Raw genomic sequence first — 57,671 nt, forward strand, 5'->3', positions numbered from 1 at the left:
TGCTTCTGGATGATTTCGCTTTTTTACTATTTGCTTATTCCGGAGAGTGACAGAAAAGGGGTATGTCACTCTTTGGAAAGTCAATCTCTGAAAGCTTTATCAGTCGGTCAATACAGGCTTTCCTATTAGAAAAAAATAGGTCTTGTATTTGTTATTAGGAAATAATCGAGCGTAGGCGTAGCCCGTCGTAGACATCGCTGGCTATACATAAGCTCTCTTATTTCAGAAATGGCAAAAGTTTTCGGAGACTGACAGAAGAGGGTTAAAATACCCGGAAAGTGACAGAAGAGGGGTATTTATATATTTTTTTGAATAGAAAATTATGCAATTGAAGAAGAATTCAGAAGTCAGAATTCAGGAGCAAAGCCGGAGACGTTTCCGTTAGCTCCGGTCAGAATCAAGACGCGACGCTCGAATACTCGCTACCGCTTCGTTATCGCAGACTCGCTTTCCGCTTCGCTTACAGTCAAGGATTCAGACCCGCCACTGTCTTGTTGACCACTAAATCTTCTCTTTCAGAGACGCTGCGCGAACGATTTAGTAGGGATATTAAACCCCTTGATTCATCCGCTAAATCGATTCAAAATTCATGTCTGTTTTCTGGCGACTGACTCCTGAATTCTGTTTTGATAATCATTGAAAAACAATTAAGTTCCTTATCTGTACGACGCGAATTTATATATAAATTGCCCATAACTACAGCGTCTAGTTTTGGTTAAGTCTTAATTTTTTCAAAAAATACATCGCTACGTGGATTTTCTATTTTCCAGAGCAAATAATTTTTGTCACCGTATACTACAAACGTTTTATAATTATAATTTATTTCTATTTGCTTGCGCCAGGTATCTGAAGGATTTATTAAAAAAATATCAGTGAACCCATCAGGAATATTGGGGATAGAACGGTCTTTTACTAATTGGTACTGCACTTTTGGCTGTAAAAGATAGCTGAGAGAAAAGACATTACCGTAATTAATACCAGAATCATTACTAATCAAAAGTGGATGGTTAGTCTGATTAATAATTTTTGCAACTTGTGGATTACCAAAGCTAATAACCTTACTCCACCAAGTATCAGCCTGAGAACTCACTCCATAAGAAACTAGTCCACCAATAATCACTAATCCCATGATTATTTGCCAGATTCGCCGACGTGCTAAACTCTTATTATGTAGCTGCGTAGCGAGTAGGTAAGTAACAGACAATTGAATTCCTAAATAAGAAATTAATAAATAACGTTCGGCAAGTGAGCGGATACCTCCAAAAAGCAAGTCTGGTAGCATTAAAGGTAATGCAGGAACCATAATTAGCGTGACAATAAACAACCAAGTTTTATAGTTAGTTTTTCGACAAAGAAAATAAATAGAATATCCAACAAGAATTAAAAAAAATGGCGTAATTACATAGGTAAACGGATTTTCAAAACCTAAGTCTAAATCAAGAAAAATTCGATTTAACTGTAAAAGCCAAGACTTAATTAAATCATCTAAGGGTAAATGTCTTTTTGTCCAGGCTGTTGAACTTTTTAATTGCAACAAGTTAACTATCACAACCTGTATCCAAGGTGTAAAAGCTAAAAACCCTGCTAAAGATGCTAATAGATAAGCTTTTACTGTTCTAGTAAACCTAAATTTTGCAATGGCAATTACATAAATTCCATGAGCGACTACAACAAATCCACTGAACATAAATGTATAGAGACTAAGCACCAAAGTGACTGCATACATTCCCCAATTTAGTATGCGTAGTACTCCATTTTGTGATTCCAATCGTAATGCTCGTAGTAATGAAGCGCTGCATAGTAATACAATCACTATCCAGAGAATATATTCTCGTGCTTCTTGGGCGTATACTAAGTGAATAGGGGAGATTGCCATGAGTGCGATCGCAACCTCTGATACCCATACTGATGATTTAAATAATTCTCGACATAGCCAATAAATACTCGGAAAAATCAACAAACTTATGCATGCTGATAAACTTCTAATTACCGTTACCGAATTGCCAAAGATTCCCACCCAAAGCCGAGCGAGTATATAATACAGTGGTGGATGCTGTGGATCGTCTACTTCCAAAGATATAATTGTGTCACGTAAGCCTTTCTCCATATTGGGACTTTGGAATTTGACAAAACTTTCTTTATTAATTATGCGACCATTAAATATTTGCTGCTTGGCTTCATTTGACGTATAACCAGAAATTCGCAATGAAGTAAAAGTCTCATCGTGCCAGTAAACTTTGCGATCGAGGTTAAAAAAACGAAAAAATATACCCACCATTAACAAAACTACAATGAGAAACCGCAACCTATTGGGAGCAAGTTGGAGCCGCATAACTAAATTTCACAATAACTTGTACAACAATTATCTACTTTAACGAAACAATTTTATGACTCTCAAAACTAGTTATTAAAAATATCTAACCAAATAGTGGTGGGTTGCAATTATAGATAGTGAGTTAGTCAAGTAGCGGAGGTAGTAATTATCAGTAGTTTATTGTGCAAACTAAAAATTGTATATTTAGCTACAAAATTATTGGTTTAGTGAAGTGGGAGAAGTGGGTTTATGTACTCCAAGCAGGCTTATTTGTGCAACAAAGAACTTTTCAAGAGTTGGCAGCTATGGAAGAATCGTTTGCTTAGTTGATAGCTCGGCAGGTAATTGATTATTAGGTGAGATATTACGTCGGCGCAAATTACGAGTCTTAGTAAATTTCCAAATTGAATAATAGTTATCGCTATAAATAATATCTGTTTTGAATTTATACTTTTTTTCTATGATTTTACCCCAAGCCTCTGAAGGATTAAGTAAAAACACATCAGTAAACCTATCAGAAATTTTCGGAATTTTTTGATTGTTCACTAACATAAATCGCACTTTTGGTTCTAAAAGATAGCTTAAAGAAAAGACATTACCATAATTATTACCCAAAGCATCACTAATCAAAAGTGGACGATTACTCTGATTAATGATTTGGGCAACTTGAGGATTGCCATAATTCATACCCTTATTCCACCAAGTTTCTGCCTGGGAACTCACCTTAGAAGAAATCAAACCACAAATAATCACTAATGCCATGATTATGTGCCAAAAGCTCCGACGCGATCGGCTGCCATTATATAGTTGCGTAGCTAGTAGGTAAGCAACAGCTATTTGGATTCCTAAATAAGATGGGATTAAATATGCTTCAGTAGACGATCGCATACTTCCAACAATTAAATTTGGCAATATTATGGGTAATGTTGGTACTACAATTAATGTGATGATAAAAGACCAGACTTTATAGTTAGTTCCTCGGCAAATAAAATAAATAGAATATCCTACTAAAATTAAAAAGCTTAGTGCAATTAAATTGCCTAAAGGATTGTCTGAACTAAGGTTTATATCAAAAAAAATCCGGCTTAACTGCATTAAAAAAAATGTAAATATAGGTATTAAATCGGACTGTGTTGTTGTTTTATCTGCTGAAATTAAAAATTGAAAAAAGTCACCGATTACAATTGTTATCCAAGGCATGAAAGCTAAAAAACCAACTAGTGATGCTAGCAGATAAGCTCTTACAGTTTCAGTAAACTTAAATTTAGCAGTTATCATCACATAAATTCCGTGAGAAACTGCTACAAATGCACTCCAAATAAATGTATAAAGACTAATGGCTAAGGTAACTGCATAAAGGCTCCAAATAGCAAATAAATCTGGTTTTTGTCGTTCTTCTGCTAGCTCATCTTCTAGCCGCATGGCTTGCAGCAGAGACGCACTGGATAGTAAAATGGTGACTAACCAAAGAATATATTCTTGTGCTTCTTGGGCGTATACTAAGTGAATTGGAGAGATAGCCATGAGTGCGATCGCAACACCAGGAACCGATAATGACACATTAAATAATTCTCGACATAGCCAATAAGCACAAGGGAACACCAGCAAACTAATGCAGGCTGATAAACTTCTAATTGCCGTCACCGAATTACCAAAAATTTCCACCCACAATCTGGCTATTATATAATACAACGGTGGATGTTCAGGATCTTGTTTTGCTAAAGACATAATTGTGTCATTTAAGCTTTTTTCTGGATTTGCACCTTGAAACTGAGCAAAACTTTCTTTACCAATCACACGATTATTAAAAAGTTGCTGTTTAGCTTCATTAATTGTGTAACCAGAAATTCGTAATGAGGCATAAATTTCATCGTGCCAAAAAACTTTACTATCAAGATTAGAAAAGCGAAATAATATACCCATCGTCAATAAGAAGATAGTTAAAAATCGCAACCAACTCGGAGCAAATTTGAGATGGCGCATAAGTGGGTTTCCTAAAAAGTTTTCTCAAATCATCTAAATTAAGTGGACTGGATGAGGTGTCGCAGCTACGCCCGTCGTAGACATAGCGAAGACTTTAAGCAAAGCCTATTTGTTAAACATCGCCAACCGGACTTTATTTTGATTGGGGAGATTGGCAATCAACACCTCTCCTTTATTAACTACAAAAAGAAATGGGCAAGGTTGTATCAAATCCTGCAAAACTGGATTTGGTTTTGAAACTGAGATGTCAATAAAGTATAAAATACACTAAGTCTAGCTATATCTGTGGTAAAGGTTTTTTGAGAGGGTTTGGATAACGCCATCTGCCAAAGTCTGCAATATTAGATATAGTTAAAAAATCAATAGTTTTAAAGTGCCGATCAATAGCAGGAAGGCTGCATATTTTAGCTCCAATATTCAGGTATGCCTGCAAAATTTTAGGAATCTCAATATTAGATGAATCTGGACAATTTTGAGTCAGTTCTAGACAAAATTGTGAATTTGGGTAAACCAAAATACTTGGATGCATCAAGTTATTCTGCCGAAAATAATCATAAGCGCAAGTAGCTTGCCCAGGACACTGTGTTAGTAATGATGCACAGCCAAATAGATATTGGTTTTTACTCCAGATGAGATAATTTGCCAGCCCTTCCCAGAGTAGTAAAAGTGCCTGACTATTGCGATATTCTTTAGCTATACATACACGCCCAATTTCCACTGATACCTGAAGCACAGAATTGGGAATTCCATTAAGATTAAATATATCAGTAGCATCAAAGCCTAGTCTTCGAGAAGCCATTATATAGCTCTGCATCCGATAAGTTCCAATAGTTTTACCCGTATGTTTGGAGATTAAGATTAAATGATGGCAAACCGCATCAAACTTATCTATATCCATCTGGGTAAAGTTAGAAGCAGAAAATCCCAAGCCTAGTTCAAGATTAAAAACTTCAAAGCGCAACCGAAAAATTGATTCTAATTCTTCTTCAGTTGAAGCCAGCCGTAGGGTATATTTTTCAGTTTGAAGGACGGGAAAATCTTCAAGAGGGGGAGGAGGATTCAGTGGGTAATTGATGCGTCCAGAAACTTCCATCTATCTTCCTACTTAGATTTGCGAAAATATTCTATAGGATTTAGGCACTATACAAATAACTCACATTATGAATTAATGTATCGAAGCGTAATTGATATAGTTTGCGATCAAACATCCTTGAGAGAAATAAGCTTGGGTTAAGGATTTTTGGTACTGATTCTTGACCTGTAAAGACGCGTTAGCGCAGCAAGACGCTAGCATAGCGGGGCGATCGCGCAGCATCTCCAAGAGTTGCTCAGTCCAATTTCACGTCTCTAGCAAGGATTTTAGGTTGAACTGAACAATATTGTGGTCTAAGAGCTTTTTTACTTTCTTAGATTAGGGTTAGAGTGCTTTTATTATGGGCATTAATTCCCAAAAAATCTGGCAATAAGATACAAAATTTTCTTTTGATATACGTTATAGATGTAAGTCATAGCATTTTATACAAATCCTGATATACAGCAGAATGCAGAATTCAGAATTCAAAATTCAGGAGTAAAAGACGCTTTATATTTGGGCAACAGACTTAGCTTGTGTACCTCACCAACTTGAATAGACTTCTTGCAGAAGTCGGGAAAAGGGGAAGGGGAAAGGTTTGGTATTTTCCCTTTCCCCAATAAAGATGAGTCCTTTTTCTCACCTCTTGCAAAAAGCACTTTTGCAAGAGGTCTAATCTGCTGTATATTGTGACGACTATTAACCTAAGTGAGAAAGTTATGTCAATTGGTCGACAGAGAGAACTTGCTATGGTATTCAAAAGTTTAAGTATCGCAACAAGCTTTATCAAAAAGATTTTTAGAATTTCCAGCTTCAAAACTAGTTCTGAATTTGCTAACTGCACATCAGATAGCTATTCCCGCTTGCTAGAGTGTAAGTAGTTCACGTAAAATATAGTGCCATTGTTGCGGCAGTTCTCATGACCTCATCTGCGTCGTTTGACACATTAGAGTCTTTACAGGCGGATATCGCTGAGTTGATCGTTCGTTTACCGACATTAAAAAATCGGCAATTTATTCAGCAAGCACTTACTACTATTGTTCGTCTAGCTGATACCGAAATTGAGCGTCTCGATTGGAAAATATTATCCGCTGCATTAGCAGATATGGAGCGCGGTTTCCAGCTTTTTTATGATTACCGCCACGTTCGCAAAGTCACCATCTTCGGTTCTGCTCGTCTAGCGCCAGATAGACCAGAATACCAAATGGCCCTTGAATTTGCTCGTGCTATTTCTCAATTAGGATTTATGGTGATGACTGGCGGTGGTGGTGGAATCATGCAGGCGGGTCATGAAGGTGCAGGACGAGAAAATTCCTTTGGATTAAACATTCAGTTACCCTTTGAACAGCAAGCAAACCCTTTTATCGAGGGCGATCCCAAGCTAATTAACTTCAAATATTTCTTTACCCGCAAGCTGTTTCTCCTCAAAGAAAGTGATGCTGTGGCCTTGTTTCCGGGAGGCTTTGGCACTCAAGATGAAGCCTTTGAATGTATGACATTAAGCCAAACTGGTAAATTTGGACCAGTACCTTTAGTTTTAATCGATCGCCCTGGTGGTGATTACTGGCGCTCTTGGAGCGAATATATTGATAAGCAATTAGTGCAAAACGGTCTTGTCAATCCTGAAGACCCCAGCCTTTACACGGTGACAGACAACCTGGATGTGGCTTGTGACGCTATCACCCGTTTTTACCAGGTTTATCATTCCAGCCGCTATGTAGGCAATAGCTTAGTCATCCGCCTGAAGACAGATATATCAGACGCTCTTTTAGAACAACTTAATGCTGATTTTAGCGACATTATTATTCAAGGAAGAATTGAAAAAAGTCAGGCATTACCTCAAGAAGCACAAGATGAAACTGTTGGATTACCTCGCCTCATTTTATACTTCAATCAACGCGATTTGGGACGTTTGTATCAGATGATTGCCACAATTAACCGGATGGGTACTCCTTCACCAGAGGATGCAGCGCATCCAGAAAGAAAGTAGGTAAGCTAAAACACATCTAATTTGCATATTAAAATTTTCTCACTATTTTGTGGGACGGATAAGATGTCCGCCCTGATTATGCAACTTGAATGCTGATTAGTGTATTAGCGTGAGTTCGACAATCCCTTCCTTTTTTGACCTCTCCCCCAACCCCTCTTGGACACCCAGAGGGGAGCCAAAACCCTAATTGATCGTTGCTCCTCCCTTTCCCCGTGGACTACGGTGTATACACAAGTCTGAACTGGCTCAAGAATCTGGGTTTTACCCCACCCTAACCACTGCTTGAATTCAATAAACGATCGCCCGAATTCAATAAACGATCGCCCGAATTCAATAAACGACCGCCCGAATTCAATAAATGACTGGATTTAAGAAGAAATTCGATTTGTGTGTACACGGTAGCCCCGTGGGAGAGGGCTAGGGTGAGGGTTCATCGAACTCACGTTGTATTAAGGGAAAAAAGGGAGAGAATTTTGAATACTTTCCCTTTCCTTGTTTCAAGGTTATGGAATTACCAAGAGCGATCGCACAGCATAAAGCCTTTTATTATCAGGCTGCGATACCCTGCGCGTAGGTTAATGTAAGAGACGCGATGAATCGCTGTCTATGGGGATTTTGTTTGGCACAGTCAAAGCAAGCCACGAAAACAATATAATTCACCCTACTTACAGATGAGAAAAACACCAGTTATTATGGCTCAATACTGATTTTTGTAAAAAAGCTTGTATATTAGCACAGTAAACAACGCTTGAGATCCTAACAGAGGAATAAAAAATGCTGGAATTATTGGGTTCAGGTTTGGTGTCGCTTTGGCTGGAAATGGCTGGAGTACAAATCAAACCTCTAGATGCCTTAGATGCGCTAACTTGGCAAAGTAGCCCTGGCTTTGTTCTTGCCCCCGATCCAAATCCAACGGGGGCGACTACGGTGCAGGAATATTTGAAAAAGCTCATTACATCAAAAGTGGTGGCGCAAAATCTGGCTGAGAGTCAGGGGATTTGGATGCAGTCGGGGCCAATGCTGATGGCAAATCACCAAGGTACGACACCTCTGCCAGCTGCTTCTTTAACTAAAATTGCCACTTCACTAGTTGCTTTGAAAACTTGGGGGCCAGATTACCAATTTGATACTTTGGTGAGTGTTACTGGCCCAGTGGTAAATGGAGTTGTGCAGGGCGATTTGGTGGTTACAGGCCGTGGCGATCCTTTGTTTGTTTGGGAAGAAGCGATCGCTCTTGGTAATACTCTCAATCAAATGGGCATCAAGCAAGTAAAGGGGAATTTGATTATTACTGGCAGTTTTGCCATGAATTTTCAACGTCAGCCAATGCTAGCCGGTCTGATGCTCAAGCAAACGCTAAATCGTGCCACTTGGGGACGCCCTGCGATTTACACCCACTCAATCATGCCCAAGGGAACACCCAAGCCTCAAGTTGTGATTGCAGGCGCGGTGAAAGTTGAAGCGCAACCTAACCCTCAACAAACTTTGTTACTGCGTCACCGCTCATTGCCCTTGAAGCAATTACTCAAGGAAATGAACGTTTATAGTAACAACGATATGGCAGAGATGCTGGCAGATTCAGTAGGGGGAGCGCCTGTAGTCCAATCAACTGCTGCTAATCTAGCGAGGGTGCCACAAGCGGAAATCCAGTTAATCAATGGTTCTGGACTAGGGCCGGAAAATCGCATTTCCCCCAGGGCTGTGTGTGCCATGTTTATGGCTATTCAAGCTGAGGCATCTGCTCATCAACTGAATCTAGCTGACTTGTTCCCGATGTCTGGATTCGACCACCGGGGGACACTACACACCAGACACATTCCCTTGGCGACTGTGATCAAAACTGGTACTCTCCGGGATGTGAGCGCTTTAGCGGGAGTGATGCCCACACGCGATCGCGGTTTGGTTTGGTTTGCTATTATCAACCGTGGCACAAATGTCTGGGGTTTGCGGACTGGACAAGACCAACTCTTGCAAAGTGTTGTCAAACAATTACAATTACCTCTAACTGTTCCTGTTAACCTCACTCCCCACTCAGCCATTAACTCTTTACCCCAGCTAGGTGCAGTTAATCGGAATGAAATTTTATACAAAAGTTAGGGACTTCCATAATCTACAGTTAGAACAGAGAGCGGACTAATCTTATTCGCAATCCAAAAGTTTTATTGATGGGTAAAAACCGAACTTGAAAGGGTAATGTCCATAATAGCTTTTGGGTTAAATTTTCTATTAAGTTGATTATAGGTATTTCGCAAAATGCCCTAACGCCAGTAGTGGAAAGAGCAGGCGAAACCTGAAATAAAAATAACTGTAAATAGATTTGTCACGACTAAGCAACAATTAAGCTTATAAATTAGGTTGTGATTATGCGATTTCCCAAGATATCTCGGTCTTTACGGCAACTAAGTACTCATGTTTTAGCGATCGCGCTGGGAGTTGTGCTAGCGGTTAGCACATTGCAAGTGTTACCCTCTCAAGCCGAACCAGCACCCACAATAACTGTTGATACTTCAAATCTAATTGCTCAACGGCAATCACCAGCTAGTGCTGTGATCGGAAGCAGTAGCTTTGTGACAGCAGCAGTGAATCGTGTTGGTTCAGCAGTTGTCCGCATTGATACTGAGCGAACAATTACTCGCCGCGTCGATCCATTTATGGAAGACCCCTTTTTCCGTCGGTTTTTTGGTGACGGTTTCTCCCAACAAATGCCGCCGTCTGAGCAGTTACGTGGTTTAGGCTCAGGTTTCATTATTGACAAGAGCGGGTTAGTTATGACTAATGCTCATGTGGTCGATAAGGCCGATAAAGTAACAGTCAGACTCAAAGATGGCCGCACTTTTGAAGGGAAAGTTCAAGGTATTGATGAAGTTACAGATTTGGCAGTAGTCAAGATTAACGCTGGTAACGATTTACCAGTCGCGCCTTTGGGTTCTTCCACAAATGTCCAAGTAGGAGACTGGGCGATCGCAGTCGGTAATCCTTTGGGATTCGATAATACCGTTACCTTGGGAATTGTCAGTACCCTCAAACGTTCCAGCGCCCAAGTTGGCATTAGTGACAAACGTTTGGACTTTATTCAGACAGACGCCGCTATTAACCCTGGTAACTCTGGCGGGCCACTATTGAATGGTCAAGGTGAAGTAATTGGTATTAACACAGCCATTCGCCCTGATGCGATGGGAATTGGGTTTGCAATTCCTATTGATAAAGCTAAAGCGATCGCCGCACAACTACAACGCGATGGCAAAGTTGCTCACCCTTATCTAGGCGTGCAAATGCTAACTTTGACACCTGCTCTCGCCAAGCAAAATAACACCGATCCCAACTCTCCGATTCAGATACCAGAAATCAATGGTGTTTTTGTGATGCGAGTTGTTCCTAATTCTCCAGCGGCATCTGCGGGTATCCGACGTGGAGATGTAATTCTGCAAATTGATGGTAAAGCTATTACTAGTGCCGAACAATTGCAGAATGTTGTGGAAGACAGTCGCCTTGGTCAAGTATTACAGGTAAAAGTGCAACGAGGTAATAAGACAGAGCAGCTTTCAGTCCGCACAGCCGAGTTGCAAAATGCGTCGTAGGGGCAATATAGGCGATTTTAATTGTGTGTAATAGTAGGCGCACAGAAAAAGCTGGGTGTCAACTTAAGCCAAAACCCTTTTAAAACCTTGTTAAGAGCAAGAGACTCTGGCTGGAAATGCTTGTCATTGTGGCTCTTTTTTGAGTAAGGAGGTAGAGCCTCAATGAGGGGCATGAAGAGTCAGAGACTTTTTTCGAGGTAATGATCTCAAAGCATTCTCGCTTAGTAACTTTCACGTGAAGTTGACACCAGTGGCGAGATGCCTATCCCACAAGAAATAGTTGGATATCGACTTGATCTAGTATTTCTTAAGGAAAGTTATTTCTTTTCACTACTCTTAACAGAATAAAATCAGGCAAAAAGATTGAAGCGATGCCTTCTCTACGAGAGGTTTCTCTTTCAGAGACGCTCACGCGAACGCCAACGGCGAGCAACGCTTATGCCAAAGCGATGACACAGCTTAAAATACCCATCACTACAATCACTATGCAAACCAACCTTGATTCAACAACTGCTGTTTGTGTGGGGATGGGTATTGCGATCGCTTTTTGGGCAAATTGTAGTTCTGCCCAAATTACCCCTGATAGCACTCTACTTAATAATTCTCGTGTCACATTGCAGGACAACATTAGAATCATTGAAGGTGGCACCCAAGCAGGAAGTAACTTATTCCATAGTTTTGAAGAGTTTTCTGTGCCCACCAAGAGTGTGGCTTACTTCAATAACGCTTCAAATATTGAGAATATTATTAGTCGAGTAACAGGTAAATCAGTATCGAATATTGATGGATTAATCAGCGCCAATGGTACAGCCAACTTGTTTCTGATGAATCCCAATGGGATAATTTTTGGGCCAAATGCCAGCCTAAATATCGGAGGTTCATTTGTAGCAACTACTGCAAATGCTATTGGGTTTGGTAATCAAGGTTTTTTTAGCGCTTCAAATCCGAATATTCCTCCATTGTTGACGGTCAAGCCTTCAGCTTTGCTATTTAATCAAATTGTTGCTGCACCGATTCAAAACTATTCAATCGCACCAGCAGCAAACCCATCAGTTTTTGGCCTGAGTGTTCCCAATGGTCGAAGTTTATTACTCGTCGGTGGCAACATTAAAATCAATAGTGCAGGTTTGTATACCTTTGGTGGGCGAGTAGAGTTAGGAGGATTAGCAGGAGCAGGAACAATTGGGCTTCAGGTAGATGGCAATAATCTGAGTCTAAGCTTTCCAGAGCAAGCAACACGGGCAGATGTCTCACTGACTGGTGGTGGAGTTGCTGTTCCTGCTGATAAAGAGGGCAGCATTATAGTTAATGCGCGGAATATAGAAATTTTAGAGGGAAGTGCTCTCACATCTGGAATAAACGCAGGACTGGGAGAAGTTGATAACAAAGCAGGAGATATAACCCTCAATGCTACAGGAACAGTAACTGTTGCTGGTGGCAGTCTCATTCAGAATTTAGTCCAGACTGGAGCCACTGGCAACAGTGGCAACATTCGTATTACTGCTGAGTCACTTGCGATCGCTGATGATGCTGCTTTGATTGTTGCATTAAACAATCGTGGGCGTGGAAATCTGGGTAATGTCGTAATTAATGTGCGCGATCGAGTTTCCCTCAATGGAGGTGCTGTATTCAGTTCTGTAAGTAAAGGAGGTGTAGGTAAAGCTGGAAATATCACAGTTACTACTGGCTTGCTTTCCTTGACCAACGGCGGTGTTCTAAATGTGAGTAACTATGGACAGGGAGACGCAGGCAGTGTATCGATTCAAGCTCGCGGTTCTGTCTTTGCGGATGGAGTGGGCAGAAGCGGTTCTTTGCTTAGTGGTTCTCCCAGTGGGGTGGGCAGCTTGATAGGACCTGGAGTTATTGGACAGGGAGGAGATATTACTATTGTAGCTGAGTCACTTTCCCTTACAAATGGTGCCGAATTAGCCGCTAGCATTTCCGGTCAGGGGAGAGCAGGCAACGTTATGATTCAAACCCGTGATCCTGTGTTGATAGAGGGGGTAGGTAGCAATAACTTTTCCAGTGGTGTCTTCAGTACAGTCAATCCTGGAGGAGTAGGTCAGGGCGGAAACGTCACGGTCATCGCTGAGTCACTTTCCCTTACAAATGGTGGTGAACTGGCAACTAGTATCTTTGGACAAGGGAGAGGAGGCAACGTTACGATTCAAACCCGTGGTTCTGTGTTTATAAAGGGGGTAGGTAGTAATGAATTACCCAGTGGTGCCTTCAGCACCTTAGTAAAAGGCTCAGGACAAGGAGGAAACGTCACGGTCATCGCTGAGTCACTTTTCCTTACAAATGGTGGTGGAGTCTCAGCTAACACTCAGGGGCAGGGAAATGCAGGAAACGTGACAATTCAGGTTTCGGGGCTAATCTCATCCGATAGGTTTGGTAGTGCAATAACTAATGGAGTAGGACCAAGTGCAGTCGGTGATGGAGGTACTATAAACATCAGCACAGGATTGCTTTCGCTGACTCGTGGCGCTCAAATAAACACTTCTACTTCTGGACGTGGAAATGCTGGCAACTTAACAATTCAAGCCAGTAAAGCAATCTTCTTAGATGGAGTAGATAGTATTAATAACTCTGCCAGCTTCATTGCTAGCTCAGTAGATGCAACAGGTATAGGTAAAGGGGGTAAGCTCGACATTACTACTGCTAGACTGTCTGTAACAAATGGTGCTGTAATAACCGCGGAAACCGAAGGAAACGGAGACGCAGGTAGTCTCACGGTGACAGCAGACAAACTTGAAGTAGTAAACAGGGGTCAATTACGTACATCTACTTCCAGTGACAGCCAAGCCGGGGACATTTCTTTAAGGGTACAAGATCATCTGATTTTAATAGGAAAGGACAGTGGGTTGTTTGCTAACACTGAACCTAGCTCTACAGGTAATGGCGGAAATATTTTCATTCAACCCAGAAATATCACTGCCTCCAAAACTGTCACTATTCAAGACGATGCAAGAATCGCTGTAAATAGCCAAGGTAGCGGAAAAGGTGGCAATATTCAAATTCAAGCAGAAAGTTTGACTTTAGATAAGCAAGGGCTAATATCGGCACAAACAGCTAGCAATAAAGGTGGCAATATTAACCTCAGCCTGCAAGACTTGCTTTTACTCCGCCGTAATAGTCAAATATCTAGCACTGCTGGCACTGCTCAAGCAGGAGGGGATGGTGGTAACGTAACTATCAAGACCCCCTTCATTATTGCTGTTCCAAGCGAAGATAGCAACATCAGCGCCAATGCTTTCACTGGTAAGGGTGGTAATGTTGACATTACAGTCAAAAGTCTCTTTGGCATTGAATCTCGCTCACGTCCAACTTCCCTGAGTGATATCACTGCTAGTTCTGAACGTGGGGTGGCTGGGACTGTAGAACTAAGCACACCTGATGTAGACCCTAGTCGTGGCTTAATTCAACTACCCTCTAACCTTGTCGATGCATCCCAACAGATGGCTCAAGGTTGCACTCCCAGAAGAGGACAAACCGCTAGTCGCTTTATCGCCACAGGACGCGGTGGATTACCCCTTAGTCCTAACGAGCCTCTGCGGGGACGAGCAGTGATTACAAATTGGGTAGATTTGCCCCCACAAGCAACAGAGAGAGTAACGGACAAATTCTCTGTGGAAATTACAGATAAAAAATCTACTACATCTGTTACCAAATCTACTAATCAGATTGTGGAAGCCCAAAGCTGGTTAGTTGATCCTAATGGAGACATCCAGCTAGTGGCTCAAGCACCTAACGTCAGCCTATATAGCCCTTGGCAAACAAATATCTCCTGCACTACATCTAAGTATTAAAAAATCACTTACCAACAGATAATACTAGACCTTCATGGGCTAGTATGGCTTGAGGAAAAGCAGATTTAATATCGACTTGCACCCGATCGAGAAAATCATCATGGTCATCTGGGTGATGATGAGAAATAGCTAGCTGTTTGACACCAGCATTTAAAGCTGCATTCACCGCAGCTTGCCAAAGTAAATCAGCAGAATCATGGTTGTGAGATGTCGGGGGAGTATAAGTGGCATTGGCAATCAGCAAGTCCACGCCTTGAATAAACTCTAAAATCCGCTCTCGCTCCACTTGATCGGCATTCTGGTGCAAATCTGTGATGTAGGCAACACTATACTCTTGCCAAGTAACTCGGTAGCCAACTGACCGCTGAGTTTGATTAATTAATGCAGTTGTAATGGTGACATCATCTAACTTCACATCACTTTCTGGAGTCAGATTGTAAAACTGCAATTCAGACTGCATTACCTGTAAAGGGTAAGGAAAGTGCGGCTGGAGCATCTGATCGTACAGACATTGTTTGATTGAGGCTCCATTTGAGGCAGCTGTGCCGTAAATATGGAAGCAATTTTCCCCAATAAATGCAGGAGCAAAAAAGGGAAATCCTTGAATTCGATTTGATTGGCAGTTGGTAAAAAATAAATGGGCTTCTAGTGGCTGTTGCAGTTCTTGCCAAGTTTTACCCAATATGCGTAAGCCAGTACCGCCATCAAAAATCAAACGTTTCCCAGCTACATGTATTTCTACACAAGCAGTATTACCACCATAACGATTGGTGTTGCTACTGGGAGTAGGAATTAAACCTCTTACACCCCAGAATTGCACGATAAACTCACCCGCTGGGCTACTTGGCAGGGTAGATGACTTTTCTCTTATGTAGCTCTGGGAATCCGACAACTCAAAATTTGACATTTTCCTTGAAATTAGACCTTAGCGAGCAGGTCATCGTAGCGCCGCACTTCCAACAGCCTGTTTTTTTCGTCCACAATGACTACCGTAGGAGAGTAACTTTTTAACTCTTCTGGAGTGAACTGCCCGTAAGTCATTATAATCAAGCGATCGCCAATAATGCCTAGACGTGCCGCACCCCCATTTAGTTCAATGATTCCTGAATGAGCTAGAGCGGGGATCGCATAAGTAATAAAGCGCTGACCGTTGGCACTATTAACTACTTGCACCTGCTCATAAGGTAAGATACCAGCTTTTTCCAAAAGGATTTCATCAATACTGATACTACCCACGTAGTTGATATTTGCCCCTGTAAGGGTGCAGTTATGAATTTTTGCCAAAAGGAGAGTACGCTGCATTCTGGTTTGGGTTTGGTGGCAGTTTTTTGCGAACCGTAACAAGCGGAAGTTATGAGTAGAGATGCGATTAATCGCGTCTCTACGGGAGTTAGAAATAAAAAGTGAGGAGTTAGGAGTTAGAAGTTAGGAATAAAAATTCATAACTCTTAACTCATGTACAGACGCGATTAATCGCGTCTCTACTCCTAACTTTTCTATTATCCTCTATAAGCTTTGACGGATTTTTCAACTAAAGCTGCAACCTTGTCTACATCTTGCCAACCGAGAATTTCAGTCACCTTTTTTTCCAAATTTTTATAACTACGGAAAAATTCAGCAATTTCATCTAAGCGGTGTGGTGATACGTCTTTCAGAGATTTTACCTGAGTGTAGCGCGGATCTTTGTCAGGAACACAAAGGATTTTTTCATCGCGATCGCCACCGTCAATCATCTCCAAAAAGCCAATTGGTCGCGCAGCAATAATACAGCCGGGAAAGGTTGGCTCGTCAATTATGACCATACCATCTAGGGGATCGCCATCATCAGCCAAAGTATTGGGTACAAAGCCGTAGTCATAAGGATACTGTACTGAGGAATAAAGTACTCGGTCTAGAGCAAAAGCTTGTAGTTCCTTGTCGTATTCGTATTTATTTTTACTTTTGCCAGTAATTTCAATCAGAACGTTGATTAGACCAGGTTTCGGTTGGGCAGGAATACGAGATAAGTCCACAAAAAACTCCTCTGATAACTGTGAATCATGGGGGCACTCTGTCAGCTTCGCTCCCCGTGTAGAATTTTAGGGCAATATGGATCTCTTCCCAAGGTATTTGTTCTATGGCATAGGGCACTGGGGAAGAAACTTTCAGATGTAACCTATTCCCTTGAATTAGGCAAAAAATAGAAAAAGCGTTACGAGCAAACTTCGCAACGCTTTTTCCAAGAGGTATTATGGATATCCTCCGCCCTTAATTACTGTTAGGGGGATGTCTGTCCTAACAATGTTTAACACACCTGAAATCTGGAGTCACACAATCCAGATTTAGCTTATTCTTGACGAACTACACTCACATCTACAGAGATTGTCTACAAAATCAGTGTTCTGCTTTTTTGTAGATATCCTCATAAGAAAATGCGACTGAGAAGCTCGATCAATCTTGATTTGTTTGTATATTTTGGATCAGAGGTTGCTGGTTATTTTGAACATTAGTTGAAGAATAGTGGGCGATGACAAATACGGGTAGGGTAAGAGTCAACAGAGCGATCGCAGTTCCCACAATGTCTGCCAAACGTTGGGAATATGTATCGGCATTGGCAGACTGGCTATTTGAATTCATACAAAATTGAAGTTCTTCGCAACACTGTGTAGGTTTACTCTCTGAGTGAGAGTATTAATGCTATTTTAGCTATTTTTAAACTGTAAAATGTGTAGCATTCTACAATTTAAACCAGTTATACAACTGTCATAGTAGCCTTTTTATACATGGAATTCTTAATACAAAGTTACAAGTCAACAAATCATGTTTTATTTTGTAATTAATATTTTCAGGTGTTTCCTTGTATGGTGTAACGGGTTGCATACGCAAAGCAAACTTTGACAGCATCATAAGTTACATTTTTTCGCTGATTAAAGATTAATTAGCAAAACATATTTATCCGATACTTCATGATTATAACATTCTATAAAGCTTTTGATAAGGTCATTTTACTGGAATTGCTAATTTGTGATACAGGACACAAAACCGCAATTGCACTGATAGATATTCAGTGCTTTTGATTGTTATATAGTAGTTATACACAAAATATTTGACACCAGAGAAGAAATAGTAGTAATGATTTTTGTAACCAATGATAACTACCGAATAAACACAGATACATTAACTGTATAAGGCTGAATGGATTCAGTGATATCACTAAACAAATATTTAAGAATTTAAATTTTGCAATCTGTGTAATATTACAGCCGTTTTGTCAATCTACATAAAGATAGAGTAAACAAGTTTTAGAAGGTAGCCTAGAGGTGTAGGAAGTTATTACCAAATCCCCATATCTGAACAAAATCCCTAATCCCAATTTCCAGATTCTAAATCCGTATAACTTTTTAAATAAATCAAAATCTCAGACGAGAAATTGTATAACAAATTAATCAGCTAAAAAAACCGCCACTAAATATAATAGGGCGGTTTGGTTAAGCAATCGGAGGGTAATTACAGATTACTCTGCTAATAAATGAAATTGCTGTAACGACGTTTGCACTAAATTGGGCATTGGAAAGAGGACAAGGGGCAGGGAGCGGGGAGCAGAGGAGAAAGAGGTAATTTTTATTCTCCCCCTGCCCCCTGCCCCCTGCCCCCTGCTCCCCTGCTTCTTCATCTCCCTACTGCCTTCCATAAACACTGATTGGTTCCTTGATAAATCGGGTGTAAAGATGCTTAAAAGTAGACTTAATGACGCGGGGCATACCAAAATCAATGGGTATTAAATTGTCTGGTAGTCGCCAATCTTCTATTTTTAATAAGTCAGGATTTAAATGTGGAAACTCTATGTCAGCTAGTTCTGGACAAATTCCTAGCCTTTGAGAAGCTGCAACTGTGGGCACTTGTTCAGCAGAAACATTGAGGATTTCTACCATTGCCCGATCTAAGGCAAATATATCTGATGCGGCTGCTAAAATGCCCAGTTGGCGAGGTTCCCCGTTGCTGGGACCATTACCTTCGTGACCGATGATGCCATCTAATATGGTTAAGTCAGGGTTAATCGCCCTGGCAGTTTCTACTAACATTTCACCAAATCTATTTGCGTCTTTTCCCGCTTCCATGTGCCACCAAGCTTTCATTTTGCCAGGGACACAACCAAACAGGTTTTTTACGCCCAGTGTTAATGTCAACTGGGCATGTGATTTTACTTTCGGTAGGTTAATCACTACGTCTGCTTCCATTGCTTCTTTAGACAGACGCAAATGGTTAAAATTATCACTAACGGTTTGGTAACGCTGACCGTGAAAATCGATGATGGGAAGATTGAGTTCTTCTAAAATAGGCAGATAGCCATTTGCTATTGCTACGCCCTTAGCACTACCAAAAGCAGGACTATCGCCCAAAAATGGCTTACCGCCAACTTCAATTACCATTTGGGCAACTTCATAAACTAGTTCGGCACGGGTGATACACTCTTTACCAGGACGCGATCCTGTAAGTAGATTCGGTTTGAGTAAAACGCGATCGCCTTTTTTTACAAACGCTGCTATTCCTCCAAAAGGTTCCAGGAGAATCGTTAAAGATTCCCGTAAAGCCTCTTTTTCATAGGATGTAGCCCGAATGAGACTGACAGATGATTTTTGAGTCTGCATGGTATAGATAGAGGACTAGGGACTAGGGACTGGGGACTGGGGACTAAGAAATAAATATTTAGGAATACTTTCTCAGTACCCAATACCCAATACCCAATCCCCAATACCTTATTATTCTGTTTTGAGCGGTAAGATACCACTCATTTGTTCTAGATTTAACACTGTGGCTAAATCTGTTTCACTCATTAATCCTCGTTCTAAAACAATTTGCCGCAGAGATTTACCAGTTTCTAAGGATTCTTTGGCGACAGCTGCGGCATCTAAATAACCGATATGGGTATTTAGTGCGGTTACTAAAGCTAAACTGCCTTCGGCATAAGCTAAACAACGTTCTCGATTGGCAGTAATTCCTTCAATGCAGCGTTCGGTGAGTGCAGCGATGGTATTACCGAGAATTTCGATACTGTGAATTAGGTTGTAGGCAATTAGCGGCATCATCACATTTAATTCTAATTGTCCGGCTTGTGCGGCTAAAGCGATCGCACTATCGTAACCCATCACCTGAAAACACACCATTGATGTCATCTCTGCCATGACTGGGTTATATTTTCCTGGCATAATCGAGGAACCGGGTTGCACTGGGGGAAGTTGAATTTCTTTCAAGCCTGTTTTTGGCCCCGAATCCATCAACCGTAAATCATGAGATATTTTGGCTAAATCCTGAGCTAAATTCCGCAAAGCACCGGAAACATTCACAAATGGCGCCATACTTTGCATAGCTGCCATGAGATGGGGCGCAGGTTCTAAAGGAGTATCAATCAATTCTGAAAGAACTTCTACCACGCGGGCGCGATACAGAGGATGAGTATTTAATCCTGTTCCGGCTGCACTACCTCCCAAACCTAGCACCATCAAATCACCAGAGGCGGTATAAATCCGGTTTTGGTGTTCTGTAAGAATGTGCGCCCAAGCTCGAAAATTTTCACCCAAACGCACAGGTACAGCGTCTTGTAAGTGGGTTCTGCCAGATTTGACGATATCTTGAAATTCTACAGCTTTCTTTTCTAAAGATGCGATCGCTCCATTTATTGCTGGGTGTAATGTTTTAGATAATGCCAATAATCCACCAATGCGAATTGCAGTCGGAATCACATCATTGGTAGACTGCCCATAATTAACGTGGTCGTTGGGACTAACACGTTTGTAATTGCCCTTTTCTTCACCAAGTATTTCTAAGGCGCGATTTGCCAGAACTTCGTTAACATTCATATGGTGGGATGTTCCAGCACCCGCCTGATAAACATCCACAACAAATTGCTCTCGGAACTTCCCAGCTAAGATTTCATCAGTTGCTTGCACAATCGCCTGACTAATATCTTGGGGAATACAATTTAGTTCTCCATTCACAATTGCTGTAGCTTTTTTAATTATCAATCCAGCATCTACGTAAGTAGCTAAAGGTTTGATGCCGCTAATGGGGAAGTTTTCAATCGCACGTAGTGTTTGAATGCCGTAATAAACGCTACTAGCAATTTGGCGATCGCCCATCGAATCACGTTCGATGCGGAATTGAGAGTCTGTGTGTTCAGTCATAGTATTGTTTTAAGAGAGCTTCAGAAAACAGATTTTCCCACGCAGGCACACTCAGATACACTAATCTGCATATATTTTGCATATTTGCTTGCCAGGTTGTTGCTTTACACTTGTTAATTTTGAATTTTGAATTTTCAATGACGCTACCCAACTGGATTACCTTCTCTCGCCTTCTAGGTGTACCATTTCTGCTTTATGGCTTGTACAACCCCACACCACAAGCTAGGTGGATATGTTTGGCGATTTTTATCGTTGCGGCGTTAACTGATTGGTTAGATGGCTATTTGGCGCGGAAACTCAACCAAATTAGTGAGTTGGGTAAATTTCTCGACCCCTTAGTGGATAAATTTCTGGTACTAGCGCCATTGATGGTTTTTATTGAACTAGGAAAAGTGCCGGCTTGGGGAGTGTTTTTGATTTTAGCGCGGGAATTAGCGATCGCTGGTTGGCGAGTAAATCAAACAACAATTACCGGAGCGAATATTTGGGGTAAACTCAAAACTGTCAGTCAAATAGTTGCGATCGCACTTCTAATTGCACCCTTACCTGAAGTGTGGCAAACTCCCTCTCTGATTGCCTTTTGGATTTCTGTTGCCTTAACTTTAATTTCTGGTGGTATTTATCTCTTGCCGCAAAATCCAATTAAGGAAAATACCCTATTAGATGTAAAGTGAACCACGAATAAGCTACACAGGAATATTGGCAACAACCTCAAAACTCGGAATTTCGAGATCAAAACTCGGAACTTTGAGATCGGAACTCGGAATTTCGAGATCAAAACTCGAAACTTGAGATTCAAAACTCGGAACTTCGAGATCAGAACTCGAAACTTGAGATTCAAAACTCGGAACTTCAGGATCAGAACTGGAAACTTCGAGATCAAAATTCGGAACTCGGAATTTTTAGAATTCGCAAACAAGTAAAGAGTTGAATTGAACTAATGCAAGAGGCAATTTAGCGCTTCACTTTTACACAGCTACTACTTTATTTCTCAAAATTATAGCTAGGTAATCCAGTAACATCAGTTTGTAGAGCAAACAAATCACCAGAGTAGAAACTTTTGTCAATCTCCGCTTGGCTGAGTCCAACTGAAGCGGTAGTAATGTAGAGTGTTTGTAAATCTTCGCCACCAAAGGTACAACTCGTTACGAGTGGAACGGGTAGATTAATCCGCAATATTTCTTCACCCTTGGGATTGAAACGAATCACACACCACCCATCCCACATCGCTGACCAAATATTTCCTTGACTATCTATTGTTAACCCATCTGGATGGAAAGATTCATGAGTTAAATCAACAAAAGTTCGGCGGTTGATAATATTGCCTGTTATTGAATCAAAGTCATAAGCATATATTTTTTGGTGAGGAGAATCAGCTAAGTAAAATGTCTTCTGATCTGGACTCCAACCCAACCCATTAGAGATAGTCAATCCTGTTTCCATCACATGTAATGAGCCATCAGCATCATAACGATAGAGGCTAGCCTGGGGTTTTTCTGAAGAAGACATTGAACCGATCCAAAAGCGACCTTGAGGGTCACATTTACCATCATTGAGACGGTTATCGGGCAGATTTCCTTCAATTTCCAAAATTGAGGTAACTTCACCTGTTTGGGTGTTGAGGAATGCTAGGTGATGACGCAGTGCCATAATTAATCTATCTTTACCTGCTGTTGCGATCGCACCTACCACATCTCCCACATCAAAAAAGCAATTTTCCCCCGTAGCAGGATTGAACTGATGCACTCGATGGTTGTAGATATCAACCCAATACAGTAGGTTTTGGGTAGAGTTCCAGATGGGGCCTTCACCCAAACGAGCACGGGCTTCTAGAACATTGTGGAGTGGATATTGTCCCATAAGTAGTTAATTTAAAGATGAAATTAAAGTATATTTTTACTTCACAAAAACGTGTGAATTAGGTATCAATCCAGATGAAATATAAGGTTCAGATTACCGACTTATTTAAATAAGTCGGTAATCTAGTTATGAAACAGCTTGTAAAATTTCCTCATCTACAGAGAAATCAACATCAGCTTTGTCTTTTGCATTAGCCAAATAATCATTTTCCAAAGAATCTTGTAAACCAGAAATCAAATCATATTCAGGATGCCAGTTTAATTCTGTTTGCGCTTTATTCACCGAAGCAAAGAAATGCTGCACCCGCATCGGAAAAGCTTTGCGTTTGCCGAAATCAAACTTTTTCGGGTCGTAGTGGACAATTTTGATAGCATCGGGTGATTTACCAGCCGCAACAGCGCTAGCACGGGCTAAACCATCAAAAGTGACAAAGCGATCGCCTGAGATATTATAAATCTGCCCTATGGCTTGTTTATTGCCCAAAACCTGAGTCATTGCCAGCGCTAAGTCTTTTACATGACCTAGCTGGGTGATATGCAAACCATTTCCGGGGATGGGAATGGGGCGATCGCGTACAATTCTGTCAAAAAACCAGCCTTCTAACTCATTATAATTACGAGGCCCGTAAATATAAGTAGGACGAATAGAAGTAAAAGGCAATCCCAATTGAGTCAGGTAAGCTTCTGTTTCATGTTTACCCTTATGGCGACTTTTGGGATCTACTGCATCGCCTTCTACATGGGGCAATTGATCGGATTTGAGATACACACCCGCAGAACTCATATACACAAAATGTTGCACTCGGTCTTGAAAAATTTCTGCTAATGGTTGAGTATCAGTAAGTTCTCGCCCGTTATTGTCAAAAATGACATCAAAGTTTTCTTGTGATAATTTTGCTTTTAATTGAGTAGCATCAGTGCGATCGCCTATAATTTGTCCTACTCCCTGTAAAGAAGGTGCTGGCCGATTTCCACGATTGAACAGCACTACCTCGTGTCCTTTTTCCACTAGTAGTTGAGTCAAATAAACACCAATGAACCGAGTACCACCCATAATCAGAATTCGCATAAATTCACCCTTTCTATATCAGTTGTCATTAAGGGAGTAGGTATTGGGGACTAGGGACTAATAAGACAAGGAGAATAACCCATCCCCAATACCCAATGTCCCATTCACAATCTGAGGTTATCAGGTTGTAGTATCCATCTGGAACCTCTGAGGGAAAGATTCCGTCCCATTTGCTAATCTGAAGCACTTCTCGTTAATTAATCACAAGAGGAAACTTTTCAGTCGGAGTCTAAAAAAACTATCTTCAATTTTGAATGCGTGAATTTTGAATTGTTTAGCTGTGCCCTTGAAATATGCTCTAGTTCATGAGTGGCTGACACCCAAAGCCACAGGTGGTTCAGAACTCGTTGTCCGAGAAATTTTGAATCACATTGATGCTGATTTGTATGCTCTCATAGATTTTGAATCCAGCAATAGAGAAAGTTATTTATATAAGCGTCAAATTGGCAAGACGTTTCTCCAGAACTTTCCATCTGCCCGCAACGGTATACAAAAATACTTGCCTTTGTGGCCCTTGGCAATTGAACAGCTGGATTTGCGGCATTATGATGTCATTCTGTCTTCATCCCATGCTGTTGCCAAAGGAATCCTTACCACTCCCGAACAGATGCATATTTGCTACTGTCACAGCCCGATGCGCTATGCCTGGGACTTGACCTTTGATTATCTGCGCCACAGCAAACTGGGTAGTGGCTTACCTGGATGGGTGACGCGATATTTATTACATCGTTTGCGCCAGTGGGATGTATTGAGTGCCAATCGCGTTGATTATTTCATTGCCAACTCGCAACATACAGCTCGGCGGATTTGGCGTTGCTATCGGCGAGAAGCAACAGTCATTTATCCACCAGTGAATATTGCTCAATTTCCGTTTGTATCTGAGAAAGAGGACTTTTACCTGACAGTTTCCCGGTTAGTGAGTTACAAGCAAATATCGTTGATTGTCAAGGCTTTTAATCAACTAAAACGACCATTAGTAGTCATTGGTACAGGAGATGAAATGAACACAATTCGCGAGATGGCAAACTCAAATATCCAAATACTCGGTTGGCAACCCGATAATGTGGTAAAAAAATATATGTCTAGGGCTAAAGCATTTGTGTATGCAGCTTGTGAAGATTTTGGTATTGCCCTAGTGGAAGCACAAGCCTGCGGCACGCCAGTAATTGCTTATGGTGCAGGGGGTGCTTTAGAAACAGTGCGAGATATTCGCTCTGGTGCGGATACAGGGACAGGTATATTTTTCAAAACGCAAACAGAGGCGGCTTTGGTGGAGGCAGTAGAAAAATTTGAAATGTATGAGGGTTCATTCAATTCTGAGTATATGCGATCGCACGCTGCGCAGTTTTCACCGCAAATCTTTGCAGATCGTTATCTAGATTTTGTAAACAAGTGCAACGAAAAAAGACCATTTTTGCAATGATGGTCTTGATTAACGTCTTATTTTTTTAGGCTTTTGGCAATTTCCCCCAGAAGCATCTCATTTTGGCTTTAATATTGGGACTATGTGTGGTGTGGATTATTAAGGAGTATGATGACTGCCCAGAGCTCACTCCTCTCCGGCAAGCGAGGCGTAAGGCAAGACACTAGAGCGTCTGTGCGTTTCTTAAAACGCGGTCAAAAAACGAAGACGCCAAAAGTTAAGCCCAAAGGTTTATCTTTTCAGGGTTTAAACGGAGAGTTTGCCAAGCGACTGTTCGATATAGTGTTTTCGCTGTCGGTATTGATTTTGTTCTTCCCCGTCTACTTAATTTTGGCCTTGCTGATTGCCTTCAGCTCAGAAGGGCCAATATTTTATGTCCAGGAACGGGTAGGGAAAAATTACAAAGCGTTTAATTGTATTAAATTCCGAACAATGGTAAGCAATGCGGATGAAATCCTCATGCAAATGATGGAAACATCGCCGGAATTGCGAGAAGAATTTGAGAGCAGTTTTAAGCTAAAACAAGACCCCCGGATTACCAAAATTGGTCGATTTTTGCGAATTACTAGCTTAGACGAATTTCCCCAGTTCTGGAACGTTTTAAAAGGGGATATGAGTGTAGTCGGGCCCCGACCCTTGGTAAGAGAAGAACTTCCAAAATACGGTTATCACATTGATGAGATTTTAACAATCCGTCCAGGAATTACTGGTTTGTGGCAGGTATCTGGGCGTAATGACATTCCCTATCCTCGGAGAGTCCAAATAGACCTGCATTATGTCAAATTTAGGAATTTCTGGCTTGATTTATGGATCATCTTGAAAACTGTTGATGTAGTAATTCTACCTAAAAATAACGGCGCGTACTAAGTAAATACTTAGGGTGGATTCTGTGGGGCAGTTAATGCCCCTAAATACCAATTCTCCCCTCACAGGATTGCTCATCTTTATTTCTATGATTTGTGCTTTTCTACTTAATTCAGGCTTCTGTGAGTGTGGATATTTGGCACTTTTGCCAGAAGTCTAATTTCAAATGGCTATTTTATTAAGTCTTCATATAACTAGAGATATATGAAGTTTTGACAAAAAATATATAAAAAAATAATCTCGATTATTTGGTAAAAGAAAATATACATAATTAAATAATTTTGAGTTATCTAAATGTTGGACTTACGTGCTAGATTGCTTTTTCTTCAGTATATTTATTTACGGAAAAAATCTCATAAAAACAAGAACTCGTAGGTTTCCCATTAGGCAATTCAGCAATTAGTTGCTAGGTTGGATCAGATTGGCTGTAACTTTTTAATCAAAGACAATAAGGGATAATTGAGCATGACGCAACAGAAGCGAGCGTTGATTACTGGTATTACTGGACAAGATGGTTCATATCTAAGTGAGTTTTTATTGGAACAAGGTTATGAGGTTCATGGGGTAATTCGCCGGACTTCTACCTTCAACACAGACCGCATCGATCACATTTACGAAGACCCCCACAAAGAGGGAGTGCGCCTGTTTCTTCACTACGGTGATTTGACAGACGGTACAACATTACGGCGTATTTTAGAAGAAGTAAAGCCAGTAGAAATTTACAACCTCGGCGCTCAATCCCACGTCAGAGTTAGCTTTGATTCACCAGAATACACAGTAGATGCAGTAGGAATGGGGACATTGCGTCTGTTGGAAGCAATTCGAGACTACCAGCATCGTACCGGAATTCAGGTGCGATTTTACCAAGCGGGTTCTTCAGAAATGTACGGTTTAGTACAAGCAATACCTCAAACTGAGACAACGCCCTTTTATCCCCGCAGTCCCTATGCCTGTGCGAAAGTTTACGCTCACTGGCAAACTGTAAATTATCGTGAATCTTATAATTTGTTTGCTTGTAATGGCATACTTTTTAACCACGAGTCACCACGGCGGGGTGAAACCTTTGTAACCCGCAAAATTACTAGAGCGGTGGCTGGTATCGTTGCTGGTAAACAGAAAAAGATTTACATGGGTAATCTAGATGCCAAGCGAGATTGGGGCTATGCAAAGGATTACGTCAAAGCAATGTGGTTGATGTTGCAGAAAGACCAGCCAGACGATTACGTAATTGCTACTGGTGAAACCCACTCGGTACGAGAGTTTTTGGAACTGGCATTTAGTTATGTGAATCTTAATTGGCAAGATTATGTAGAGTTTGATGAGCGTTACCTGCGTCCATCTGAAGTAGAGTTGTTGATTGGCGATTCTACCAAAGCACGGCAGAACTTGGGCTGGACACCATCAGTAACCTTTGAAGAACTAGTTTCCCTAATGGTAGAAGCAGACTTACAAGCATTGGGTCATACTTCACCCAATGGAAAAGGTTCGCAATTTCCAGATGACATTGCGACTATTCGTCAAACACTGGGCGCTTTGCACTTCTGATTTGGCATCACAGAGGATAAAATATGACCGCCTTAGAACTAAAAAATAAACGGATTCTAGTCACTGGTGGATCGGGGTTTCTAGGCCGTCAGGTGATAGATCAATTGTGTAAAGCAGGAGCCGATCGCGAGAAAATTACAATACCGCGATCGCGCGATCAGGATTTGCGTGTCTGGGAAAATAGCCAACGTGCAGTTGACCAGCAAGACATAATCATCCATCTAGCAGCTCATGTCGGTGGTATCGGTTTAAACCGTGAAAAACCCGCAGAGTTGTTCTACGATAACTTGATCATGGGAACCCAGCTCATTCATGCTGCTTACCAAGCGGGAGTAGAAAAATTTGTTTGTGTTGGCACAATCTGCGCCTATCCTAAATTCACTCCAGTGCCATTCAAAGAAGACGATCTGTGGAATGGCTACCCAGAGGAAACCAACGCCCCTTACGGAATTGCAAAAAAAGCACTTTTAGTTCAATTGCAATCTTACCGTCAGCAGTACAGTTTTAATGGGATTTACCTACTGCCAGTCAATTTATATGGTCCAGAAGATAACTTTGACCCCGGAAGTTCCCACGTCATTCCAGCGTTAGTTCGCAAAGTTCACGAAGCCCAAATTAATGCAGAAAAACAACTTGCAGTTTGGGGTGATGGCAGTCCTACCCGTGAGTTTCTCTATTCAGAAGATGCAGCGCGGGGAATTGTGATGGGGACTCAATTCTATAACGAATCGGAACCAGTTAACTTGGGAACTGGTTATGAAATCTCCATTCGTGATTTAGTAACTCTAATCTGCGAATTGATGGAGTTTAAGGGGGAAATTGTGTGGCAAACTGATAAGCCTAATGGTCAACCCCGCCGCTGTTTAGATACTGAACGGGCAAATCTTGCCTTTAATTTCACGGCTCAGGTGAGCTTTGAAGAAGGGCTAAAAAATACCATTGAGTGGTATCGTCAACACGCTGCATAACAATATACTGCTGAATGTAGAGTGATACAAGCTGGGCGATGCCCAGCTTATTTTTTTGAATATTTTTATTTATATGGACAAAGTCAATCATCAGCTAAATAAAGTAGAACTACGCCGCACTCTACTTAAAAGACGTAAATCAATGTCCGTTGGAGAATGGAGAGAAAAAAGCGATCGCATTAGCTCTCATTTACAAAACTCTACTTTATTCACCCAAGCAAAAACAATACTCGCTTATTTCAGCTTTCGCCAAGAACCTGACCTTAGTCCCCTATTTGCCAACACCAAATATCGTTGGGGATTTTCTCGCTGCGTTAATAAATCCCTGTCTTGGCATATTTGGACACCGAATGATTTTGTCCAAAGTGGCGCTTATGGCATTATTGAACCACACCCTGACGCTCCCCTATTAGATGCTGCGGAAGTAGATTTGATTCTTGTACCCAGTGTAGCTTGCGACTATCAAGGATATCGTTTAGGTTATGGCGGCGGATATTACGATCGCTTGCTCAGTTTACCGCAGTGGCAGACAAAGCCGACTATCGGAATTGTCTTTGATTTTGCTTATTTGTCTGATATACCTATTGAGCCTTGGGATAAACCACTACAAGTTATTTGTACGGAAACCGGATTGACTCAAAAAGGTTCCAGGATTCAGGATAATGAGGACACATTATCAAATGTTTTATGACTAATCCAACGTCATCTACCATTGAGCAGGAAGCAATAATTGACGAAATTATAGCAAGTAGTCTCCAAGCTCAACAAAAAACAGGCCCAGACCTCCGCCAAATTCATAGCAAAAGTCATGGACTCGTTTGGGGAGAGTTTATTATTGAACCCAATCTTCCTGAAGACCTAAAAGTAGGTTTGTTCAAAACGCCTCAAACCTATCCTGCGTGGATTCGTTTCTCTAGTGGTGGTTCGCCTGAAAAACGTGGTAAATTTCACTCCGATAGCCAGCCTGATGTTCGCGGTATCGCCATCAAGGTGATGAATGTGGACGGGCAAAAAGTGCTGGATGATGAAGAAAAAACTCAAGATTTTATACTTAACAATTATCCTATTTTCTTGACTAAAGATGTTCGTGATTACGCCGATATTTCCCAAGCAGGTAGTGGAAAACTTTCCCCAGAACGGCTGGAAGAACTTGGTTACGCCTTTGCTATCTTGCAAAAAATTGGTAGCAAAAAGTTAGGAAATCCACTTTTGATTCAATATTGGAGTATGGCTCCGTTTAAATTTGGTGAGCGGATTGTAAAATTATCTGTAAAATCTCAACAGCTTGAGCAACCACCAGAAACACTTCCAGAATCAGAAAATTACCTGCGAGAAACGCTGGTCAAATATTTGACTGAAGAAGGTCGAGAAGCGTCTTTTGACTTCCTAATTCAGTTTTATGTAGATGACGACAAAACACCGATTGAAGACCACGTTCAAGAATGGCAAGAAGCAGATTCACCGTTTATTAAAGTTGCAACTGTCCGTATTCCCAGTCAAAAATTTGACTTTGAAGAACGCAAACGCTTGGATGAGGGTATATTGTTTTCCCCTTGGCATACGCTGCTAGAGCATGAGCCTGTTGGAAGTGTAAATCTCTCTCGTAAGAGGCTTTACAGCGAACTTGCAAAGTATCGGCGAGAACAAATTGCCCAACGTTCGCGGGAACCACAACCTTATGTAGTGATTGAAGATTAACTACTGTGAATTTGCTTCAAACTGTAAGATAAACTTTTGAAAGCTATGTGTACAACATCAGACTTTCTACCAATTAAATCTAATTAGTAAAAATTGAAATACCAAGATTACCGAATTTTCAAATAAGTCGGCGATCTTGGTTTAATAAATAAATAAATAATTGTATGACTGCTGTAGATGGTTTTTATGAGACTAATAACTTAAGAATATGATAAATATTTAATTTGTGCAACATAATGCCTTTTATAAATTGGGGAAAAACTATGAATAAAGATAATGAACTAACTGAAAAGTTGAATAAAATGTTGACTGAATCCACCGAGAAAGAATCTGTTATTAAGTTTTTAAGATTGAGTAATTATTCAAAAGCCGAATCAATTGGAATTTTAAAAAATGCTTTGGGTATTTGTCTTGTCGAAGCACAAGATATCATTCACAACAGTCAAACATGGAGTGATGTAAAAGAAGATGACGCAAAACTAATCAATGACTTCTTTGATTTTCTGGAAGGATTAGGGAGTTCAGAAAGTGAAGAGATTTAATTATATTAATATGTGAATAAATTCCATAATATAAGTAGGTGAATTTCTTTAAGCAGATTTTTAATGATAGGTTAGAATAAAATTAAACAAATTCTTAAGTAAAGCCATGTCTGACTCAGTTCAGTATGTCACTAACGCAGAGGGAAAAAAAGTTGGAGTGCTGTTAGATTTAGAAACTTATCAAAAGTTAACTAACTTATCTGTAGATTCGGAATTATTGATTGGTTTTAATGTAGATGAGTTGCAAGCTTTGGCAGAAAGTTATTTATTTCCCAAAGCTCAGATACAGTTACAGGAATTATTAATTAAAAATACTGACAATGATTTGTCAGATGAAGAAACTGAAACCTTAGACAGATTATTGGTACAGGTTGACCAATTAAATATTCTTAAAACTAGAGCTAGATATACCTTAAATATTTTTCAAAATAAACAGCAACTAGCGTGAGTGTTTACATTCCTGTTGAATTAAAAAAGGAAATTCGTAATTATTTTGCTGATTGTTGTGCTTACTGTCGCACTGCTGAAGCTTTAACAGTCACTACCTTTGAATTTGAGCATATCATTCCTTTGTCTGCTGGAGGAAAACTGTATTTGAAAATCTATGCTTGGCTTGTCCATCTTGTAATCGTTATAAAGCAACTCGCCAAACAGCAATTGACCCTAATACTCAGAATGAGGTTTAATTATTTAATCCACAACAGCAACTGTGGGCAGACCATTTTACTTGGAGTGAAGATGCTACAGAAATTGTAGGACTTACAACCATTGGTAGAGCAACAATTTATACTTTAAAAATGAATCGTCTGCAATTAACTCGTGTGCGGAAAATGTGGGTGAAAATGGGTGAGCATCCACGAAATATTTGAGCAAGTGCAAAATATTGAAAGCAAGTTGTAGCGTTATCAAGAAAGTTGTAATAAATATTTAGAGAACTGGGAAAGTTATTAATCAAATGCTGAACTGGAAAAAATCACGATCGCAAAATCTGTTAATGTATGCGCTATTAGGAGCGATCGCCCTGTTGATGCTCTTTCCTTTACTATGGCTAATTAGTACAGCCTTGAAATCGCCAACGGAAAATATTTTTCAGTCGCCGCCACAGTTGCTACCCAGTCAACCGACACTAAATAACTTCTCTAGTGTGTGGAACTCCCTACCTTTTGGACAATACCTGTATAACAGTACTTTGGTGTCAGTGCTAACGGTTGGCTTAAATCTACTGTTTTGCGCTTTAGCTGCCTATCCCTTAGCAAGATTGTCCTTTATCGGACGAGACTGGATTTTTGTAGCGATCGTCTCTACGATTATGATTCCCTTCCAAATTGTGATGATTCCCCTTTATATTTTGACAGTCCAGATGGGTTTGAGAAATACTTATTTAGGGATGATTTTTCCGAGTTTAGCTTCTGCTTTTGGCATTTTTCTGTTGCGCCAAGCTTTCATGAGTGTGCCCAAAGAAATAGAAGAAGCCGCCCGGATGGATGGCAGCTCAGAGTTAGGTTTGTGGTGGCATATTATGTTACCAGCAGTTCGCCCAGCACTGGTAACTTTAGCTATTTTCGTATTCATTGGTGCTTGGAGTGACTTTTTGTGGCCTTTAATTGTCATCCAAGACGAAAATTTATACACTCTTCCTTTGGGAGTCGCCAAGCTAGCAGGTACATTTTCCCTTGACTGGCGGTTAGTAGCGGCTGGCTCAGTGATTGCGATCGCTCCAGTATTATTACTCTTTTTGTTTTTACAACGTTACATTGTACCTACAGAAACAGGTAGCGGTGTTAAGGGATGAAAAAAGAATTCAGAATTCACAAGTCAGAACAAGAAAGTGGTAGATGAGGAAGATGAGGGAGAAATAATTAATGTTCAATGCCCAATTCAATAAGCACCAGTTTTTTTAAATACCACCCAGATAGTTTTAATAATCAGACTCAGGTCATAAGTTACAGACCACTTGCGTTGATAATCTATATCCATTTTCACAATGGTTTCAAAGTCTGTAATGCTGGAACGCCCATTAGCTTGCCATTCTCCGGTAATGCCTGGTTTGACTCGCAATCTATCCCAGTGGTGTGGATCGTAATTGCTGACTTCATCAGGAGTAGGTGGACGAGTACCAACTAAACTCATGTCCCCTAACAAAACATTCCAAAATTGAGGGAATTCATCCAAGCTAGTACGCCGCAAAAATTTCCCAACAGGAGTAATGCGAGGATCGTCAACGGATTTAAAAATATGACCTTTGGCTTGGTTCTCAACCAAATGCTTGAATTTATCAGCATCGACTATCATTGAGCGGAATTTCCAGATGCGGAAAGTTTTTCCGTTTAAACCACAGCGAATTTGAGAATAAAATATTGGACTTGGCTCATGAATAAAAGTAGCAATTGCTACAGGAATTGCTATTATAAATGTAACAATCAGCCCGACAATGGCTCCAACAATGTCAATTAATCGTTTTCTCACGCTTAACGTTGACGGGTGTGAAGGCTGTTGCAAACAATTAACTGAATAAAGATAAAGATTATTCACAAGAACTAACTTAGTTTTATAACAGGAATTTTTACATTAGTAGTGTAGACATAGACATGATTGTTAGGCGATTTTTTCTACTGTTGTCGATACTACCGAGTGTTAATATACACAAATTTTAGCCGATATAAAAACCAAAAACCAAAAATTTACAGAATCTTTCAATTCAAGTGATAGATTGTAAAATTACGGTATTTTATCTATCTAATAAAAACTAATAAAAAGATAATACTATCGTACATATCCCACATATCCCAAAAATTACTGTGCTGAAGTACTAGTAGTAATTCGCAAAATTCCAAATGCTGATGTTATGAGCATTTGGAATTTTGAGTAGTATTTTTATTTCTAGCGCGATCTACTAGTACAACACGACGGAAATAAATCAATCACTCCAAATCAACGAAACCCTTATGCTGTATTCATTTTTAATTTTTAATTCCGCCTTGCGATACTAGTCTCAACAATCGACCTCTAAGGCAAAATTTACCGTATATGGTTCCTCCAGTGATTGCTGATTACTAGCCTTGATTGCATCTAGATAGCGACGTAAAGACAACAGTTGTTGAGAATTGGGACGATAAGTGAGACTTCCTTGTTTTTCAAAAAGTGGTGCTGTGGCGATCGCCTGATAGTCAGGATTTTCTTGCGAACTCTGGGTCAGCCAGGTTGATTCTGTGACTGAAGGTATCAAACCGGAAGGCAGTTCACCTTCCAAAAAAGCCAGCAGCCGTTGCTGACAAATGCGAGTATTAATCCCACGACCCTCAAATAACTGAATAACTTCACCGAAAGATAAGGGACGGTCTGGTAGCAGTCGCAACAATTCTGTAAACAAGAAATAATCAGTGTATTGTTGCCTGGGTATATCTAAAATCTGCGGATGCAAAGGCAGCATCGCCAAACCATAAGCAACCCGGCTGCAATTGGGAGCGCCGTTTTCACCGAGATATAAATCTTGAATAATCTTAGTGCTGGGAAGTTTTTGGTGTAACCAGCGGTTCACCGTCCCAATACAAGCCACTCCACCAGTCAGGATCGCTTGATTAATCGCTTCTGTGGGGATACCACGAGCTACCAATAACTTGTTAAGTTCTCGGTTCAGGCGGCGCACAAAGGGAATAAATACCTGGCTTTCTAAGTCTCGTCGCTGCAAAACCCAGCGCTGATCGGCTAATTCTAGGGTAAAAGAGTCTTGGTGTTGCAAAATCAGCTTTAGGGCTAATGCCGCATCTAATACCGCCTGTCCTAGTAGAGAACTTTCTAGACGTTGCTGGAGACGAATGCGAGCGGTGATATCTGGTTCTCCGACTCTAGGTAGTTCTAATTCTTCCAACCCTAAAGTCTGCCAATGCATTTGGTCTAAACCGGGAATTGATGGTTGCCATTGCCAAGAATTACTCGTGGTAGTTTTGCCATCGCTTGGTGTTTCTCTGCGTGATTGCCGAGATTTCGGTGGCAATAGCAGTTGGCAAATTATATCTTGTTCAATACCCTTGCCAGCATAAGCAAAACTGTGGAGCATGAAATCATTGTATGTCAATTGCTGCAAGGCTTCTGGTAGATTCACCAGCAACATTTCTGTGGCAGTTGTTCCAATGTTAATCACCAGGGTGTTGCCAACAATCGGATGTTCGCTAGTTTTTGCTGGATGATTACCTTGAGCATCGTTTAGTTTTACTTGCTCACCATTAACAGCATCGAGTTCTGGGAGTAGACTAGCGATCGCTTCTTCAACAAAAAAGACTTGCTGCGGATGTTGAATGAGTTTGCTAGTGAGTAAAGCTTCCCGCACATTAAAGCGGTATTGTTCCGACCAGCTAGATGGACAAGTACAAATTACACCAGCAATATTATTGATAATCTGGGGAAAATCTTGTTCGCCGATCCCAACAGCGGCAGCCACTAAACTAGGGGTGGTACTTGTTTTTTCGGATTTGAGAGTTAACAGTAATTTAGAGAGCGATCGCACAACCCAAATCAAAGGCCCTGCCGAAAATTCATTTAATTGCAAAACAGGTTCCCATTTCTGTCGTTCGCTCTTGTAGGGAATGGCTACTTGTAAGTAAGGCTTCAACTGCGCCGAGTAGAGGTTATTTTTCGTCGGATCTGCTGTCGATTTTGGTGTTGCAGGAGTAGTAGCCGAGCGATCGGGTGCTTTATCTTGGGCAACAGCCGCAGGTGCGGTCTGCTCATGTGCTTCGATAGTTTCGTTTTCACCGTGGGGTACAGAAGCTGTAGGCAGATAAACCTCTGTTGGTAAACGAAACGATTGCTGAAAGGAACTTGTTCCTGGTGGATTTTCTGCTGACCAGTAGATAGGATGTACAACAAAAGTCGAGCGATTTAATAATGTAGCGGAAATTCCTGTTGTACCTAAATCAATTCCTAAATACCAGACTGATTCTAAAGTATTGAACGAAACTTCTGGATTATTTATGGAGTGAGCAATTGGAGGTAAAGAACTTTCTGGTACGGGAGTTGTGACTTCCTTTTTTTTTTCAGTTTCTACCTGGGGAACTGCCAAACTGGAGAAATCATTTGTTGATGTATTCTCTGCTATTTGGAGATTTTCAGGGGAAGTTGTGGGGATTGTGTCTTGAGTATTATCAAATAGTTCCGAGAAAACATCCAAGTTATTAGCTGGCTGCGACTCAGAATTTAGCTGCCGATCGAAATTAGCCAAATCCCGATCTAATTGCTGCAACTGTTCTTCATCTAAAGAAATATCTGGTACGGCTGGAGACTGGTTTGACTCAATAGAAAGTAAGTTTTCTTGGGGTGAAGCAGCAATATAGTTATCTGAAGACAGTTCGGAGCGATCGCTGTTAATTAATACTTCTGATGTGGGGATACTTTCGGTAGGCTCTGCCAAAGCAATTTCTGATACTTCTGGAGCCACTGGTGCTGTGGTTGTGGCATCATCCACAAAAGATGAGACTTCCAGAAGTTGCAGTTCGCTATCTGTATCAGGCAATAAGTCAGTTGCTGTAGTTGTGGCATTATCTACAGAAGATGAGACTTCCAGCAATTGCAGTTCACTATCGGCATCAGGTAATAACTCAGTTAGGGTATTAATTGTATCAACGCTAGCTGGCTGAGTGCCGATTTGTGGCAAACTGTCTATTTGTGGAGTAGAGAAGCTAAGAGGTGAATCTAGGTCAGTCTCTTCTTCAAAAAATAGTTCTTCCTGTGGCTCTGATGAATCTGTGGTTTCGCCTAAAGTCTCTTGAGTTGAAAGACCTGTATCTGGAGTCACAGCCGCAGAATCCATGCTTGGAGAGACAGGCGGGGTCTGGGCGATGTTCAACGGTGATGGAGAGGCTGTAGAAGCAGATAAGTCATTGATAGGAACATCAAGGCTGGGATTATTAACATCACCTGCATCAAACAAACTGGCGTAAAGTTGGTCTACTTCATCACCAATTGCCGCAGAAATATCTTGCGGTAATTCGGTCGGGGTTTGAGAATATTCAGATGAGTCTACACCAAGCTGCAACAGCACTGCATCTAGATCCTCTGTGAGGGTATTTTCCTGTTGCTCAATTGTGAGTGGAGATGAAGTTTCTGCCTGGATAAGCTCCAAGGATTGGGGTGCAACTCCAGCAGCAATCTCGGTTGGTTCAGTCAATGATGGTAGTGTCTCAGATTCTCCTCCCAGCAAAGATGACTGCGAACTAGAGGATTCTGGTTGCAAATGCTGAGTCAAATTGTTGACAAAGCTGGCCATCAGCTGTTCGCCTTGCATCCCCTTGCTATGCATTCTTGCCAGTGCTTGGGACAAGGATTCGTAATAAGTATTAATATTACGCTGTAGTGCTTCAAAGACTACATTCACCGTCCCATCTAGTGATAATAGGCGTCGATCTAACTCCCTAGCTAGCTGGGTTAAGCGCTCCACATCGTCAGAGGATTTTAATAAAGATTGAGTTGTAGAGTTTGTGTAATTAGTTCCTCCTGAAGAACTGGCGGAATTTTCCCTCGTCTGTCCAATCAGTGGTGTTAAAGTTGGCACAAGGCGACTCATGAGTACCTGTAAAAACTCGGTAATCATTTGTTCCTGGTTTGTCAACTGCTGCGCTAAGGAGTAGTTTTGCAATCGCTTTTGTTCTAGTTGCCGAATTTCTTGTGTGAGAGTGGCTCGCTCTTGCAAAAGCAATTCTAATTCCGATCGCAACGGCTGAATCAATCTCGAAAATTCATTATTTAATTGTCCGGCGCCAATAGTACTCGGTTCCTGACTGAGTTCGGGCTGCGGTAGTGGATACTGATTATTACCGCGATCGATAAATTTTGTTAACAAAGGCGATGGCTCCCCCAAGGGCGATCGCGGTTCTTCAGAAGACTGATTTGGGATGCTGCTCTCTAATGCTTCTTTTTCTTGTAACCTCACCAAGAAGTTGCGAATTCGCTCTAATACTTCTTTCGGCTCTTGCGCCTGACCAGACAGAAATTTAGACAGGCGCTTGCCACCGCTGGCAAGTAAGTTGTCAATGTCTGCGATCAGCTTTTGAATTTCATCTGTACTAAAAGTCACTTTTACTACCTTACCTATAAATGTATGTCAACTAATGTGACAATTACTTTACAATCACCGTACCCCTATGAGGATCTTGCTCACGTGCAGCATCTACCATAGGAGAAGTTTTGAGTGGCAAAAGCCGCTACTTGGATTTGTGACTGTCATTATGTTATGGATTACTGCGAGTCGTGGCAATCTTCAATCATCCAAGAAAACAAGGAAAAAAGTTTCTCTCTGTCGCCCCATCCCTTTGTCTCCTTGTCCTCGTCAACAGCCTTTGCTCGAAAAGCTTAATTTTCCAGGTCATTGGTTGCCTATTTTTGAAAATCGCTAAAATACCTGAGCAATAATTTACTCCCTTTAGTATCATTAATGTTGTTTGCCTATATTCATAACTAATCAAGTTTGCAGTGCAGCTAGCCCCTAAGCAATCCAACCGCAGGCTATAAACTACTTTTTGCAAAACTTTTATCCCGTTTAAACTTATAGGTAAAGATTATTTAGAAAAACTTCTTGTCGCTTTCTTGTGTAGCATAGTTTAGTTTTTTCTTTGAAAGGGAGCTGTGCAATGATAGCTTAGGCTACAAATGGCGCTCCTGTTTTTTGTGTGTACATAGCAGCTTGAGTTAAAGATGTCGTAATGGAAGATCGATATAGCTTGCAAGCACAGGCTAATTCCTGGATGATCGCCTCCGCTCCCTTTTTTCAAGGGTTGCCAGAAACTGCTGTGGAATCAGCCCTCACCCATCTAGTTACCCGCACTCACCCAGCCAATCAGGTGATTCTACTGGAAAATGACTGGGGTGGTTCTGTGTATTTTATTATGGACGGATGGGTAAAAATTCGCACCTACAATCTGGAAGGAAAAGAGGTAACGCTGAATATTATTGGCAAAGGTGAATTGTTTGGTGAAATGGCGGCGCTAGATGAAGCACCTCGATCCACGGATGTGATTACCTTGGCCCCAACGGTAATTGGTAGTATGCCTGCTCAGGATTTTGTCAAATTACTTCAGATAGAACCTTTGGCGGGAGTTCGATTGGCGCAACTAATGGCACGACGTTTGCGGCAAGTAAATCGCCGATTGCGGTTGCGGGAATCTGATAGCCAGTCAAGGGTAGCAGATACGTTGTTATTTTTGGCAGAAGGACAGGGAAAAAAAGGGCAAACTGGAACCGAAATCCCCAATTTACCTCATCGAGAATTGAGTAGTTTGAGCGGACTGGCGCGAGAAACGGTGACACGAGTATTGACAAGGCTAGAAAAAAAAGGCTTGATTAAACGGGATCAAGACACTATTTGTATTCCCGATTTGTCAGCCTTAGAAAGAATGATCGTTTAAAAACTTGTCAGATATGAGTATTTTAGATTCTCTCCCAGATGAACCGGAGGAAGATCCATCCTCTGAATCTCCAACTCCTCAAAATCACTGGTTAGATAAAGAACAGCAGTTAATGCCTCCTCAAATCAAGGCTGATGCACCCTTAAGGATGGTGGAAACAGCATTTTTAGCCAGTACCGCTAGCTTAATTTGGTTTATTAATTTTTACTTTCCTTTGGGCCCAGTTTTGCGGATATTTTTTCCAGTGCCGATCGCTCTAGTTTATCTGCGTTGGGGCAAACGTGCGGCATGGATGGCAGCACTCACCTCTGGGTTACTGCTGACGGTATTGATGGGACCAGCCCGCAGTTTGCTGTTTGTCATGCCCTACGGGTTCATGGGCGTGCTTTTGGGCGCTACATGGTGTCGTCGTCTTCCCTGGATTGTTTCTATTACTTTGGGAACGCTATTAGGTACTTTAGGAGTCTTTTTTCGGCTGTGGTTGCTGTCTGTGTTGTCAGGTGAAGACCTATGGATTTATGTGATTACCCAAGTGACTGAGTTCATTGAATGGGTATTTTTTAACTTGAGTTTGTTGACGAGTCCCAGTGTATTTTTGATTCAAGTAGGAGCGATCGCTTTAATAATACTCAACAACTTTATATACCTTTTTGTGGTACACCTGGCAGCATGGTTGCTTTTTGACCGCCTGGGCAACCCTATTCCCCGCCCACCACACTGGGTACAAGTTCTCATGGATTATGAGGGATAATTATTAGTCATTTGTCATTTGTCATTTGTCATTTGTCATTGGTTAAATGATCAGTCCTAACTAATAACCAATGCCCGATGCCCAATTCCCCATGCCCAATTCCCAAATTAGTATTTATACTCAAAAAGAACAGGGTAAACAATGGCTGCGAAGGTATCGTGGTTGTCTACCCGTATTTGCTTGTATTTTAGGATTTACTGAAACTGGTTTAATTCCAGGGATTTCAGCAGCTGGTCGCACTCCAGACGATCGGAAATATACAGCTTGTGCCGATGCTGAGTTTTTGTATTACGGCCCAGAACATAAAGCCCAATATCCCCTACCACCATTGACCGCTGGGGCTTCACCTGTGCTGATTTCTCGCGCTGTATTTGAGTCACTAAAGATACCAATTCATTTATTTAATGCTGGTTTACCCCAAGCTCCTGCTGTGCCAGTAATTAATTTGGGTGGCGCTCCTGCTAAGTGTTTAAGTCAAGGGGCTGCTATGGAAATTACAACAGTACATCACTTATTTGAACAAGGACTACTTTGGGGAGAACGCCTAGCCGCCAATATTCAACAGGGGTATTTGATTCTCGGTGAGTGCGTCGTCGGAGGTACTACAACTGCCCTGGCAATCTTAACTGGTTTAGGTATAGATGCTGCCGGAAAAGTTAACAGTAGCCACCCTGTTTGTAACCACGCGCAAAAGTGGGCACTAGTGCAAGCTGGACTGGAGAAGATGAGGGAGAGCAGGGTGCAGGGAGCAGGGTGCAGGGAGCAGCGTGAGATAAACTTTCAATCTCAAATCCAAAATTCTGTAGATCCCTTACAACTTGTCGCTGCCGTGGGCGATCCGATGCAAGCGGTGGTAGCTGGGATGGCGATCGCTGCTAGCCGTAGTTGTGGTGTAATGCTGGCTGGAGGGACACAAATGTTGGCGGTTTATGCGTTGATGAGTGCGATCGCTCAAGCTTACGCCTTATCATGGCAACCAGAAGCAGTAGTTGTAGGCACAACCCGTTGGGTGGCTGAAGATCCTACTGGCGCTACAGTTGACTTAGCCCTCAACTTAGGAAAAACTAGCTTAACTGCGAGTGGAGAAACCCCTCCTCTATTAGCAACTCATCTGAGCTTTGCTGATTCTCGTTATCCCCAATTGAGAGCTTATGAGCAGGGCTTTGTCAAAGAAGGTATGGGCGCTGGAGCCGCTTGCATAGCCGCCCATCTTAGCCAAGATTGGCAGCAACACCAACTTTTGGCAGCCATTGAAGCCCAACTTGAACGGCTAAGTACAGCATCTCATTAATTCTTAGCGAATTAAATTCGGCAGGACTCTCCGCCCCACCAAAGTTATAAACGGAGGTTTCCTCCGATGCTATTTCTCTGTGCGTTTAAAAATCTTGCGCAGCATGACAGAAGAATTAGAATAAACTGTGAATTTGAACGGATTGATACTAGTATAGATGAATACTTTTTTCGGGTTATTTTAGTACTAGAATCGGGTGATAATCTACCATTAACGCCCAATTATACTTCAAATTATATAAATGGAGATTCTATAGTTAGAGTAACTAAAGATTTTCTGGAACTAAAACATAAAGATAGTGCTAGATAAAAGCATGAAATTGGTAAACTCAGAAAGATATGAGTTCTGAAACCAGCTATGTATCACATAAGCTTTTTAATAAAATTTGTACCCTCTGTAATTTAATTATTTCACTTTTAGATTTATATATTTCAACAGTTTTATGACAATCTTTTTTTTGCGTTTACTCTTTTCTTTGGCTGCAAATCTTTTAAAATTTCCGACTTGAAATCTCCGTAAATTTCTGCCGTTTCATCAATTGGGATTAAGTCTTTATATTTACAATAGCGGTTGAGTCGGAGCAGGTTGCAAAAGGTCAATTTTTGCAAAAGCTGTCTGGCTTGTCATCAACCAATTTGATAACAAGATGCCAAAAACGCTAATGAGAAAAATACAGATTAATAAGAAAATCTTGGCTTTTGAACCATACAACACCCTAATAACATCAGTCTTAGGGTTGTTTTTTTTTGTTTCATAGTGAGGTAGTAACTAAAAATCTATAGGTAGATATATCACACTATTACGTAAAGATATGTAATAGTGTGTTTAAGTTTTGTATCAATTTGATGGCTGGATTACTTACTTGTATCTAAGTATATATTTATCAAACCATCACTCAGTATTGAACCTAAAGGCTTGTCTTGCCTACCTCAATCTATTTTTTTATTCGTTGAACTTCAGGTTAAATTTAATGAATTCTCTCTCTAAGTAATTGTTCTTCTAAAGCAGCAATGCGATTGTACGCTGCTGTTAATTGCGCTGTCAGTCGTTGTATCTGAATTTCTGGTGTTATGTTATCTCCACTTTGACGATGCATATCTAGATAAATGCCATCTGTCAATACATCCTTGTGTTCCATTTCTGGATTTAAATTGTTACGTCCTTTAAACTGGTAGCCTCCAGCCGCGTCATTTTGTTGGCAATTATCCTTTGCTTGTGTATTGGCTAAAGAACACTCAGAGAAAGTTTGAGTGACTTTACCATCAAGCTGCTCAATTACTTGGCACAGGTCATCCAGCTTTTGGCTTAGAATCAGGATCTGCTGCTGTAATAGCTCCATTTAATACCTTTATTCGTACATTTTCTCTATGGTATTCAATTTACTCTCAACCTTAACGATACTTATGGATTATTTAAGTATTGATAATTTTTGCTGGAAATGTGACATTTAAATCATTACTTCTAAATACAAGTAACGTTTCACTATAAGTACCACCAAGTAAATTTATGGATAAAAATTAATCTTGAGGTAGAAATTTGCCAAAAGATTGCTAATTTGAGTCAAATATTCAAAATTACCCGTATTCTCAAGAAAAAATACTGATAATTCTCCAGATTCACTTTTTCAGCTAGTCAGCCACTGGTGAATATCTGCTTAATATTAGGTATAATCAAAAATCTCAAAATCCAAAATCAATGGATCGACGGTCTTTTTTGCTGGGTACAAGCACACTGGCGCTTTCACAACTGCTTTTTGGCTGTAGTGGAAACAAGCAAACGCAACTAAAAGTACAGTTATTAAAAGGTTCTATACCTGGTCAGGTGGTGAATCAGTTCCACAAAGGTTTGCAGCAACGGGTGCAGTTAAAGTTTGCTCCAGTTGAACGCATACAGGATTTATTTCACCAATTACAAAATTGGCAGCAGAAGCCAAAGACCAGTGATGAGCAGGGATGGCGTCGCTTTATACCCTTTAGGCAAAGTCAAAAAACCGCTGACACAGACCTAGTGACATTGGGAGATTACTGGCTACAAGCAGCTATTGAACAGAAATTGATTCAACCACTCCAAGAAGTGCAGGGAAACCAATTAAAGCAGTGGTCTACTTTAGATGAAAGGTGGAAACAACTGGTAACGCGCAACGACCGGGGTATTTTGAACCCTCAAGGGAAGGTGTGGGGTGCGCCTTACAGGTGGGGTAGTACAGTAATTGTTTATAACCGTGACAAGTTCCAAAAATTGGGATGGACACCCAAAGATTGGAGTGATTTGTGGCGAGATGGAATGCACCAGCGTATTTCTCTACTCAATCAACCACGAGAAGTTATTGGTTTGGTCTTAAAAAAGTTAGGAAAATCTTATAATACAAACAATCTTGACCAAGTACCAGACTTGGAAAAGGAATTACAGATTTTAAACCAACAGGTCAAGTTTTACAGTTCTAATAATTATTTGGAACCTCTAATTATGGAAGACACTTGGCTAGCGGTTGGTTGGTCAAGCGATGTATTGCCTATTTTGGGACGTTATCCGCAGCTTGCCGCAGTTATCCCCCAGTCAGGAACAGCAATCTGGGCGGACTTATGGGTACGTCCTGCAGGGGTTACTAAGGATACTTTATCAGATCAATGGATTGATTTTTGTTGGCAACCAAGCACAGCTAAACAAATTTCGGTGCTGACTAAAACTAATTCACCAATTTCTACAAATATTGCCGCTTCCGATATCCAAGAACCATTATGGAGTTTGTTAGAGAGCGATCGCAAAGTTTTCGATAAAAGTGAATTTTTACTTCCTTTACCTCCATTAGCAATAAAACAATATGAGTCTTTATTCGCCAAAATGAAAGTTTAATTGGAAATTGGGCATGGGGCATGGGGCATTGGGCATTGGGCATTAATTATTTCTCCCTCATCCTCCTCATCTCCCTCATCTTCCCCAGTCCCCAGTCCCCAGTCCCCAGTCCCTACAAAGAACGCTGTAACCCTATCTTGTTCTTAACAGTTGTTTGGATACTACATAAAGCTGGACTTGTACTAAAGTTGCAAGTGTAGGTTGCCAAGGGTTCTTTTTGATAATTAAATACCCGGACGTTGTAACCAAAGTTCCGTGCAGCGCTACCCAAGCGATTTACGAAGTCGTAGCGCTCTATATACTCTAGTAAGCTCCAAATTTGCTGATTTACGATCAAGTCTACTCGTGCAGGTTCTTTGTTAGAAGCTGGATATGCGATCCAATTATCTAATAGCTTTTTTTCAGAGTTTTGTTGTGCCCACCATAAACTGGGAACGGTTAATCGTTCTGGATGAATGGTGTTAGCTGTGATTATATAGTTTTTTGGCTTGGTCAATAACTCTAGTTCTAAAGGCGCACTTGAAGGCGATGGGATTGAGGGGGTTTGCGCTAGTGAGGGGGGGACTAGTAAAGTGGTGAGGCTAATAGTTAGTAGTAATGAAAATGATGTTTGGCGTTGGCTGTGCCAAGGGCGATCGCACAATTTAGGTATATGCATAACTGATACTAATTCGTAATTCGTAATACTTCGGCTACGCTCAGTACAAGTTCATAATTCGTAATTAGGGCACAATCTAAAGTTTAATTGCAACTATACGAATTCTTCGATAATCTGCTGTCCAAGTTCCTTGTTGATATAGTGTTGGCTTCAGATATTCCTCAATGACGGGAATTATTTGTATTTGTTGCTCAGGTGAAAGTCCGGTTAAGAATGGACTGGCGAACATTTTAATCCAGTTTGCGATGCCAGCTTCTCCTTCTGCTAGGGGAGTTGGGCGAGGAAACAAGATAGCATAAATGACATCAAAGCCTTGCTGTTCTAAGAGGCTGCTGTATTCGCCAATGCTGGGGTAATACCAAGGATTCTCTACTTGTGCTTGAGGGATACCAATGGACTCTAAAGCACTGTATAAAGCTGTGGCGATCGCCTTTATATTCCCTTTACCCCCAAATTCTGCAACAAAACGCCCTCCGGGTTTGAGGGATTGATGGATGGAAGCGATCGCGCGATCGGCTTCTTTCACCCAATGTAGTACAGCGTTGGAAAACACAGCATCTAATGGCTTATCTACTTGAAAGTTTATAGCATCAGCAACATCAAAGCGAATATGGGGATAGTTTTGTTTTGCCTTTTCAATCATCGCTGGTGCATAATCAACTCCCATGACTTCAGCCCCAGTTTGGGCAATTTTATCTGTGAGTTGTCCCGTACCACAGCCAAGATCCAAAATGGATTCTCCTGGTTGGGGGTTGAGTAATTGCAACAAGTCTTCGCCATATTGCCAAACAAAGGCGTGTTTATCTTCGTAAAGCGAAGTGTCCCAATTATTATTGAGTGTTGAAATATTATTCATAAATTGTGAAATTACAATGTGTTGATTCGCCAATCCTCAACCATCTGCCTGAGGTTCATGAATGCCTAATCACTACAGTAAAAAATATTTTTAATTATGTCCAATATATATTTTGACGTTAACTAATATTTAAAAGATATGAGTTTGGGTAACAGATGGAACTACGGCATTTGCGCTACTTTGTCATCTTGGCAGAGGAACTGCACTTTGGACGGGCAGCAGAACGCTTGCATATTGCCCAACCCCCCTTGAGTCAACAAATTCGGCAGCTAGAAAGGGAATTAGGTTTTGAACTGTTTCACCGCACGAAACGAAATGTGCAGTTAACAGAAGCCGGACACGTGTTTCTATGTGAAGTTCAGCAAATTTTCAGGCAATTACAACAGGCAATTCAAGTTGGGCAGCAAACCAGTCGGGGCGAAATTGGACAGTTAGTGGTTGGCTTTGTCAGTTCTGCCACATATAATATTTTGCCAACTATTCTGCGAAGCTTTCGTAGTTGTGTTCCTAGTGTGAGTTTAGAGTTACACGAACTAACTACAGATCAACAGTTAGAGTGGTTGCGAGAAGGTCGAATGGATGTAGGATTTGTACGTCCACCTGTTGATGAAAATAGATTTAGTTGGGAGATTATTTTTCAAGAATCGCTGATGGTGGCATTACCTGAAGCACATTTGCTAGCCAATGAGTCTGATGTCTGTTTAACATCGCTTGCCAATGAACCATTTATTTTATTTCCCAGAATATTAGCGCCTGGACTTTACGATTTAATAATCAGTCTTTGCCAACAAGCAGGCTTTAGTCCCAATGTTGCCCAGGAAGCTATCCAGATGCAAACGATTGTCAGCTTAGTAGCAGCCGAGATGGGTGTGGCGATCGTGCCAGCATCTTTGCAAAATATGCAACGGACTGGAGTAGTTTATAAAAGCGTACAAGAATCTACTTCAAAAGTCGGCATTGCGATGATTTGGCGAAAAAACGAGACATCCCCAACCGTGCAGAAGCTTGTGGAAATAGTTAGACAAGTTGCAAACCAATTATGAACACAAACAAAGTAGAACACTTTAGTGACGGGTTTAAATCCCTCACCATGCGCCTAATAACTGTTCGCTGATTGAATAAATCTTTTTGCGATCGCAATGTTGAGTTTATAACATTCATTGACCTGAATTGACATTGTTTCCAAAATAGAAACAAAATTTTGCCAAATCTTCCGAATTCCTCATTTTGACGTTCTCTTACGAGGTTTTATGTGGGTTTAGATTCCCGACTTCTTGAAGAAGTCGGGGATCTGAGAGTTAAGTGAGTAATACCAAGTAATTTGCTAAACTCTGAATCATCATCAGGAGTAAGTGTGATGTTTCAAGCCTTACCAAAAACGATCGCTTTTGAAGAATTCCTCAATTGGAAGCCAGACGGCGGATGTTATGAACTGCACGATGGAGTAATTGTTGAAATGCAGCCACTAGGAGATCATGAAGAAATCAATGGTTTTTTAGCTGGTGAAATAACTGTAGAGTTCAAACGATTAAAACTCCCATACCTCATCCCCAAGCAAGCACTGGTCAAAGTTCCTGACAAAGAATCGGGTTATTCACCTGATGTCATAGTCATAAATCAAAACAATCTTTCAGCAGAACCGATGTGGAAAAAGTACTCAACGGTTACTCAAGCTGCATCGGTTCCCCTAGTTATTGAAGTCGTCAGCACTAATTGGAAAGATGATTATGCACACAAGCTGGTTGACTACGAAACTTTTGGTGTTCCTGAATACTGGATTGTTGACTATTTAGCTTTGGGCGGTAGAAGGTATATAGGTAATCCCAAACAACCAACTATTTCCATTTACTATTTGCTAGATGGTGAGTATCAAGTTAACCTTTTTAGGGGAAATGACCGTATCATATCGCCCACATTCCCAGGATTAAATTTGACCGCCGAACAGATTTTTCAAGCTGGGCGTTCAGAAAATCAATTATGATCGCAATGCAGACACTCCCATAGGGCCACGAGTTACGCCTAATTGATTTTGCAACTTCAACTCGCGCCAGAGTTGAGAACCTGTAATTTCACCTTGCAATAATTGACTATAAAAATGTATTGTTTTACTCACTTGTTCTGGTGTTTCATTCACAAATTCGATGCGGAAGTGACGTAATCCCAGTTCTATAAGGCGTTGTACGTACTCGGCTCCCGTTTGAGCAGTGCCGTTAAATACAGTATTTCGGCAACCTACATCTGCTTTAATAACGTGTTCGCTGCCTACACGGTCTTTTAATTTCACTTCCTGTTTTTCACAAGGTCGTCCACAGTTAGTGTAGTCTGTACCCGTTGATAGAAAGGCACAAAAAACACAATGCTCCATGTGGAACATCGGTATATGCTGATGGATTGTCACCTCAAACCACTGGGGCGGACAACTGGTAAGCAGGTCTTGCAGTTGGGTAATATTCAGATCATAAGATGCTGTCAGCCTTTCTAAACCAAAGTGTTGCTGAAAGTAATCTGCTGTTAAAGGATTAGCAACGTTGAGCGAAAAATCTCCGATACAACGGTCTGCTGCAAAGAATTGCAATTGGTCATAGTTCCGTATCAGATAGCCATCTGCTTCACAAGCACGGACTTGTTGCAAAATCCAATTTTCCCCTGGTTTAGTAATGCGGGGTGGTGCAACCCAAATTGTGGGGAGTGGGGAGTGGGTACAGACGCGATTAATCGCGTCTGTACAAAAAGGAGTTAGGAGTGAAGAATTTTCTGCTTTGTTTTTTTGCTCTTGTTGGCGCACCATTTGCACCGCTTCTCGATAAGCGCGGGGGTCTTCAAATTCACAATACAGTGTTTTAACACCAGCTTTGAGGGCGGCTTGGAGTTGCTTGAGGTTTCGTACTAAGACGATGAGTGAGGGGGGTGAGGGGAATGAGGGAGATGAGGAGGGTAGTAGGTCTTGGAAAGAGACATTAGAACGTAATTGCCAGCGTTTTGGTTGACTCCGCAATTCTTCTAACTGTGCAACGATTTCCCGGCGCATCCGGTTCAACTCACTTACGGGTAGCATAACAGTACCACTGAGGTGGTTAGTTAGCGTTCCTAAACAAAAAGGCGTGTTACCGAGACGACCGAATTGTTCTTGTAAACGCTGTGTATCTAAGGGTTTAGTGTGCGCCTCCATTAGAGAAATTGCAGATTCAACTTGGACAATATTACCGAGTCGATCGCGGGCGATCGCAATCAACGCCTGACCAACTTCTCCATAAATCTCTAAGTCAATCGGACGCTGAAATTGGGGATTCTCGCCAGCAAAACTATGACGTAGTTGCTTATCGAGTTCTGGATCGCTGGTTTTCCAAATGCGATCGCCTATATGCACTCGGCGCAAGTTCAAGTCATTTCGACCAAAGGTCAGCACACTTTCCTTACCTTTGGAAACCACCCCATAAACTCGCCCGCCTTCTTCCTTCGCCTCTGGATGACCGCAGTCAAATACAATTCCATCCCCTGGTTTGACAGGCGCTTGTAATTTGACTGTTACCTCTTCGTTGTGAATACGAGTGACTTCACCTAAATAAACCCCACGTTTTTTACCAAAGCGGGCGTGAACTAGTTCCTGATTATTAATTCCGCCAAACCAACCCGTGTAAAGTCCGCGAGAAAATGCCATTTCTAGGTTGTAATGTTCTCGATCTGATTGATCTCTCCCCCAACCCCTCTTTGTTTCGGAGAGGGGAGCTTTTATTCCCCCTTCCCGCACTTCGTGCCGCTGCGCGAACGTAGGGAAGGGGGTTAGGGGGTTAGGTCTTTCCAATTCCGTCATTACACTATCCAAAGCTTGCCGATAAACACGGGTGACATTAGCAACATACTCTGGAGCTTTCAGGCGACCTTCAATTTTGAGAGAGGTTACTCCTGATTTCACTAAATTTGGCAGAACGTCTAACCCTGCTAGGTCTTGAGGACTGAGTAAATATTTGCGCTCTTTTAAATTTACAACTTCCCCATCAGCAATTAAATCGTAGGGCATCCGGCAAGCTTGGGCACATTCACCTCGGTTAGCAGAACGTCCGCCTAAAGCCTCACTAGTCAAACACTGGCCAGAATACGCTACACACAAAGCACCGTGAACAAAAACTTCCAAAGGCAACGAGGTTTCCTGTTGGGCAATCTGCTGCTGAATTTTATTGATTTCTTTGAGAGAACATTCACGCGCCAGCACCACCAATTGACAGCCAAGAGACTTAGCAAATTCCACCCCAGCGGCACTGGTAATTGTCATTTGCGTGGAAGCATGGATGGGAAAATCGGGGGAAAGGTGACGGATGAGACGGCATATACCAATATCTTGAACGATCGCCGCATCCACACCAGCTGCAATAATTGTGCGGAGATATTGCTGTGCTTGTGCTAGTTCTTTGGGAAATATGAGTGTGTTGATAGTGACATAACCCTTTACGCCCCGACGGTGCAGGAATGTCATCAATTGGGGTAAGTCTGCCTCAGTAAAATTTTCTGCCCGCATTCTGGCATTAAACCGATCCAAACCGAAGTAAATCGCATCTGCCCCATTTTCCACAGCAGCTTTAGCACATTCCCAATTACCTGCTGGCGCGAGTAGTTCAGGACGTTGAAGGGAAGGTTGGGAAGGGGAGCGATCGCTTTTCATTAGATTTAAGGAGGGTTAACTAGCACCATAGTGATTTTATCGAAGTTATTGGGGGATGGTGCGATCGCTCTCTCATCTGCGGTTTGTTCAATCTTCTTCTCCTCTGCATCTGGAGTAAGTAGACAGGCGAGAAGAAATTTATAATATTGAACAGGAGGCGATCGCACAATGGCAAAGCTAGAAGAATATCGACAATATATTAAAAATTTGCTTGAACAACATGCTAGTACTGTTTGGGATAATCGCATTCAAGCACAGACAATTTTTGATACAGAACACGATCGTTATCAATTAGTTTATGTAGGTTGGCGCGAGCAAGACCGCATATATGGGCCTGTTCTCCATATAGATATTATTAACGAGAAAATCTGGATTCAGCAAGATGGAACAGAGGTAGAAATTGCTAATGAATTGGTTGAATTATGTGTCCCAAAAGAGGATATTGTTTTAGGTTTTCAATTACCCTCTGTGCGTAAATATACAGATTTTGCTATTAGTTAGTTGAATTTATTAAAAATTGCGATCGCTCGCTTTTCTTTGTTGGCGGGACGGTTCGTTAAAAAGAGCGCTCCCTATTACATAAACTACAACTCGCATTAGTCTTAGCTGAATAGTTAGACAACATATCAATGTGGGAATACTGAGTAAAGTGTGAATATTTTAGTAATTAGGATTAGTCAGGTAAATATTAGGTAAACCAAACAAGTTTCTCTAAGCTGTACATATCTCATGTCGTTTAAACTTGTATGCAAACCTTAATACCCATTCAGTTTCAAGGATTACCGTATCTGAAATAAAAATATCTTGAGTTTGGAAAATTTCTTTGCTCTTTTGAAACTGTAATTCATCATCTTGAGTCAAAAATCTAACAATTATATTTGTATCAACTGCAATCATGCCACGATTCCTCTACACCTTGGCGAATTGCATTATCCATATCCTCAAGAGTTTTAGGTTTACCTATATATTTTAAACAGCCTGCTACATCATCTAATTTAGTTTCTGGAAAAAGTTTCTTAGGCTTTAAAAGAATTCCATCACCCATATCAATAATAATAAATTCTTGACCTACTTCCCATTGATGAGCTTCCCGCAAAGATTGAGGAATAATTACTTCTCCTTGAAGAGACAATTTTGTAATTTCCATTACGTTAAGAAGTAAAAAACTAAGACTAATATAAAAATTTTAGCATTTTTGATTATTCCAATCTATCCTCTTCCTCTGCGTCCTCTGTGCCTCTGCGGTTAGTAAAAAAAAGGACGAACCCAAAAGTTCGCCCGTCACATAATATTATGCTGTTGCTCAATCCAAACCTAAATCTAAATCTTCGCTTCTTCTTTCACCAACTTATCCCAACCCAAATCTTTCAAATTATTATTCCGACGCAACGGACGAGTCACCAACTCTAATATGTCACGCGCATTCGTAAAGCCGTGAATTTGAGCAAAAGTAAACTCTACAGACCATTTAGTATTAATACCACGTGCTTCCAATGGGTTAGCGTGAGCCATACCAGTAATTACCAAATCTGGTTTCAACTCATAAATCCGTTGAAGTTGATTGTAATTATCTGGCTTCTCTACAATCTTTGGTAGAGGTGAATTCATTTCCTGGCAAGTTTTCTCTAGCAATGCCAACTCAGCACCTTGATAGCGCTTATCCATATAGGGAATGCCGATTTCGTGAACAGTCATCCCACAACGGATTAAGAATCTTGCCTGGGAGATTTCCAGCAAGTTATCACCCATGAAGAATACAGACTTACCGCGAATTAGTTTCACGTAATCTTCCAACCCCGCCCAAATTTGTGCTTCCCGTTCATCCAAACCCTTGGGAGTAATACCAAACACCGAGCAGATTTTCTCAATCCAAGCGCGGGTTCCATCGGGGCCAATGGGGAAGGGTGCGCCAATGAGTTTACATTTGCGGCGGCGCATTAAGGTGGTAGCTGTGCGGCTGAGGAAGGGGTTGACACCAGCGACATAATACCCTTCTTCCAATACTGGCAATTCAGTGAAGCGCTTCGCGGGTAGCCAGCCGGAAACTTTGATGCCTTGTTTCTTCAGTTCCAAGGTTAACTGAGTAACCACGGGATCGGGAAGAGAGCCAAAGAGAACTAAGGGTGGATGATCTACGTACTCAGATTCATCTTGGGCGACGTCTTCTTTCTTCTTACCAAAGTTGAGTAATTTAGCGATCGCATTACGTTCACTTTTCTCTGTTTCCGCCACCGGAGCCTTATCGGGACAACGGTTAGCCATTGCTGCCAATACCGTGTCTTCCCCTTGGGTGAAGGCGTAATCTAGACCATTTGCTCGCGCTACAACGATGGGAATCCCGATTTCAGATTCTAGTTTTGGTGCCAAACCTTCCAAATCTGTTTTGATAATTTCTGTAGTGCAAGTGCCAATCCAGACAATTACACTAGGATTGCGATCGCGTTTAATTTGCAAGCACAACCGCTTTAACTCTTCATAATCATTCAGCTGTGCCGAAATATCGCCCTCTTCCAACTCTGCCATTGCATAGCGGGGTTCGGCAAAAATCATCACCCCCATCGCGTTTTGCAGGAAGTAGCCACAAGTTTTTGTCCCAATCACCAAAAAGAAGCTATCTTCAATTTTTTGGTATAACCACGCCACGCAGCTAATTGGGCAAAAAGTATGGTAGTTCCCGGTTTCACATTCAAAGTTTAAAGCTTCTGGTTGTTGAGCGACAGTCATTTTGGTTTTTTCTCCCCTTGGTATTTAATGGCAGATCGACCAATTTCAGATTTTAGATTGATAATTTTGGATTGAAGCCTGGGACAACAAAAGTATCCTCTGTCTAACGACAATTTCCCTAATTCCTCATCCAAAACCCCAAATCTAAAATTTAAAATTGCGAAGAACGGCAATAATTAAGCATTGGGGAAGAGGCGGGCAATTTCTGATTCATCAAAAACGCCTGCTGGCAGTTCTTCCCCTAAAAAATCGTTATTTTCTTCAGGCTTTTGTAAAGCTGTTTCATCACCCCAGACATCTGATAACACGTCTTTAAACGCATTCTCATCTAGTGGACTATCTCCAAGCGCCTCTTCTTCATCCAGCTTTACTTCCGTTGCAGCTGTTGTATCGAAGGCAATTTCCCCAAACTCATCTGCTTCTAAACTAGAGCTTTGGAGAGACTCATCTTTTGAGTTGTGTCCGTTGGTTAAGGAAATATCGCCAAAGCCATTTTCCGTTTCTTCCAACTCGCTGATTCCCAAGCTTTCATCCTCAGAATCCACGATTGCGAACTCTTCAACTACCGCCACCGCCACAAAGCCATTTGTATGATCGTGTGTCAATGTTTCATCTTCAGGCTTTTCATCAATGACAGATGCTGCTTCTTCTACGTATTTTTCTACATCTTGGTTGACGACGAAGCGATTACCGAGAGCTAAATCTGGGTCAAAATGCAAATCCAGAACTTCAATCAGGGTATCGGCGTCAGGATTGAGTTTGGCAAATGGCAGCATTAACTGCGCTAGTTTTGGCTCTAGGGCGTTAAGAACTCCCAGGATGAGGTAAGAAGGTGGTCGCTTCCCGCCATCAGGGGTGTACACCGATTCCACTTCCATGTGGAGGATAATCCAGTCTCGATTATTCTGGAAAAATTGTAACCACTTTTGCTTTATTGAATCTGTAAAGCTGTGAAAGAATGCCATGTTATTGTCCCCCATCCTGAGAACTTGGTGATTTATACAATCATCAAGTCTAGTTCCTCTTCTGAATTAGGAACCTGGGGTTTACCCGGATTTAGATAAAAATCGGACAACAAAGAGAACAACTCCCGATCTGGTGAATCATTAGGTACAACACCTTCGGGACGCGCTAGAATTTGGTCGGCGATGTTGAGATAGTAGTCGCAAACGTAGTCTAGGGAGGGATCTTGCTCTGCCATCTCAAACAAAGTCTTACCTTTCACACGGGAAACGCGGATATCTTCAATTAAAGGTAGAACTTCTAAAACTGGCATGGGCACTGCTTCTATATATTTTTCAATCAAGTCGCGCTTGGATGTGCGATTGCCAATTAACCCAGCTAAACGTAGTGGGTGAGTTCTTGCTTTTTCGCGGACTGAAGCTGCAATCCGATTAGCCGCAAACAAGGCATCAAAGCCGTTGTCTGTAACGATCAGGCAGTAATCTGCATAGTTGAGTGGTGCTGCAAAACCACCGCAAACTACGTCACCCAGAACGTCAAAAAGAATTACATCGTACTCATCAAAGGCGTTGAGTTCTTTAAGTAATTTTACGGTTTCACCAACTACGTAGCCGCCACATCCAGCACCCGCAGGTGGACCACCAGCTTCTACGCAATCAACACCGCCGTAGCCTTTATAAATTACATCTTCCGGCCAGACATCTTCGTAGTGATAGTCCTTTTCTTGAAGGGTGTCGATAATTGTCGGAATCAAAAACCCAGTCAGGGTGAAGGTGCTGTCATGTTTGGGGTCGCAGCCAATTTGCAGCACTTTCTTGCCACGTTTAGCTAGGGCGACGGATATATTACAGCTAGTTGTGGATTTACCGATACCACCTTTTCCGTAGACTGCTAGTTTCACTGTTGTTTCCCTCTTATAGCTTCTTGTCAAACTTGTGGCTCAAACATTTGCCTTCACCTTTCCTGAGATGGCGATGCGTGAGGTCTGTTGATGTCATTATTGGGCAAATTACCTAGAAAAGAAAGTGGCTCCTAATCTGTAAAACAGTCTTAGACGATGAATTCAAGCTTAATTAAATTTATTTAGGTTTTTATGAATTTTAAAGACCTTAAAAGATTTAAAAATAGACAATAAAAACTTTTTATTATCTATTTTTATAAAAATAGTTACAAAAAACAAAAAACTGAAATCGTTTTTTTTGAATGCTTTTCATAGAATTAGCTAATGTTTTTAGAACCTGTTTTCAAGGCATTGGGGTGCAGGGTTAAGGGGAAACAGAGGTATATACAGCCTGATGCTGGAAATACTACTGCAATTTGCGTTAGCGTAGCTCACCAAAGGTATCGCAGATAATCTGGCAGTTTTCAATCGGTAGAGCAAACCATTTAATTGCTGCTTGAGAGTGAGTTAGTGTAATTTTGTAAAATATTATTAATTTGCAAGATATCGCGTTTCTGGGTTGAGTCCTATGACAGACTTAACCCCCCTTCCCTACTAGCGTTGGGCAGGGTGGTTTCATACAAGCATAGAAAAACCAAAACTGGGTTTCAAAGCCTCTCCCCCCGTGGGGGAGAGGAATGGAAGTGAGGGAAAAAGCCTGGACACTAAACGAGAAATCAAGACTTATGTATTTTTCTTTTTTCGTATGAAACCACCCTGCCTTCCCTACTAGCGTTGGGTAGTAAGATTCAAAGCCTCCTTCCTAAAAGAGAGAGCAATGGAAGTGAGGTTAAAATCTTTTGGCTGTGCGGCTTAAGGCAATTAGGACACCTCAGTTTTAATTTCCTGGATTTCCTGCAATGTTTGCCAACCAGCTTGCCACTGGGAGTTATCTTGTAATAATTTGGCATTTATCCAAAAACGGACTTTCGGATCGCAAGCAGCAACCATTTCGGCGTAAACCCACTTCCCCTGATTTTTCCGATTGACAACTTGGAAATGCCGCCAGCCATCAACTTTTTGCTGTGCTGTCCACTTAGAACCAACTAGGTAAGGAAATTTTTGTTTTTTAGTCATTTGTCATTTGTCATTTGTCATTCGTCATTCGTCATTGGGAAAACACTTTCTTTATTCCCCATTCCCCATTCCCAAATTAAGATGTCACCAAATCACCGTTACGGGTAAACTTCTGGCAATCCAACTCATTATCTTGCTGAACGCATAGCGAAAACCATCTGATATGGCTCCAGCAGGTGTTGATGTTGTTGGTAATTTTGCGCTTTTTCTTAGAAAGGCGTTGTCTTACGACTTCATTAGGACAAAGAATTTCTAACGTACCCGTACCATCTTCGTCATTGATGATGCGAAATAGACAGTCTTGCAACATTGCACGGCTGCTACTGTCGAAGAACCGCTTAAATCGTTGTAGCTTTTCCCCTTCAGTCATTTGGCTGATGGGTTTTATTTTCAAGAAATCCTCATCCTCTAAGTAAAAGTCATCATCTTCAAAGTCGTAGGGGTCAATCATTTTCAGCATCCACTAGGCGACCTGGGATCATGGTAACTCTGTATGGGGGCAAGGTATATTTAATAAATAAGTATCTCTAGAATGTTATCAATATTAATCGAAAAAGCTTTGAGCGTTTCTTTGATGGCTGCTTGTGAATTCAATGAGATTTGGCTTCATGGTATTACTGCTGCGATCGCCATTTACTTTGGCTTTATTGCTATACCAGAATTATTAGAACTGAGTTCCGGGGAAAACCACAATCTTAGCCAGAAATAAATAAAAGTTATATCAAAATTAAGTAAGCGAGCTAGTCATTTAATCGTATTGACTTAATAAAGAATCGTATACCAAATTAAGTATACGATTCTTGATAAAACATAGAACTAAATTGTTTTCTACCCACGACTGGAATGCTTCAGTTGTTCAACCGGGGGATATTAGAGCTAATTACGGGCAGTGTATGCCATAAAGTTGGCTTTGCTTAAAATTAAGAGGGTACGCCCGTCTTTTTTAGTTACAGCTAGGAAGGAGGAAACATTTTTGTACTATGATTTTTGTACTAAACAGTTTTACCTGTTACACCAAATAGGTTTTTTGGTATAACAGGCGTATACTTACTGCAAACCTAGTTGTTTAGACTGTGATGCTATCAGCGTAATGGCAAACTTAGTACCTGGCTCAAAGTCTGCAATAGTTGCATTATATTCCAAGGACTGGTTCGCTGGTAAGTAAGATGGCCCCCCGCAAGATACATTTAAATCCGTACCATCCTGAACTTTTAAATTAGAACAGCCATAAATGACTGCTTTATTGCCTTCATTATCGACTTTGCTGATCTGAAGGGTTTTAACAACCCCAGTTACACCCTCAGGCAACTCTATAATAGCTCTTTCAACCCTCAGAGCTTGTGATAACTTCATCGCGTTAGCACTGAAGCTACATCCATCGGCATTGTTAACTATCACAGTCGGTGGTATAACATCGATTTCATTAGGGTCATTTGGATCTGGTATTATTCTTACATCACCTACGACGGTACAATCTGACTTGAAAGGCGCAGTCTGTGAATCTGCAATTGCCATTCTAGGAAAGAAAGTTGCACAAATTACGAGTAAAACAGCAAGAACTCCAAAAATCTTTTTGGAATATTTGAATCGATTCATTATTTTTCCTCCTTAAGTAAGTAGATGTTGGAAA

General features: G+C 41.2%; 48 protein-coding genes. 22 read left to right on the plus strand and 26 right to left on the minus strand.

Going from position 1 to position 57,671, the window contains the following annotated elements; all coding sequences use genetic code 11:
* Positions 1-715: 715 nt before the first annotated feature.
* The 3 genes from RM368_RS19940 to RM368_RS19950 form a co-directional block, all read right to left on the minus strand.
* Positions 716-2,332 carry a glycosyltransferase family 39 protein gene (locus RM368_RS19940; RefSeq protein WP_322695658.1) on the minus strand — a complete coding sequence of 539 codons (1,617 nt, stop codon included), beginning with the start codon at positions 2,330-2,332 and terminating at the stop codon, positions 716-718.
* A gap of 285 nt (positions 2,333-2,617) precedes the next feature.
* Positions 2,618-4,297: a glycosyltransferase family 39 protein gene (locus tag RM368_RS19945; protein ID WP_322695659.1), complete on the minus strand. Its 1,680-nt coding sequence runs from the start codon at positions 4,295-4,297 to the stop codon at positions 2,618-2,620.
* A gap of 277 nt (positions 4,298-4,574) precedes the next feature.
* Entirely contained in the window at positions 4,575-5,390 is an 816-nt protein-coding gene (locus RM368_RS19950) for a GNAT family N-acetyltransferase (RefSeq protein WP_322695660.1), read from the minus strand.
* A gap of 898 nt (positions 5,391-6,288) precedes the next feature.
* Here RM368_RS19950 and RM368_RS19955 point away from each other — a divergent pair.
* The 4 genes from RM368_RS19955 to RM368_RS19970 all read left to right on the plus strand — a co-directional run bounded on the left by RM368_RS19955 (position 6,289) and on the right by RM368_RS19970 (position 14,746).
* Positions 6,289-7,359 (plus strand): LOG family protein, encoded by a 1,071-nt coding sequence (locus RM368_RS19955; RefSeq protein WP_322695661.1) that lies wholly within the window; start codon positions 6,289-6,291, stop codon positions 7,357-7,359.
* Positions 7,360-8,133: 774 nt separating this feature from the next.
* Positions 8,134-9,456 carry a D-alanyl-D-alanine carboxypeptidase gene (locus RM368_RS19960; protein ID WP_322695662.1) on the plus strand — a complete coding sequence of 441 codons (1,323 nt, stop codon included), beginning with the start codon at positions 8,134-8,136 and terminating at the stop codon, positions 9,454-9,456.
* A gap of 266 nt (positions 9,457-9,722) precedes the next feature.
* Positions 9,723-10,937: an HhoA/HhoB/HtrA family serine endopeptidase gene (locus tag RM368_RS19965; RefSeq protein WP_322695663.1), complete on the plus strand. Its 1,215-nt coding sequence runs from the start codon at positions 9,723-9,725 to the stop codon at positions 10,935-10,937.
* Between the two features lie 371 nt (positions 10,938-11,308).
* On the plus strand, positions 11,309-14,746 hold the full coding sequence (locus RM368_RS19970) for a filamentous hemagglutinin N-terminal domain-containing protein (protein WP_322695664.1): 3,438 nt from the start codon (positions 11,309-11,311) through the stop codon (positions 14,744-14,746).
* Positions 14,747-14,750: 4 nt separating this feature from the next.
* Here the strand turns inward: RM368_RS19970 and RM368_RS19975 are convergent, their stop codons facing one another.
* From RM368_RS19975 to RM368_RS20000, 6 genes are all read right to left on the minus strand, one after another.
* A complete protein-coding gene (locus tag RM368_RS19975; protein WP_322695665.1) occupies positions 14,751-15,653 on the minus strand; it encodes an MBL fold metallo-hydrolase in 903 nt (300 codons plus the stop codon).
* Between the two features lie 11 nt (positions 15,654-15,664).
* Positions 15,665-16,048 carry an aspartate 1-decarboxylase gene (panD, locus tag RM368_RS19980; RefSeq protein WP_322695666.1) on the minus strand — a complete coding sequence of 128 codons (384 nt, stop codon included), beginning with the start codon at positions 16,046-16,048 and terminating at the stop codon, positions 15,665-15,667.
* A gap of 197 nt (positions 16,049-16,245) precedes the next feature.
* On the minus strand, positions 16,246-16,758 hold the full coding sequence (locus tag RM368_RS19985) for an inorganic diphosphatase (protein ID WP_322690521.1): 513 nt from the start codon (positions 16,756-16,758) through the stop codon (positions 16,246-16,248).
* A gap of 418 nt (positions 16,759-17,176) precedes the next feature.
* Positions 17,177-17,362: a hypothetical protein gene (locus RM368_RS19990; protein WP_322683497.1), complete on the minus strand. Its 186-nt coding sequence runs from the start codon at positions 17,360-17,362 to the stop codon at positions 17,177-17,179.
* 1,040 nt (positions 17,363-18,402) lie between these two features.
* Positions 18,403-19,374: a DUF362 domain-containing protein gene (locus RM368_RS19995; RefSeq protein WP_322695667.1), complete on the minus strand. Its 972-nt coding sequence runs from the start codon at positions 19,372-19,374 to the stop codon at positions 18,403-18,405.
* Positions 19,375-19,485: 111 nt separating this feature from the next.
* Complete coding sequence (locus RM368_RS20000) at positions 19,486-20,907, minus strand: aspartate ammonia-lyase (RefSeq protein WP_322695668.1); 1,422 nt, start codon at positions 20,905-20,907, stop codon at positions 19,486-19,488.
* Between the two features lie 137 nt (positions 20,908-21,044).
* Here RM368_RS20000 and pgsA point away from each other — a divergent pair, with 137 nt between their 5' ends.
* Entirely contained in the window at positions 21,045-21,581 is a 537-nt protein-coding gene (gene pgsA, locus RM368_RS20005; RefSeq protein ID WP_322695669.1) for a CDP-diacylglycerol--glycerol-3-phosphate 3-phosphatidyltransferase, read from the plus strand.
* A 310-nt stretch (positions 21,582-21,891) separates the two neighbouring features.
* On the opposite strand, the gene RM368_RS20010 is transcribed toward pgsA, so the two are convergent.
* On the minus strand, positions 21,892-22,767 hold the full coding sequence (locus tag RM368_RS20010) for an SMP-30/gluconolactonase/LRE family protein (protein ID WP_322695670.1): 876 nt from the start codon (positions 22,765-22,767) through the stop codon (positions 21,892-21,894).
* 126 nt (positions 22,768-22,893) lie between these two features.
* A complete protein-coding gene (locus RM368_RS20015; protein ID WP_322695671.1) occupies positions 22,894-23,835 on the minus strand; it encodes an NAD-dependent epimerase/dehydratase family protein in 942 nt (313 codons plus the stop codon).
* A 280-nt stretch (positions 23,836-24,115) separates the two neighbouring features.
* Between RM368_RS20015 and RM368_RS20020 the strand changes: the two genes are divergently transcribed.
* The 9 genes from RM368_RS20020 (at position 24,116) to RM368_RS20060 (ending at position 32,667) form a co-directional block, all read left to right on the plus strand.
* Positions 24,116-25,258 (plus strand): glycosyltransferase, encoded by a 1,143-nt coding sequence (locus tag RM368_RS20020; protein WP_322695672.1) that lies wholly within the window; start codon positions 24,116-24,118, stop codon positions 25,256-25,258.
* 111 nt (positions 25,259-25,369) lie between these two features.
* Positions 25,370-26,125, plus strand: a complete 756-nt coding sequence (locus tag RM368_RS20025) for a sugar transferase (RefSeq protein ID WP_322695710.1) — start codon at positions 25,370-25,372, stop codon at positions 26,123-26,125.
* 462 nt (positions 26,126-26,587) lie between these two features.
* Positions 26,588-27,667 (plus strand): GDP-mannose 4,6-dehydratase, encoded by a 1,080-nt coding sequence (gmd, locus tag RM368_RS20030; RefSeq protein WP_322671163.1) that lies wholly within the window; start codon positions 26,588-26,590, stop codon positions 27,665-27,667.
* 23 nt (positions 27,668-27,690) lie between these two features.
* Entirely contained in the window at positions 27,691-28,635 is a 945-nt protein-coding gene (locus RM368_RS20035) for a GDP-L-fucose synthase (RefSeq protein ID WP_322695673.1), read from the plus strand.
* Positions 28,636-28,708: 73 nt separating this feature from the next.
* Positions 28,709-29,326 (plus strand): 5-formyltetrahydrofolate cyclo-ligase, encoded by a 618-nt coding sequence (locus RM368_RS20040; protein ID WP_322695674.1) that lies wholly within the window; start codon positions 28,709-28,711, stop codon positions 29,324-29,326.
* Complete coding sequence (locus tag RM368_RS20045; RefSeq protein WP_322695675.1) at positions 29,323-30,333, plus strand: catalase family protein; 1,011 nt, start codon at positions 29,323-29,325, stop codon at positions 30,331-30,333. Before RM368_RS20040 ends, RM368_RS20045 begins: the two co-directional genes overlap by 4 nt.
* A gap of 263 nt (positions 30,334-30,596) precedes the next feature.
* On the plus strand, positions 30,597-30,875 hold the full coding sequence (locus tag RM368_RS20050) for a hypothetical protein (RefSeq protein ID WP_322695676.1): 279 nt from the start codon (positions 30,597-30,599) through the stop codon (positions 30,873-30,875).
* Positions 30,876-30,981: 106 nt separating this feature from the next.
* Complete coding sequence (locus tag RM368_RS20055) at positions 30,982-31,323, plus strand: hypothetical protein (protein WP_322695677.1); 342 nt, start codon at positions 30,982-30,984, stop codon at positions 31,321-31,323.
* Positions 31,324-31,830: 507 nt separating this feature from the next.
* A complete protein-coding gene (locus RM368_RS20060; RefSeq protein ID WP_322695678.1) occupies positions 31,831-32,667 on the plus strand; it encodes a carbohydrate ABC transporter permease in 837 nt (278 codons plus the stop codon).
* 86 nt (positions 32,668-32,753) lie between these two features.
* Here RM368_RS20060 and RM368_RS20065 read toward each other — a convergent pair whose 3' ends face one another.
* Positions 32,754-33,407 carry a sugar transferase gene (locus tag RM368_RS20065; RefSeq protein WP_322695679.1) on the minus strand — a complete coding sequence of 218 codons (654 nt, stop codon included), beginning with the start codon at positions 33,405-33,407 and terminating at the stop codon, positions 32,754-32,756.
* A 460-nt stretch (positions 33,408-33,867) separates the two neighbouring features.
* Positions 33,868-37,944, minus strand: a complete 4,077-nt coding sequence (locus RM368_RS20070; protein WP_322695680.1) for a hypothetical protein — start codon at positions 37,942-37,944, stop codon at positions 33,868-33,870.
* Positions 37,945-38,569: 625 nt separating this feature from the next.
* Here RM368_RS20070 and RM368_RS20075 point away from each other — a divergent pair.
* From RM368_RS20075 to cobT, 3 genes are all read left to right on the plus strand, one after another.
* Positions 38,570-39,271: a Crp/Fnr family transcriptional regulator gene (locus RM368_RS20075; protein ID WP_094349203.1), complete on the plus strand. Its 702-nt coding sequence runs from the start codon at positions 38,570-38,572 to the stop codon at positions 39,269-39,271.
* A 13-nt stretch (positions 39,272-39,284) separates the two neighbouring features.
* A complete protein-coding gene (locus tag RM368_RS20080) occupies positions 39,285-40,022 on the plus strand; it encodes a DUF2232 domain-containing protein (RefSeq protein WP_322695681.1) in 738 nt (245 codons plus the stop codon).
* A 91-nt stretch (positions 40,023-40,113) separates the two neighbouring features.
* Complete coding sequence (gene cobT, locus RM368_RS20085) at positions 40,114-41,313, plus strand: nicotinate mononucleotide-dependent phosphoribosyltransferase CobT (RefSeq protein WP_322695711.1); 1,200 nt, start codon at positions 40,114-40,116, stop codon at positions 41,311-41,313.
* 967 nt (positions 41,314-42,280) lie between these two features.
* Here the strand turns inward: cobT and RM368_RS20090 are convergent.
* Positions 42,281-42,652: a hypothetical protein gene (locus tag RM368_RS20090; RefSeq protein ID WP_322695682.1), complete on the minus strand. Its 372-nt coding sequence runs from the start codon at positions 42,650-42,652 to the stop codon at positions 42,281-42,283.
* A gap of 356 nt (positions 42,653-43,008) precedes the next feature.
* On the opposite strand from RM368_RS20090, the gene RM368_RS20095 reads away from it, so the two are divergent.
* Positions 43,009-44,166 carry an extracellular solute-binding protein gene (locus tag RM368_RS20095; protein ID WP_322695683.1) on the plus strand — a complete coding sequence of 386 codons (1,158 nt, stop codon included), beginning with the start codon at positions 43,009-43,011 and terminating at the stop codon, positions 44,164-44,166.
* A gap of 112 nt (positions 44,167-44,278) precedes the next feature.
* Here the strand turns inward: RM368_RS20095 and RM368_RS20100 are convergent, their stop codons facing one another.
* On the minus strand, positions 44,279-44,824 hold the full coding sequence (locus RM368_RS20100; RefSeq protein ID WP_322695684.1) for a hypothetical protein: 546 nt from the start codon (positions 44,822-44,824) through the stop codon (positions 44,279-44,281).
* A gap of 76 nt (positions 44,825-44,900) precedes the next feature.
* A complete protein-coding gene (locus RM368_RS20105) occupies positions 44,901-45,680 on the minus strand; it encodes a class I SAM-dependent methyltransferase (RefSeq protein WP_322695685.1) in 780 nt (259 codons plus the stop codon).
* Positions 45,681-45,835: 155 nt separating this feature from the next.
* Between RM368_RS20105 and RM368_RS20110 the strand changes: the two genes are divergently transcribed.
* Positions 45,836-46,723, plus strand: coding sequence for a LysR family transcriptional regulator (locus RM368_RS20110; protein WP_322695686.1), 888 nt, complete (start codon positions 45,836-45,838; stop codon positions 46,721-46,723).
* A 314-nt stretch (positions 46,724-47,037) separates the two neighbouring features.
* Entirely contained in the window at positions 47,038-47,661 is a 624-nt protein-coding gene (locus tag RM368_RS20115; protein WP_322695687.1) for a Uma2 family endonuclease, read from the plus strand.
* Here the strand turns inward: RM368_RS20115 and RM368_RS20120 are convergent.
* Together RM368_RS20120 and RM368_RS20125 are read right to left on the minus strand one after the other, a co-directional pair.
* The gene (locus tag RM368_RS20120) at positions 47,656-50,337 is read right to left on the minus strand and encodes a U32 family peptidase (protein ID WP_322695688.1); all 2,682 of its coding nucleotides are present in this window, start codon (positions 50,335-50,337) and stop codon (positions 47,656-47,658) included. The genes RM368_RS20115 and RM368_RS20120 overlap by 6 nt on opposite strands.
* Positions 50,338-50,342: 5 nt before the next feature.
* Positions 50,343-50,504, minus strand: coding sequence for a hypothetical protein (locus tag RM368_RS20125; protein WP_322695689.1), 162 nt, complete (start codon positions 50,502-50,504; stop codon positions 50,343-50,345).
* 1 nt (position 50,505) lies between these two features.
* On the opposite strand from RM368_RS20125, the gene RM368_RS20130 reads away from it, so the two are divergent.
* Positions 50,506-50,838: a XisI protein gene (locus RM368_RS20130; protein ID WP_322695690.1), complete on the plus strand. Its 333-nt coding sequence runs from the start codon at positions 50,506-50,508 to the stop codon at positions 50,836-50,838.
* Between the two features lie 210 nt (positions 50,839-51,048).
* On the opposite strand, the gene RM368_RS20135 is transcribed toward RM368_RS20130, so the two are convergent.
* The 7 genes from RM368_RS20135 to RM368_RS20165 form a co-directional block, all read right to left on the minus strand.
* Positions 51,049-51,234 (minus strand): PIN domain-containing protein, encoded by a 186-nt coding sequence (locus tag RM368_RS20135; RefSeq protein WP_322695691.1) that lies wholly within the window; start codon positions 51,232-51,234, stop codon positions 51,049-51,051.
* Positions 51,221-51,484, minus strand: coding sequence for an AbrB/MazE/SpoVT family DNA-binding domain-containing protein (locus RM368_RS20140; protein ID WP_322695692.1), 264 nt, complete (start codon positions 51,482-51,484; stop codon positions 51,221-51,223). The genes RM368_RS20135 and RM368_RS20140 overlap by 14 nt, the downstream gene beginning before the upstream one ends.
* Positions 51,485-51,657: 173 nt before the next feature.
* Positions 51,658-53,061, minus strand: coding sequence for a ferredoxin:protochlorophyllide reductase (ATP-dependent) subunit N (locus RM368_RS20145; protein WP_322695693.1), 1,404 nt, complete (start codon positions 53,059-53,061; stop codon positions 51,658-51,660).
* 176 nt (positions 53,062-53,237) lie between these two features.
* Positions 53,238-54,026 carry a DUF5331 domain-containing protein gene (locus tag RM368_RS20150; protein ID WP_322695694.1) on the minus strand — a complete coding sequence of 263 codons (789 nt, stop codon included), beginning with the start codon at positions 54,024-54,026 and terminating at the stop codon, positions 53,238-53,240.
* Between the two features lie 32 nt (positions 54,027-54,058).
* A complete protein-coding gene (bchL, locus tag RM368_RS20155; RefSeq protein WP_292774821.1) occupies positions 54,059-54,925 on the minus strand; it encodes a ferredoxin:protochlorophyllide reductase (ATP-dependent) iron-sulfur ATP-binding protein in 867 nt (288 codons plus the stop codon).
* Between the two features lie 861 nt (positions 54,926-55,786).
* Positions 55,787-56,041, minus strand: coding sequence for a TIGR02450 family Trp-rich protein (locus RM368_RS20160; protein ID WP_322672297.1), 255 nt, complete (start codon positions 56,039-56,041; stop codon positions 55,787-55,789).
* Between the two features lie 76 nt (positions 56,042-56,117).
* Positions 56,118-56,492, minus strand: coding sequence for a hypothetical protein (locus RM368_RS20165; protein WP_322695695.1), 375 nt, complete (start codon positions 56,490-56,492; stop codon positions 56,118-56,120).
* A gap of 81 nt (positions 56,493-56,573) precedes the next feature.
* On the opposite strand from RM368_RS20165, the gene RM368_RS20170 reads away from it, so the two are divergent.
* On the plus strand, positions 56,574-56,750 hold the full coding sequence (locus tag RM368_RS20170) for a hypothetical protein (protein WP_322695696.1): 177 nt from the start codon (positions 56,574-56,576) through the stop codon (positions 56,748-56,750).
* A gap of 338 nt (positions 56,751-57,088) precedes the next feature.
* Here the strand turns inward: RM368_RS20170 and RM368_RS20175 are convergent, their stop codons facing one another.
* Positions 57,089-57,637, minus strand: coding sequence for a hypothetical protein (locus RM368_RS20175; RefSeq protein ID WP_322695697.1), 549 nt, complete (start codon positions 57,635-57,637; stop codon positions 57,089-57,091).
* Positions 57,638-57,671: the final 34 nt, after the last annotated feature.

Source organism: Nostoc sp. DedSLP03 (genome assembly GCF_034530815.1).
Classification (GTDB): domain Bacteria; phylum Cyanobacteriota; class Cyanobacteriia; order Cyanobacteriales; family Nostocaceae; genus Nostoc.

Excerpts from the sequence above, each read along its gene's own strand:
- RM368_RS19940 (WP_322695658.1), bottom strand. The coding sequence starts at position 2,332 with ATGCGGCTCCAACTTGCTCCCAATAGGTTGCGGTTTCTCATTGTAGTT.
- RM368_RS19945 (WP_322695659.1), bottom strand. The coding sequence starts at position 4,297 with ATGCGCCATCTCAAATTTGCTCCGAGTTGGTTGCGATTTTTAACTATC.
- RM368_RS19950 (WP_322695660.1), bottom strand. The coding sequence starts at position 5,390 with ATGGAAGTTTCTGGACGCATCAATTACCCACTGAATCCTCCTCCCCCT.
- RM368_RS19955 (WP_322695661.1), top strand. The coding sequence starts at position 6,289 with ATGACCTCATCTGCGTCGTTTGACACATTAGAGTCTTTACAGGCGGAT.
- RM368_RS19960 (WP_322695662.1), top strand. The coding sequence starts at position 8,134 with ATGCTGGAATTATTGGGTTCAGGTTTGGTGTCGCTTTGGCTGGAAATG.
- RM368_RS19965 (WP_322695663.1), top strand. The coding sequence starts at position 9,723 with ATGCGATTTCCCAAGATATCTCGGTCTTTACGGCAACTAAGTACTCAT.
- RM368_RS19970 (WP_322695664.1), top strand. The coding sequence starts at position 11,309 with ATGCCTTCTCTACGAGAGGTTTCTCTTTCAGAGACGCTCACGCGAACG.
- RM368_RS19975 (WP_322695665.1), bottom strand. The coding sequence starts at position 15,653 with ATGTCAAATTTTGAGTTGTCGGATTCCCAGAGCTACATAAGAGAAAAG.
- panD (WP_322695666.1), bottom strand. The coding sequence starts at position 16,048 with ATGCAGCGTACTCTCCTTTTGGCAAAAATTCATAACTGCACCCTTACA.
- RM368_RS19990 (WP_322683497.1), bottom strand. The coding sequence starts at position 17,362 with ATGAATTCAAATAGCCAGTCTGCCAATGCCGATACATATTCCCAACGT.
- RM368_RS19995 (WP_322695667.1), bottom strand. The coding sequence starts at position 19,374 with ATGCAGACTCAAAAATCATCTGTCAGTCTCATTCGGGCTACATCCTAT.
- RM368_RS20000 (WP_322695668.1), bottom strand. The coding sequence starts at position 20,907 with ATGACTGAACACACAGACTCTCAATTCCGCATCGAACGTGATTCGATG.
- pgsA (WP_322695669.1), top strand. The coding sequence starts at position 21,045 with ATGACGCTACCCAACTGGATTACCTTCTCTCGCCTTCTAGGTGTACCA.
- RM368_RS20010 (WP_322695670.1), bottom strand. The coding sequence starts at position 22,767 with ATGGGACAATATCCACTCCACAATGTTCTAGAAGCCCGTGCTCGTTTG.
- RM368_RS20015 (WP_322695671.1), bottom strand. The coding sequence starts at position 23,835 with ATGCGAATTCTGATTATGGGTGGTACTCGGTTCATTGGTGTTTATTTG.
- RM368_RS20025 (WP_322695710.1), top strand. The coding sequence starts at position 25,370 with ATGACTGCCCAGAGCTCACTCCTCTCCGGCAAGCGAGGCGTAAGGCAA.
- gmd (WP_322671163.1), top strand. The coding sequence starts at position 26,588 with ATGACGCAACAGAAGCGAGCGTTGATTACTGGTATTACTGGACAAGAT.
- RM368_RS20035 (WP_322695673.1), top strand. The coding sequence starts at position 27,691 with ATGACCGCCTTAGAACTAAAAAATAAACGGATTCTAGTCACTGGTGGA.
- RM368_RS20040 (WP_322695674.1), top strand. The coding sequence starts at position 28,709 with ATGGACAAAGTCAATCATCAGCTAAATAAAGTAGAACTACGCCGCACT.
- RM368_RS20045 (WP_322695675.1), top strand. The coding sequence starts at position 29,323 with ATGACTAATCCAACGTCATCTACCATTGAGCAGGAAGCAATAATTGAC.
- RM368_RS20050 (WP_322695676.1), top strand. The coding sequence starts at position 30,597 with ATGAATAAAGATAATGAACTAACTGAAAAGTTGAATAAAATGTTGACT.
- RM368_RS20055 (WP_322695677.1), top strand. The coding sequence starts at position 30,982 with ATGTCTGACTCAGTTCAGTATGTCACTAACGCAGAGGGAAAAAAAGTT.
- RM368_RS20060 (WP_322695678.1), top strand. The coding sequence starts at position 31,831 with ATGCTGAACTGGAAAAAATCACGATCGCAAAATCTGTTAATGTATGCG.
- RM368_RS20075 (WP_094349203.1), top strand. The coding sequence starts at position 38,570 with ATGGAAGATCGATATAGCTTGCAAGCACAGGCTAATTCCTGGATGATC.
- RM368_RS20080 (WP_322695681.1), top strand. The coding sequence starts at position 39,285 with ATGAGTATTTTAGATTCTCTCCCAGATGAACCGGAGGAAGATCCATCC.
- cobT (WP_322695711.1), top strand. The coding sequence starts at position 40,114 with ATGCCCAATTCCCAAATTAGTATTTATACTCAAAAAGAACAGGGTAAA.
- RM368_RS20090 (WP_322695682.1), bottom strand. The coding sequence starts at position 42,652 with ATGGAGCTATTACAGCAGCAGATCCTGATTCTAAGCCAAAAGCTGGAT.
- RM368_RS20095 (WP_322695683.1), top strand. The coding sequence starts at position 43,009 with ATGGATCGACGGTCTTTTTTGCTGGGTACAAGCACACTGGCGCTTTCA.
- RM368_RS20100 (WP_322695684.1), bottom strand. The coding sequence starts at position 44,824 with ATGCATATACCTAAATTGTGCGATCGCCCTTGGCACAGCCAACGCCAA.
- RM368_RS20105 (WP_322695685.1), bottom strand. The coding sequence starts at position 45,680 with ATGAATAATATTTCAACACTCAATAATAATTGGGACACTTCGCTTTAC.
- RM368_RS20110 (WP_322695686.1), top strand. The coding sequence starts at position 45,836 with ATGGAACTACGGCATTTGCGCTACTTTGTCATCTTGGCAGAGGAACTG.
- RM368_RS20115 (WP_322695687.1), top strand. The coding sequence starts at position 47,038 with ATGTTTCAAGCCTTACCAAAAACGATCGCTTTTGAAGAATTCCTCAAT.
- RM368_RS20120 (WP_322695688.1), bottom strand. The coding sequence starts at position 50,337 with ATGAAAAGCGATCGCTCCCCTTCCCAACCTTCCCTTCAACGTCCTGAA.
- RM368_RS20130 (WP_322695690.1), top strand. The coding sequence starts at position 50,506 with ATGGCAAAGCTAGAAGAATATCGACAATATATTAAAAATTTGCTTGAA.
- RM368_RS20135 (WP_322695691.1), bottom strand. The coding sequence starts at position 51,234 with ATGATTGCAGTTGATACAAATATAATTGTTAGATTTTTGACTCAAGAT.
- RM368_RS20140 (WP_322695692.1), bottom strand. The coding sequence starts at position 51,484 with ATGGAAATTACAAAATTGTCTCTTCAAGGAGAAGTAATTATTCCTCAA.
- RM368_RS20145 (WP_322695693.1), bottom strand. The coding sequence starts at position 53,061 with ATGACTGTCGCTCAACAACCAGAAGCTTTAAACTTTGAATGTGAAACC.
- RM368_RS20150 (WP_322695694.1), bottom strand. The coding sequence starts at position 54,026 with ATGGCATTCTTTCACAGCTTTACAGATTCAATAAAGCAAAAGTGGTTA.
- RM368_RS20160 (WP_322672297.1), bottom strand. The coding sequence starts at position 56,041 with ATGACTAAAAAACAAAAATTTCCTTACCTAGTTGGTTCTAAGTGGACA.
- RM368_RS20165 (WP_322695695.1), bottom strand. The coding sequence starts at position 56,492 with ATGATTGACCCCTACGACTTTGAAGATGATGACTTTTACTTAGAGGAT.
- RM368_RS20170 (WP_322695696.1), top strand. The coding sequence starts at position 56,574 with ATGTTATCAATATTAATCGAAAAAGCTTTGAGCGTTTCTTTGATGGCT.
- RM368_RS20175 (WP_322695697.1), bottom strand. The coding sequence starts at position 57,637 with ATGAATCGATTCAAATATTCCAAAAAGATTTTTGGAGTTCTTGCTGTT.